Here is a 55,963-nt window from a genome sequence, read left to right on the forward strand (position 1 = left end):
TCACGGTCGTGCTGCCCGACGGGGCGAAGGCCGGCAGCGTCGGCTACTGGGAACGCGAGTGGCGCGGCGAGCAGGTCTACGAGATGGGCTGGGCGGTGCTCCCCGAGCAGCAGGGTCGAGGGCTGGCCACGGCCGCGGTGCGCGCGGTGGTGGCCGTGGCGGCCGCCCGGCGGACGCGCCGGTGGGCGCACGCGTACCCGTCGGTCGACAACCCCGCCTCGAACGCGGTCTGCCGCAAGGCCGGCTTCACGCTGCTGGGCGAGACCGAGTTCGAGCACCCGCCGGGCCGGATCATGCACTCCAACGACTGGCGGCTCGACCTCACGGCGGTGGCGCCCGGCAGCGGCCGGCCGGCGGGTGCCGCGTCGGCCGGGGAGCGTGCGGTCGGCCAGTAGCATGGCCGGATGCGGGACGGGGAAAGCAGCGCCACGCGTGACCGTGAGCGGGACGCGGGCGAGGCGGACGGCAGCGCGGTCGCGGTCACCGGCCTGACGGTCACGTACGGGTCGACGACCGTGCTCGACGGGGTGGGCCTGCGGGTGCCCGTCGGTGCCGTGGTCGCCCTCACCGGTGAGAACGGGGTGGGCAAGTCCACCCTCCTGCGCTGCGTCACCGGCCTCCAGGCGCCCTCCGGCGGCGTGGTCAGCGTCTTCGGCGAGCCGCCCGACGGCGGGGTCGCGTTCTGGCGGCGGGTGGCGACGACCGTGGAGTCGCCGACCTGGTACCACGGCCTCACGGTGCGGGAGCACCTGGACCTGGTGCGGGTCGCCAACGGTGGTGACCCGGCCGACGGGCGCATCGACGAGGTGTCCGCGCTGTTCGGGATCGCCGGGATCGCCGACAGTCTGCCGATCACTCTCTCCTCCGGCCAGCGGCAGCGGTTCCTGCTCGCGGCGACGTTCGTACGCCCGAGCCGGCTGCTGGTGCTCGACGAACCGGAGCAGCGCCTCGACACCGACGCCAAGCGTGTCCTCGCCGCCCACCTGCGCGACTACCTGGCGGGCGGCGGGACGCTGCTCATGGCGAGCCACGACGAGCGGTTCTGGCGCGACGTGGGCGCCGACGAGGTCGTCCTGCGCCGGCCGGAGGGCTGACCCGGTGACCACCACCCGGGCGCCGAGCGCGGCCCCGCCGAGCGATGCGGCGGTCCGCCGCCGGATCCGTCGCATGCGCGTCGCCGCCGCCGGGCGCATCGACCCCAGCAGCGTCTACTGCGTCCTGCTCGCGATCGTCATGGCCACGGCCCTCGTCTGGCACCCGCTCACCGCGGCCGTCTGGCCGGCCGGCGGCGACGGACTGTCGATCCCGCTGCTGGCCGTCGCCGCGCTGGCGCTCCTGGCGTTCTTCGGGGTGCTGCGGCGGGTCGGCCCCGTGGTGGTCACGCGGGCGGACGCCACCTGGCTGCTGGTGGCGCCGGTGTCCCGGCGCACGCTGCTGACGCCGGCCCTGCTGCTGACCGCGTTCGCCGCGGTCGTCGTGGGCGGCCTGCTCGGGCTCGCCGTCGCCGGTCGGGCCGTCGGACGCCCGGCCGAGGCGACGGTCGTCGTGGCGGGCGCCTTCGGTGGTGCCGCGCTCGGCCTCCTCCTCGTGTTGCTCGCGGTGCGCTGCCAGCAGCGGCCGCGTACCGGCCGGGTCGTCGACCTGGTGGCTGGCGGTACGGCCGCCACGCTCGTCGTGGCCGCCGCCGCCGCCGACCGGCTGGCCGGTGGATACGCGCTGCCGGACGCGGTGCCGCCTCCGGCATCGGCCGTGCTGGCGCCGGCGCTCATCGTCGTGTCGCTGGCCGCCGCGGCCGTCGCCCGGGTGTGGTGGCGGCTCGACGGGTGGCCCACCCACCGGATCGTCGAGGCGTCGGCCACCGTCGGCTCGTACGCCGACGCGGTCTACGCCATCGAGCCGTCGTTCCTGGCCGAGCAGGGCTCGCGCCGGTACTGGCGGCGGCGCACCGGGATCCGCACCTCGCGGCTGGTGCGCGCCCGCCGGGTCCCGCCGCTGGTGGCGCAGGACCTGCTGTCCGCCGGACGCCGGCCCGGACGGCTGCCGTGGCTGGTCGGCACCGCGATGCTGCCCGCCCTCGTCGCCGACGGGCCGGCCTGGTTGCTGGCGGCCGTCGTCCTGGTCGGCGCCCTGGCCGCCGCGAGCGTCACGGGCGAGGCCACGCACACCGACGCGTCCAACCCGGCGGCACTGCGGCTGCTCGGCCTCTCGGCCCGGCGTGTGCTGTCGCAGCGGCTCGTGGTCCCCGCCGTGGTCGCCGCGCTCTGGGGCGCGCTCGCCCTCGCGTTGGCGCAGGTGACCGGTGAGCTGGCCGGCCCGTGGTGGGCGCTCGGTGTCGCGGTCGGCCCGGCGGCCGCCGTCGCGGCCCTCTACCGCGCCAAGATCAGCGCCAGCAGCATCGGCACGATCTTCATCGACACGCCGGTCGGCGCGTTCCCCAGCGGCGTACTCCTCTGGCTGGTCAACGGGGTGGACGTCGTGGCCGTCCTCGCCCTGCCCGTGGTGATCAGCCTGTTCACGGTGCAGGCCCCGGAGCCGCTCGGCTGGTCCGCGGTGCTGACGCAGGCGGCGCTGTCGATCGCCGGCTGTCTCGTGTTGACGCTCCGCCGGTCGGCCGCCCGCACCGTCGCCGTCTAGGGTCCGCGCGGGTCGGGACGGGGCGCTCAAGATCCGCGCAACTTCCCTGATGTGGTGGCCTCCGGGCCGGCGGAGGCCACTACATCCCCGATGTTGCGCGGATCTTTGCGCGGCCCGCGGCGGCCTCACCAGGGGAGGACGCCGTACCCGCCGTCGCCGTCGGCGAGGTGGCCCCACAGGCAGCCGGTCGGGCCGTCCGCGGGCAGCGTCGCCAGGTGCACGCTCACCTCGGCGCCCTGCTCGGCGCTGCGGAAGCCGTGGTGCCCGTTGAGGTCGGTGGCGCAGTAGCCGGGGTTCGCGGCGTTGACCTTGACGGGGGTGTCGCGCAGCTCCTTGGCGTACATGGCCGTGACCATGTTGAGCGCCGCCTTCGACGCCGGGTACGGCACCGACGTCAAGCCCCAGATGAAGCTCTCCGGGTTGCTGATCGTGCCGATCGACCCGACCTCGCTGGACACGTTGACGATCCGGGCCGCGGGCGCGCGGCGCAGCAGCGGCAGCAGCGCGTTGGTGACCGCCACCGCCCCGAAGACGTTCGTCTCGAACACCCGGCGCAGGGTGCCGACGGTGGTCTCGCTGGGCAGCGCCCGCTCGCCGTCGCCGAGCGCGATGCCGGCGTTGTTGACCAGCACGTCGAGGCGGCCGTACTCCTCCTCGGCCAGCTTCGCGGTGGCGGCCACCGACTCGGCGTCGGTGACGTCCAGTGGCACGAACTGGGCGTCCGTCCCGCCGTCGCGCAACTCCCGCTCGGCCGCGCGGCCCCGCTCGGCGTCCCGCGCGCCGAGCAGCACCGTCATCCCAAGCGCCCCGAGCTGCCGGGCGGTCGCGAGGCCGATTCCCTTGTTGGCCCCGGTCACCAGGGCGATCATGTTCGTCGTCATGCCGTCGACGGTCCCGCCGGAACGGCCCGGGCGGGAGAGACCGGGCGAGGCTGGTACCGGCGGTACCACCCTGGGCACCCGGGGCTGGGGCAAGCTGGAACGCATGACGAGCACCGGCCTGCGCCGTGACGAACTGGCGGCGTTCCTGCGCAGCCGCCGCGCCCGGCTGCGTCCCGCCGAGGTCGGCCTGCCCGACGGCGTACGCCGCCGCACGCCCGGCCTGCGCCGCCAGGAGGTGGCGCAGCTCGCCGGCATGTCGGTCGACTACTACGTCCGTCTGGAGCAGGGCCGCGGCCCGCATCCGTCCCGGCAGGTGCTCGCGGCCCTGGCCCGGGCGCTGCTGCTCACCCGCGACGAGCGCGAATACCTGTTCCGGGTGGCGGGGGAGAGCCCGCCCCCGGCGGTCGGCCCGAGCCGGGAGGTGGGCGCCGGGCTGCGGCATTTCATCGACGCGATGGCCGAGACCCCGGCGTACCTGGTGGACGCCAGCTACCAGATCCTCGCCTGGAACCGGTTGGCCACGTACTTCGTGGGTGACCTCGCCACCGTGCCGCCGGAGGACCGCAACATGGTCCGCTGGATGTTCCGGCAGCCGGCCACGGACACCCACTGGACCGACCCCGACCTGCTGCGCTTCACCCGCAGCTCGGTGGCCGACCTGCGCGCCGCGTACGGCCGCTACCCGCACGACCCGGGGCTTCGGCAGCTGGTCACCGAGCTGCTCGGCACCTCGCCCCGGTTCGCCGGGCTCTGGGCGGAGCACGACGTCGAGGAGCGCCGGCCGGTCGTCAAGCGGGTGCCGCACCCCGACCTCGGCCCGCTGGAGTTCGAGTGCCGGGTGCTGCACGTACCGGAGACCGACCAGCGCCTCATCGTCTACGTCCCCGAGCCCGGCTCGCCCACCCACACGGTGTTCCGCCGGCTCGCCGAGCGTGTCCGTTCCTGACCGCGGCGGCCGTCGCGCGGAGACGGCGGCTCAGGCGATCTTCTGGAGGGCGGCCGTGGCCAGCGGGGCGATCTTCGTGAGCAGCGCGGTCGTGGCGGCCAGGTCGCCGTTCCCACCCGCGGCGTCCACCTCCATGACGAAGTTGCCCCGGGTCAGGAGGAGCGTGCACTGGTGCCGGGTCGCATTGCCCTTCAGCCGCTCGCAGAACGTGATCACGTCCGGCCCGTTCGGCACCGGCGGCGGTGACGGCTGCACGATCGTCGACGTACGGCCGTCGCTCGGCACCTCGTACTGCTTGCACGTCTTGAGCACCGACCGCAGCTCGTCGGCGAGCTTGCGACCGGGCACCGTGAGGTAGCCGACGACGTACTGCCGGATCCAGATCGTCTCGCCGTCCCAGACCCGCTCCCGGTACGCGGTGCGCTTACGGTCCGACGGGAGGCTCGCCTGACACAGCGAGATCAGCTTCCACGCGTCGGTGTTCTCCTCGGTGTGGGCCGCCGTCTCCGGGTGGAAGGACGTGTCGAGCTGGAGCATCGCCCCGGTGACCCGGGTGCGCACCTCGGCCGTGGAGGTCGGCGCGGGCCGGGAAGGTGGCGGCGTGGGGGACGCGGATGCCGGCTCGGACCAGCGGGCAGCCTCGGCGGGCTCGCCCGGGCCGCAGCCCGCCGAGCCGATCAGGAGCAGCAACGACAGCAGGACGAGCGGGGCACGGCGGGGCGACATCGCGCGGGGCGGTCCTTTCATACCGGAGAGGGGGGCTCGTCGGCCCCCCTCTCAGTGCGCCGCCGCCGGCAGCCGCGTTACGTCAGGCCGGCACCCAGTCGAAGGTGTCCGGGTCGGCGCCCTGCCGGCCGGCCGGGCCCCGGTCGAGCTGCGTGATCCGCTCCATGGCCGCGTCGTCGAGCTCGAAGTCGAAGATCCGGAAGTTCTCCTCGATGCGTGCCGGGGTCACCGACTTCGGGAAGATGATGTCTCCACGCTGGACGTGCCAGCGGAGCACCACCTGGGCCGGCGTCCGCCCGACCTGCTCGGCGATGTCGGTGACCGTCGGGTCGCCGAGCACGTTGCCCTGCGCGATCGGTGACCAGGCCTCGGTGAGGATGTTGTTCTTGCGGCCGTACTCCCGCACCTCCTCGTTGCCGAAGTACGGGTGCACCTCGATCTGGTTGACCGCCGGCACGACGTCCGCCTCGGCGGACAGTCGCTCCAGATGCGGCACCTGGAAGTTCGACACGCCGATCGAGCGGGCCCGACCGTCCCGCTGGAACTCCTCCAGCGCCTTCCAGGTCGACACGAAGTCGCCGTCGTAGAGGGTGGGCAGCGGCCAGTGGATCAGGAACAGGTCGATGTAGTCCATCCCCAACGCCGCGAGCGTCCCGTCGAAGGCACGGCGGGCGTCGTCCGGCCGGTGGGCCGCGTTGCTCAGCTTGCTGGTCACGAAGATGTCACCCCGGTCCAGTCCGGAGGCGCGGACGGCCTCCCCGACCTCGGCCTCGTTGCCGTACATCTCCGCCGTGTCGATGTGCCGGTAGCCGACCTCCAGGGCCTTCCCGACCGCCTGCGCCGTATCCCTCGGCTCGACCTGGAAGACCCCGAAGCCGAGCTGCGGGATGGTGTTGCCGTCGTTCAGGCTGATGGTGGGAATCGTGTTTGCCACTGCGGCTCCTTCGCGCGTCGTTCGGGACGTCCGGGGCGAAAGGTGCTCTGCGCGCCACCGGACCTGCCAACCCTCTCCCATACCCTTCCCGGGGGCGGGTTCACGGACCGGCCGGCGGTGAGTTCGGCCACGGCGGCGCCGGGCGACACCGATGTGGCGCTCAGCCGGTCGTGTCGAACAGCACCCGCCACAGCCGTTGCGCGGGCGCCGGCACCGGCTCGGCGGGTGCCGGCTCCGCGTCGGCCAGCACCTCGGCGGCCAGCTGGGCGAACATCGCGGCGGCCGGATGCGCCGCCCGCTCCGGCCACGCCGCCGACGTACGCTTCGCCAGCGGCGCGCCCGCGATCGGACGCCAGGCGATCCGCGGCTCCCGGCGGGCCGTGGCCGCGGATTCCACGGCCACCCCGTTGCCCGCCAGCACCAACCCGAACAGGAACTCCGGGTTGCGGGCGGGCCGGACCCGCCCCGGCCGGAACCCGTGCCGCCGGCACACCGCCAGCAGGTGGTCGTGCCAGCCGGGGGCGGTGGCGCGCGGCGCGGTCACGAGGTCGAGCCCCGCGAGCGCCGCAAGGTCCACCTCCCGCTCCCGCGCGAGCGGCGAGGTCCGCGGCAGCAGCACCCCCAGCGGTACGTCGACCGCCGCGCCGAAGCGCAGACCGTCGTCCGGCACGGGGTGGTGCACGAGGCCCACGTCGAGCCGCCGCTCGGCCAACACCCGCAACTGCTCGCCGGTGGTCAGCTCGTGCAGCTCCACGTCCAGCCCCGGTGCCCGGTCGGCGAGCCGGTCCAGCAGCGCGCGCAGGGTCACGGCCGGCGTCTCCGGCGGTACGCCGGCGCGCAGGACGCCGAGGGCGCCCGCGCGTACCTGGTGCATGAGGTTGCGCAGCCGCCCCTCGGCGGCGAGCAGTTCCTCGGCCTCGCCGAGCAGCAGCTCGCCGGCGGTGGTGAGGCGTACCTGGCGACGGGAGCGGTCGAAGAGCTCCACTGCCAGCTCGCGCTCCAGTCGCTGGATGGACTGGCTCAGCGGCGGCTGGGCCATGCCGAGCTGCTCGGCGGCCCGCCCGAAGTGCAGCTCGCGGGCGACCACCACGAAGTGCCGCAGGTGTCGGAGCAGGTCCACCCGCCGGACCCTACGCCCGCCGGCCCGCCCGCCGGGCGGGCCGCCCGGTGGTTACCGTGCCGGAGTGGCAGTCAACGATCTCATCGAGGACATCTTCGGCCGGGCCGGCGTGAGCGCCAGCCTGCACGTCGTGGACATCGACGCGCCCGACCGGCCGGGAACGGGCGAGGTCGCCGTACGGGCCGACGAGCAGGTGGTGATCGCCTCGATCTTCAAGATCCTGCTGGTGCTGGAGTTCGCCCGGCAGGTCGCCGCCGGCCAGCTCGACCCCACCGAGCGGATCCTCGTCACCGCGGCCGACCGCCTCGGCGGCTGGGGGCTGGCCGGCTGCGCCGACGACGCCGAGGTGTCGCTGCGCGACCTCGCGTACTTCGCCATGTCGGTGAGCGACAACACGGCCGCCGACCTGCTGCTGCGCCGGGTCGGCCGGGACCTGCTGCCGATGCTCGCCGCCGAGCTGGGGCTCACCCGTACCCGTGTCGTGGGCGGCCCCCGGGAACTCGTCGAGGTGATGCTCGCCGACGTGGGCGCGCGTACCGAGGCCGACTTCGCCCGGATCTTCCCCACGCTGACGCCCGAGCGGGTGCGCGCCATGCGGGTTCTCGACCCGCACCAGACCACCTCCAGCACGGCCCGCGAGATCACCCGGCTGCTCGCCCTGATCTGGCGGGACGAGGCCGGTCCCGCCGAGGCCTGCCGGATGGTCCGTGACTTGATGGCCCGTCAGATCTTCTGGACCCGGCTCGCGGCCGGCTTCCCAGCGGGCGTACGGGTGGCCGGCAAGACCGGCACCCTGCCCGGGCTGCACCTGGAGGCCGGGGTCGCCGAGTATCCCGACGGCGGCCGGTACGGCATCGCCGTCTTCGCCCGCACCGACCAGCTCGCCACCCGCCGCATCGACGTGGACCTGGCCATGGGGGAGGCCGCCCGGGTGGCGGTCGAGGCGCTGCGCGCGAACTGACTTTCGACCGGCTGCGGCGGCGACGGCACCCGGAATGACCAGGCCCGATACGCGAAAGCATATCGACGGCCCCGCTGGTCGATCTTGGACGCGGCGGGAGGCGGGCTGGTTGGCTCGCACCGACCGATCGCCCAGTACGACGGGAGCACTTCCGCATGCCCAGTCTCGACCGACGCCGTTTCCTCCGCGACGCCGCCGCCACCACCGCCGTGGTGACCGCGGGCGGACTCGCCTCGACCGCGCTCGGCGCCCCGGCGCAGGCCGGCGCGCCGACGCAAGCCGCGCCGGCACCCGCCGGCACCCGCCGCAGCGGCCGGGTCAGCTTCCGCTGGTGGGGCACCGCCGGCTGGCGCGTCGACATCGGCGACCGCACCGTCCTGGTCGACCCCTTCCTCAGCCGCATCGACACCGGGCTGTTCAAGGGCGCCCTCAAGGAGTCCACCCCGCTCGAGGTCGACACCAGCGCCGTGGACGCGCGCGTCGACCGGGCCGAGACGGTGCTCGTCACGCACACCCACTGGGACCACTTCATGGACGTCCCGTACATCGCGGAGCGCACCGGAGCCCGCGTGTTCGGCACGCTGACCGCGTACCACCTCGGTCTCGCGTACGGGGTGCCGTCCGCGCAGCTCAGCGCGGTCAAGGGTGGCGAGGTGATGGACTTCGGCGACTACACCGTCGAGGTGGTCGCCTCGCTGCACAGCCGCAACAAGTCGTACGCGGTGGCCTTCCCCGGCGTGCGGGTGGACCCGCCCGCGAAGCCGGCCACCATCGCCGACCTTCCCGAGGGCGACACGCTGAACTACGTGCTGCGGATTCCCGGCGGCCCGTCGGTGTTCTTCATGGGCGCCAGCGACTTCGCCGAGCGCAACCTCACCGGGATCTCGCCCGACGTCGCCATGGTGGCGCTGAACAGCACGAACGTCACCGCCGACTACGTGCCGCGGCTGATGGCGGCGCTCAATTACCCGAAGGTCGTCGTGCCGGTGCACTTCGACAACTTCGAAATCGAGCTGCGCAACCCGCCCACCGTGGCGCCGGCCGACCGGACGCAGCTCGACAAGCTGGTCGCGGCGGTGCGGGAGTCGTCGCCGCGCAGCCGGGTGCTCGTGCCCGAGTACGACACCGCGTACCACTTCTGACCGGGGTCGGCGGGTGGTCGCCGTGCGGCGGCCACCCGCCGGATCAGGCGGACAGGTCGGCCAGGGCCCGCACCGACTTCCAGTTCCGGGTGGTCGACACCACCCCGAGCTTCTTCTCCAGATACGCGTTGCTGAACTTCGACCGCCCGTACCCGTCGGGGTGGTGCAGGTAGACCTCCCGGCCGGTCACCGTGAACGCGGCCGTCTCGCCGCCGGGCACGGTGAGCGCCGCCACCCGGCTCGGCTCGGGCGCGGTGGCGAGGAACGCGACAAGCAGCTTCGTGGGGTCGTCCTCCCGATCGGCGTACGGGTTGCCGCCGGCGAGCGCGGCCATCTCCCGGGCGCTGCGCACCAGCACCGGCACGGTCAGGCCCAGCTCGTCGGCGATGGCGCGCGCGATGCCGGCGGCCAGGCGCTCGGCGTCACGCACGCCGCTTCCGAAGACCACGTTGCCGCTCTGCAGGTACGTCCGGACGTCCTCGTGACCGAGGGCCGTGACAATCCGCCGCAGGTCGGCCATCGCGATCCGGGCGGTGGTGCCCACGTTGACGCCCCGCAGCAGGGCGACGTACCGGGTCATGCGTCCTCCCTCCGCGCCGGGCCCACCAGGCCCGTCTCGTACGCCACGATGACGAGTTGCGCCCGGTCCCGCACGGCCAGCTTGGTCAGCAGCCGCCCGACGTGCGTCTTCACGGTGGCAAGACTGAGGTGCAGGTGGGCGGCGAGCTCCGCGTTGGACAACCCCCGCGCGACGAGCGCCAGCACCTCCCGCTCCCGCTCGGTCACGCCGTCGAGGCGGCGCGGCAGCCGCCGGGCCGGCTCCGGCCGCCGGACGAACTCGTCGATCAGCCGCCGCGTCACCGTGGGGGCGAGCAGGCCCTCGCCCGTCGCCACCACCCGGATGCCGGCCAGCAACTCGGCCGGCGGAGTGTCCTTGAGCAGGAAGCCGCTCGCCCCGGCCCGCAGGGCGCCGTAGACGTACTCGTCCAGGTCGAACGTGGTGAGGATGAGCACCCGGACGCCCGCCGTCGCCGGATCGCCGCAGATCCGCCGGGTGGCCTCGATGCCGTCCATCTCCGGCATCCGGACGTCCATCAGAACGACGTCCGGCCGGTGTCGGGCGGCCAGGGCGACCGCCTCCACGCCGGTGCCCGCCTCCGCGACCGTCGTGCAGTCGGGCGCCAGGTCGACCAGCAGCCGGAAGCTGCCGCGCAGCAGCGCCTGGTCGTCGGCGATGAGCACCCGGATCACGCGACCACCCGGTAGGGCAGGCGGGCGGCGACCGCGAAACCGCCGCCGGCGCGGGGACCGGCCGAGAACTCGCCACCGTGCAGCGCCACGCGCTCCCGCATGCCGGCGAGCCCGTGGCCCTCCACATCGGAGCGGACCGGCCGCCGCCCGTCGTCGGTGACCTCGACGCGCACCTCCCCGGCGGCCACGGTGACCGTGGCGCGGCAGGCGGCCGGTGCGGCGTGCTTCACCACGTTGGTCACCGCCTCCTGCACGATCCGGTACACCGCGAGGCCCACCGACTCGGGCACGACGCCGACGTCCGGTACGTCCCGCCGGACGTCCACCTGGACGTCCACCCCGCCGATCGCCGCGCGATCGGCGAGCCCGGACAACTCGGTGAGGCCGGGCGCCGGGGCGTACGGATTGCCCTCGCGCAGCGCGCCGAGCACCCGGCGGATGTCGGTCAATGCGGTCCGGCCCGTCTCCTCGATGACCCGCAGCGCGTCCCGGGCCTCGCCCGGGTCGGCCTCGGCCACGTGGTTGGCGACGGCCGCCTTCACCACGATCAGGCTCATCGTGTGGGCCACCACGTCGTGCAGCTCCCGGGCGACCCGCAGCCGCTCCTCGGTGGCGGCCTGGCGTACCAGGTGCTCGCTCTGCCGGGCGGCGAGGGCACGCCGTTCCCGGACGGACCAGCCGAGCAACCACGCCGGCGTGATCATGACGGCAGCGTAGCCGACCGCGCCCGTCCGCGTCCACAGGTCGCCGGCCGTCGACGCCAACGCCACGCTCACCACCACGAGGCACGCCGCCGCGCAGGCCAGCGACCAACGGGCGGGCGTGACGAGGGCCAGGGTGTAGAAGGCGAGACCGATGGCGACCGCCGGCGCGGCGGCCGCGAAGTTCGGGATCACGCCGGTCGTCAGCGCGACGGCGGCCGACACGCTCACCGCGACGGCCACCGCCACCGGCCACCGGCGCCGGGCCGCCACCGGCATCCCGATGACCAGCCCGGTGACCACCGACAGCCACACCGGTTCGCGGACGCCGCCGTGCAGCGGCGACTCCAGCGCCGCGTACGCGGTGAGCGCCGCGCCGAGCACCAGGGCCAGCACACCGTCCACGACGTACAGATCCACCGGCCGCAGCCGGCGGGTCAGGAGATGAGGGCCCATGGTCAGACGGTAACGCCGCGCCGGGCCGGGGGCATCGACCCGCGGGCGGTCATCCTGCGGGATGACAATCGGCGCCTCCGGTGCTCCGGCTCATCCCCGGGCATGGCGGCGAAGTGCCGGCCCCGGCACGACGCGCCGTGCCCTCCCCGCCCGGCACGGTGGCAGCATGACGACACACACGGTGACGCTGACCGAGGTCCGGGCGGTGTACGGGTCCGGAAGCCGGCGGGTGACGGCGCTCGACGGCGTGACGACAGCCTTCGCGAGCGGCACGTTCACGGCGGTCATGGGCCCCTCGGGGTCGGGGAAGTCGACGCTGCTGCACTGCGCGGCCGGGCTGGACCGGCCGGCCGAGGGGAGCGTGACCGTCGACGGCATCCGCCTCGACGAGCTGGGCGAGAACGCGCTGACCCGGCTGCGCCGCGACCGCATCGGCTTCGTGTTCCAGGCGTTCAACCTCATCTCCACGCTGACCGCCGCCCAGAACGTCGAGCTGCCGTTGCGCCTGGCCGGCCGGCGTCCCGCGGCCTCCGAGGTCACGGCCGCGCTCGCCGCCGTCGGGCTCGCCGAACGGGCGGGACACCGGCCGGGCGAGCTCTCCGGCGGCGAACAGCAGCGGGTCGCCATCGCCCGGGCGCTGGTCACCCGACCGGCGGTGGTCTTCGCCGACGAACCCACCGGCGCGCTGGACAGCGCCGCGTCCGGTCTCGTGCTGCGGCTGCTGCGAAGCCTGGTCGACGACCACGGGCAGACCGTCGTGATGGTGACGCACGACCCGGTGGCCGCCGCCCACGCCGACCGGATCCTCCTGCTCGCCGACGGGCGCCTCGTCGACGAGGTGACCGGCCCGTTCACCCCGGCGGCGGTCGCCGCCCGGATCACCGACCTGACGCTGGAGCCGTCGTGCTGACCGTCCGGCGGTCCGCCGGCGCCTTCATGGCCGTCGCCGTCGGGGTGACGCTCGTGGCCGCGGCCACCCTGCTCCTGGCGTCCGGACGACCGCAGGTGCCGGACCGGCTCGCGCACGCCGCCGTCGTCGTGGCCAGCCCCGAGGCGGGCAGCCCCGCGGACCCGTTTCCGCCCGCACGTCCCTGGTCCGCCGCGACGGCGGCCGACCTGTCCGCGCGGCTCGCCGCGCTCCCCGGCGTCACCGCGGCCGTGCCGGACCGGGCCTTCTACGCCCAACCCCTCGTCGGGGGCCGTCCTTCTTCGACCCACGGGCAGCGGCAGGACGCGCACGAGGGGCACGGCTGGTCCAGCGCCCGGCTGGGCGGCCTGCGCCTGACGGCGGGTACGCCGCCTCGGCGCCCCGGCGAGGTGGTCGTCGACGCCGCGCTCGGCCTTCGGCCCGGCGCCCCGGTCACCCTCCTGACCGCCACCGGCCCGCAGCCGTACACGGTCAGTGGCCTGCTCGACGCTCCCGGCGTGCACGTCGCGGACGGGGTCGCCGCCGCCCTCGCGCCCGGTGTGCAGGCCATCGGCCTGCTCCTGGATCCGGGGGCCGAGCCGGAGGCGGTGGCCGACGCCGCTCGCGAGGTCGTCGGCCGCGACGGCCGGGTGCTCACCGGCGACGGGCGCGGCGTGCTGGAGCCCCGGGGCGACGCCCGCACCCGGTGGATCGGCCTCCAGGTGCTCACCGGCACCGCGGCCCTGGCCGGCTTCGTCACGATCTTCGTGGTCGCCGCGACCTTCGCGTACCTGGTGGCGCAGCGTCGCCGGGAGCTGGGACTGTTGCGCGCCGTGGGCGCCACCCCGCGGCAGGTCCGCCGCATGCTGTACGGGCACGCCGTGGTCGTGGGCGCCGCCGGAGCGCTCGCCGGCCTGCTGGCCGGAGCGGTGCTCGCCCCGGTCGTGGGACGGCTGCTCGTGGACGCCGGTTTCGAGCCGGCGACCTTCCGCGTCCGGTACACCCTCTGGCCGGTGGCGGTCTCCCTCGCGGCCGGGCCCCTGGTCGCGGTGGTGGCGGTCTGGTCGGCGGCGCGGCGGGCGGCGCGGGTGCGGCCGCTCGAGGCGTTGCGTGAGGCGGCCGTCGAGCAGCGGCCGATAGGGTGGCGGCGCGCCGTGACCGGCGGCCTCCTCGTCGCGGCCGGTGCGGCCTTCGGGCTCGCGACCGCGGCCGCCGAGGACGCGCAGGACGGCGCGGGCTACGCGCTCTGGGCCGTGATGGGCCTGGTCACCGGCGCGGCCGTGCTCGCACCGGCGTTCGTCGGCCCGGTGGTGGGCCTGCTCTGCCCGCCGTCGCGGCGGGGTGGCGCCATCCGGCTGCTCGTCCGGGCCGGAGCGTCGACGGCGGCCCGCCGGACCGCGTCGACCGCCGCGCCGGTCCTGCTCACGGTCGCCTTCGCGGTGCTGGTGTCCGGGATGGTCCGCACCTCCACCGCGGTGTACGCGGCGGGCCGGTCGAGCGCCGTGAACGCCGGCTGGGTCGTCCTTCCGGATCGGGCGCCCGGCCTCTCCGACGCGGCCGTCGCGGCGACCTCCGGCGCCGCCCTGCTGCCCACGACGGTGTACGACACCGACGAGACGCCGGGGACGCCGATCCGACCGCTGACCGCGCTCGGCATCGACCCGGCGGCGTTCACCGCGGCGAACCGGGCCCTCACCGTGCTCGCCGGATCGCTGGCCGACCTGCGCGGCCCGGACACCGTGGTGGTCCCCGCCCGAGCCGCGCCGGGCGGCGGGCTGCCCGCCGAGCCGTACCCGGTGGTCTTCGCCGACGGGGAACGGGTGGGGCTGCGCGTCGTGGCGGTGGTGACCGACGACTCGTTCCCGGGAGACCTGCTCCTGCCGCGAGCGGTCGTACGCGCCCACGACCCGTCGGCGCTGACCTCCGTGGTCTACCTGCGGGACCCGGTCGATCCGCCGGTCGGGGCGCGGATCGTCGACGTCGCCACCTGGGCCGCCGAGGCGGACCAGGCGGAGGACCGGCTGGTGTGGCTGGCCACCCTGCTGCTCATCGGGGTGACGGCCGGCTACGGGGGCATCGCCGTGGTCAACACGCTGCTCATGGCCGCCGCGGGCCGAGCCGCCGACCTGCGGCTGATCCGGCTGGCCGGCGCGACCCGTCGGCAGGTCGTCCGGCTGGTCGCGGCGGAGGCGGCGCTCGCGGTGCTGATCGGCGCGCTGCTCGGTGGGGCCGTGGCGCTCGCCGGCCTGGTGAGCATCCGTGCCGGCCTCTCCCAACAGGTCGGCGCGCCGGTCGACCTCGTGGTGCCGTGGTCGGTGGTCGCCGGCGTGGTCGGCCTGTGCCTGCTGCTGGCGCTCGCGGGAAGCATGGTCCCGACGTTGCGGTCGCTTCGCGGGGCGGCCGCAACGGAGGTCACCGCATGACCGTTCGTGACGCAGATGTAACCGGACGGTCCCTCGCAGTTCATCGTCCGAAGTGGTCTGCTCGTGGGGTGAAGCCGCAGGTCAGGGGCGGTTCAAGTGCAGCGCCACCCGGCCTGTGAACGTTACATCTCCATCTTTTGATCGATGACCGGGCGGCCCGATCCGCCCGGTCCTCACCGCAGGAGGCAGCTGCGTGCGAATGAGACGACCCAGCCGGATCGCGGCCGCGGTGGCGGGCGCGACCGCGCTCGCCTTCACCGTGTCCGCCCCGGCGCAGGCGCACGACCACGAGAACCTTCCCGGCGAGCCGACGATCACGCTGCCGATCAACGACAGCGCGGCGGGCGGGACGTACGACCAGGACTTCACCCGGGTGTACGCCAACACCACCCCCGACGGCACGCCCGTCTACATCTACGTGCCGGTCGGCACCCCGCTGGACGGCTCGGCGCCGGCCGGCGTGGCGAGCCTCGACCCGCAGTTCGACCACAACCCGGGCGACGAGTTCACTCCCTGCGCCACGGCCACCGCGGCGCAGTTCGCCCTCACCCAGGCGCAGATCAACTACGTGGGCGACAAGCTCGCCAACCAGATTGTCGCCGTGGACGAGGAGCACTTCGGCCTCATGGACGCGGCCGACCCGGACGAGCCGGCCAGCGACTCCCTGGTGATGGTGCTCTACAACATCCAGGACGAGGCGTACTACGACTGCGCCGTCACCTCGTACACGGCGGGCTACTTCGCCCCGGACTTCATCGACAGCAACGGGATGAACGTCATCGTCGTGGACGCCCTGGACTGGGCCAACCGCGTCGGGCCGGACGACGCCCCGTGGCGTGACGACGACCCCGCCAACGACCGTCCCGAGTTGTACGAGGGCACGGTCGCCCACGAGTTGGAGCACCTGCTGCACAACTACAGCGACCCGGGCGAGCTGTCCTGGGTCGACGAGGGGCTGGCCGACTTCGCCATCTTCCTCAACGGCCTGGACGCCGGCGGTTCGCACCTGTCCAACCAGCAGGTCTTCTACGAGGAGACGTCACTGACCCGCTGGGGCGGGACGCTGGCCAACTACGGCGCCGCGTTCACCTACTTCCAGTACCTCTGGGAGCAGGCGGGCGGCAACGGCGACGGCACCTTCACCCCGGACAAGCAGTACGACGGCACGGCCGGTGACCTGCTCATCAAGACGATCTTCGAGGAGCAGGCCGACGGCATGGCCGGCGTGCAGAACGCCATCAACACGTTCAACGCGGCGACCGGCGCGCACCTGCGCAGCGCCGAGGAGCTGTTCCGGGACTGGTCGGTGGCCGTCTACCTGGACGACGAGGACTCCCCGGTCTACGACATCAAGGCGTTCGACTTCGGCGACCCGGCCGACACGTCCTGGACCATCGACATCGCCGACGACGTCTACTGGAGCGGCCGCGGCAGCTACCAGGGCGCCACGCCGGAGGCCAAATGGGCGCGGCTCAAGAACCGGCCCGACACCACCGCCGTGCCCTTCGGCCTGTCAGTGGAGCGGTTCCGCAACCCCGGCCCGACCGTCGCGGTCGCCTTCGACGGTGACGACGAGACGGTGATCGCCCCGCACACCGGCACCACCCACTGGTACGCGGGCTACGAGAGCCAGTCCGACAACATCCTCGACGTCGCCACCTCCGGCACCGTCTCCTCGCTGGACTTCTGGAGTTGGAACTTCATCGAGGAGGGCTGGGACTACGGCTTCGTCGAGGCCCTGGTCGGTGGCCAGTGGGTCACCGTCCCGCTGCGCAACGACGCCGGGCAGGTCGTCACCACCGACGACAACCCGCACGGCAACAACGAGGAGGGCAACGGCCTGACCGGCACCTCCGGCGGCGAGTACTTCGTCGACGACCCGGTCTACGTGCACCTGACCGCCGACCTGCCGGCCGGCGCCACGGACGTCCGGTTCCGCTACTCCACCGACGCCGCCTACCTGGACACCGGCTGGTTCGTCGACGACGTGCTGGTCAACGGGGCCGCCGCGCCCCTGTCCTCGCCGGCCGGCGACTGGTTCACCACCACCGGCACCCAGGACAACAACTGGACGGTCCAGGTGGTTTCACACTGCGACCTCACGCCGGGCACCACCTCGGCCGGAGAGACCAGCGACGGCGCGGGCAACTGGGTCTACCGCTTCACCGGCGACGAGTTCACCGCCAGCGGTTTGAAGACCAGGTGCGCCAACGGCAACCAGGACGACTTCGCCGTCCTGATCTCCAACCTGCCGACCGGCGACCTCACCTTCCTGGACGCCGACTACACGTTCCAGGTCCGCAACACCGGCAACGGCAGATAACCCGCCGACCTTGCCCGACGGCGGGCCCGCACCAGAATCCGGTGCGGGCCCGCTCGCCGTCCCCGGCCGCCACAGGGTCGCCCCGGGACGGTGGCGCGGTTACGGTTGCCCGCATGCGACACGCACGCACCGTCGGGCTGCTCCTCGCGGGCGCCGCCGCCACGCTGTGGGCGGTCAACATGACCGTGCTGCAACCTCTGACCGAGCCGGTCGGTCCCTGGTCGGAGTCGCTGCCTGGCAACAACTCGTACTGGGCCCGTGACCTGCGGTTCGCCACGATAGTCGCGGTCGTCCTCGGTCTGCTCCTCGCGGGCCGGGGCGACCGGCGGTGGGTCCCGCCGGCCGTGCTGCTCGGCGGGGCGTGGGTCGCCGCCGACCTGCTGGTCGACCGGGCCGACCCGTACGGCGCCGGGACGGCCGTGCTGCTCGCCGCCGGTGGCTGCCTGGTGGTGGCCGCGGTCGCCGTGTTCCTCGTACGCCGGGGACGCGGCGTTTCCGCACCCGCCGGCGGCCAGCGGCTGCTGACGGCGGTGGCCTGCATCGCCGGGGTGCTGGCCCTGGTGGCCGCCACCATCGAGTCGCCCACGGACCGGGAGCGGGAGCTGAACCCGGGCGCCTTCGCCACCGGCGCGCTGCTGGTCGTGGTGGCCGTGGCCGCGGCGCTGGCCGCGGCGCCGGCCGTGACACCGGTACGGTGGTCGCTGGCCGCGGTGGTGGGCGCGGCCGCCCTGGTCGGCGTCGGGTTGACGCGCGCCGCGCCGCCCGGCAACCGGCTGCTGCCGCAGCTCGTCCTCGGCGCGGTCCTGCTCACCGGGGTTACGCTGCTCGCCTGGGAGTGGCCGAACGGGCGCCCCGACTGGGGCCGGCACGGGCTGGCCGCCGTCGCGGCGCTGCTCGGCCCGACGGCCATGACGATCTTCGGCGTAATCGTGACGATGACCCTGCGGATCGGCGCGCCGTTCACGGCGCTGGCCGGCAACAGCCCCATCAACACCGCCGACTCCGACATCCTGCTGTCCCTGGTGGGGCTGCTCGCCGGCCTCGGCATGGCGCTGCTGCTCGCCGGGCCGTGGGCGATCCAGCCGGATCGCGCTCCGGCCGCCGCGGCGCCGACCCGGCCGGCCAACCCCGCCCGTTAGCGGTCGACGGGGGTGGAGCGGCCCCGGCGGTCGGCGAGCGCGGAACGGCGGTAGCCGTAGAAGGCGTAGATCAGCACGCCGATCAGGAACCAGACGGCGAACCGCAGCCAGGTGACCCGGTCCAGGTAGGTGATCAGCCAGAGCGAGAAGAGCGCGCCGACGGCCGGCACCACGGGCATGCCCGGCAGACGGAACGTCCGTGGCGCGTCGGGGCGGCGGTAGCGCAGCACGATCACGGCGACGCAGACCACCACGAACGCGAGCAGGATGCCGATGTTGGTGAGTTCGGCGGCCTCCCGGATGGGCAGGAACCCCGCGATCACCGCCGACGCCACGCCGACGATCCAGGTCACCCGGGTCGGCACCCGGCGCACCGGGTGCAGCTTGCCGAACCAGGCGGGCAGCAGGCCGTCACGGCTCATCGAGAACCAGACCCGGGTCACCCCGAGCATGAACGTGAACATCACGGTCAGGATGCCGATGATGGCGCCGACGGCGATGACGCTGGCGAGCCCGGAGAGCCCCACCGACGCGAACGCCGAGGAGAACCCGCTCTCCGCGTCGATCTGGCGGTAGTTCTGCATGCCGGTGAGCACCAGCGTGGCCAGCACGTAGAGGACCATCGAGATGGCCAGGGAATAGATGATGGCCTTCGGCATGTGCCGGCGGGCGTCGCGGGACTCCTCCGCCGCCGTGCTCATGGCGTCGTAGCCGAAGACCGCGAAGAAGACGGTGGCCGCGCCGGTGAACGCCCCGCCGAGCCCGAACGGGAAGAACGGCGAGTAGTTGGCCGTCTTGATGTGGAAGAAGCCCACCACGACGACGAGCAGCACCACGGCCACCTTGACCCCGACCACGACGGTCTCGAACCGCGCGGCGGTCCGGATGCCCTGGGTCAGCAGGAACGCGATGAGCAGGCACAGCACCACGGCGAAGAGGTCGACCACGTGACCGTCACCGGTGCCGGGGGCGCCGAGCATCCAGGCCGGCAGGTGCCCGCCGAGTTCGCCGACCAGGAACGTGAAGTAGCCGGAGATGCCGATCGCGACCACCGCCACGATCGCCGTGTACTCCAGCAGCAGGTCCCAGCCGATGAACCAGCCCACGGCCTCACCGAGCACCGCGTACCCGTAGGTGTAGGCGGAACCGGCCTTTGGGATCATCCCGGCGAACTCGGCGTACGACAGGGCGGCGGCGGCGCTGGCCAGACCGGCCACGAGGAACGACACGAGCACGGCCGGGCCGGCCGTCTCGTTGGCCACCGCGCCCGCCAGCGCGAAGATGCCGGCGCCGATGATGCCGCCCACCCCGATGGCGGTGAGCTGCCACAGGCCGAGCGACCGGGACAGCCCCTGCCGGGTCTCGTCGTCGATCTCCTCCACCGACTTGCGGCGGAAGATGCCGCTGCCCCCGCCGATGGCGTTCCCCCTGGAGGTCATCGCCGTCCTCCTCCCCGTCGGAGTCGCGATCCGTGCGAACTAGCCGATGCCCGGGCGGACGACTCTCCAAACGAGACACCGAGCGCCGCTATCGGCGCTCGGCGTCGGGGCGGGCGGGAGCCGGACGGTCGGCGGGAGGAAGGACCGCCCGCCCGGTGAGCCGCCAGTACTGCCGGCCGTCCTCGTCCCGCACCACCACTCCGATCCGGCCGAGTTCCCGGCGCAGCTCCCGGACGTCGTCACGGCGGTCCTTCCCGATCGCCCGCTCGCGGGCCCGCAGCAGCGCGTCCGCCCCCTCGGGCAGCCCGGGCAGCCCGTCCACCCACAGCCGGTACGCGGCCCGGTACGGATCCTCCTCGGCCCACGGCCAGCCGTGCTCCCGGAACACCGACCGCAGACGGTCCCGGCTCAGGTCCGAGGTCTCCCGGACCAGTTCGCCGCCGTCGGTGTCAAGCAGCACCAGACTCCTGCCGTCGACGAGGACGCCCCGGACGTCGTGCCGGGGCACCTCGCGGGTCCGGCCGTCGCGCCGCAGGCGGACCCGCTGCCCGTCGACGGTCACGGTGAGCCGCTCGGCGGTGCCCGCGCCGGCGAGCAGCAGCCCGGCCACCACCCCCACGAGCGCGGCGCCGACCGTCACCTGCGGCTGCGGCAGCCGGGACAGCGCCTCGAACAGGCCCTTGAGCGGCACCCACGGCAGGTCGGAGATCGCGCCCGCCCCCACGGCGAGCAGCGCGCCGGCCCCGGCGCCGAGCAGGGGAAACCCGCCCCACATCACGACGAGGTCGGTCACGGCGCCGCCGACCCTCGTGCCGGAGCCGCCGGCCATGGTCAGGCCACCTCGCGGCGAAGCGTCCGGACGAGCCCGGCGGCCAGGGGCACGGCCAGCCAGACCAGCAGCGACACCGCCACGCGGCTCCACTGCTCGCCGGTCAGAGAGCCGTTGAACAGCGGCTCCATGGTGCGGCCGGTGTCCAGCCAGCCGGCCGGCCCACGCAGCGCCGGCACCAGCTCGCCGACGACCGACCAGACGGTGGGCAGCAGCAGGTAGGTCACGATGGCCAGCGGGGTGTTGAGCAGAAGCAGGCCGAAGGCGGCGCCCATGAGCACGTTGGCGACCTGGAACACCACCGCGTTCAGCAGCAGGTTCCCTTCGAACTCCCAGCGCCCCGCGCCGCCGGTCGCGCCCGCGATCAGCGTGCCGGCCGCGGCCACCGCGAGGCTGACCGCCACCGAGGCGAGCGCGGCCACCACCACGGCGAGGAGCTTCGCGACGACGACCCGCTCCCGGCGGGGCACCAGCGCGTACGTGACGAGCGCGGTCCGTTGCGACCACTCGGCGGTGATGGAGAGGATCCCCAGCACGGGCAGCAGCACCCCCACCGGCAGCAGCGACGGCACGAAGAACGAGGCGTACGTCTGGTCGGCGTCCTTGGCGAAGGCGAGCTGGAGGGTGACGATGACGGCGACGACCAGCCCGATGGTGATCAGCAACCAGAGCCCGGCCCGGGTGTCCGTGAGCTTGCGCAGCTCCACCGTCGTCAGGCGGAACAGGGACGGCCGCCGTACGCCCGGCCGCTGGTCGGGCGCGACGGGGCGCGCGGTGGGTGCGGTCGTGGCGGTCACTTGCCGGCCTCCCTGGTCGACTCGGCGGCGGTGAGGGAGAGGAAGAGCTGCTCCAGCCCGCCGTCGGCCGGGCGCAGCTCGGTGAGGACGACGCCGGCGTCGGCGGCGGCCTGGCCGACCGTCTCGCTGTCGGCGCGGGCCACCAGACCGTCGGTCGTCTCGCGCGCGGCGACGCCGGCGGCGTCCAGGGCGCGGCGCAGCGCGGCGCCGTCGCGGGCGCGCACCAGCGTGCCGCCACCGGCGAGCAGTTCCGCCTTGTCGCCCTGGGCCACGATCCGGCCGCCCCCGATGACCACCAGCCGGTCCGCGACCGCCTCCACCTCGCGCAGCAGGTGGGAGGAGAGCAGCACGGTGCCACCCCGGTCGGCGAAGTCGCGCAGCAGCCCGCGCATCCAGAAGATCCCCTCCGGGTCGAGCCCGTTGGCCGGCTCGTCGAGGATCAGCACCCGCGGGTCGCCGAGCAGCGCGAGCGCCAGACCGAGCCGTTGCCGCATGCCCAACGAGTACGCGCGGACCCGCCGCCGCGCCGCCGCGCCGTCCAACCCCACGAGGTCGAGCTTCTCGCCCACCTCGCGCCGGTCGAGCCCCATCGTGTACGCGGCGACGGCCAGCGCCTCCCGGCCGGTCCGCCCGGCGTGCTGGGCCGACGCGTCCAGCAGGACACCGACCTCCCGCCCCGGGTTGGGCAGCTCCCGGTAGGTCCGACCGCTGACGCTGGCCCGGCCCGCCGTGGGCGGGGTCAGCCCGCAGATCATCCGCAGGGTGGTGGACTTGCCGGCGCCGTTCGGCCCCAGGAACCCGGTCACCGTGCCGGGCTCGCAGGAGAAGGACACGTCGTCGACGGCCTGGTGCCGGCCGTACCGCTTGCTCAGGTTCTCCACACCGATCATGCGCTGAGCCTGCTCCCGCCGCCCGGCCGTCCACAGCGGCCGGCGGTCGGCCGTCGCACCGACCTTGGTCGAGGCGGGGTCTCGACTTTGGTAGCTGGCTGCCGCCCGCCGCCGCTGCCTAGCATGGGCGCGTGACCAGCGCCGTCGTGCCGGACCACCCCTGGCTGCTGCCCGGGGCGCTCGCCGTGCCGGCCGACCGGGCCCGATCGCACCCGAGACGCACGACCCGGGACTGGATCGTGGACGGCGTCGCCTTCCTGATCTCCCTCTTCTGGGTGCTGGTGGTGACGCTGGACGCGGCCACCCCGGATCCGGAGATCGCGGCTCCGCCGCCGTACGACTGGATGATCGCGGCCGACGCGCTGGTCGGCCTGGTCTGCTGCGGGCTGTTGTGGCTCCGCCGGCGCTGGCCGCTCGGGCTCGCGCTCGCGACGCTGCCGCTCACCGCATTCTCGATGGCCGGGGCGGCGCCGCTGCTGATCATCTACTTCACGGCCATCGTGCACCGGCGTACGGCGATCGCGCTGGCGCTCACCGCGGCCGGTCTCGTCACCAACTTCCTCTTCGCCTACCTGCGGCCCGAGCCGGACGTGCCGTACTGGGTGTCGACGGTGTGGGGCGTGGTGCTCAGCCTCACGGTGCTGGCGTGGGGCATGTTCGTCCGGGCGCGCCGGCAGCTCGTGGTGTCGCTGCGGGAACGCGCCGAGCGTGCCGAGGCGGAGCAGCAGTTGCGGGTGGCGCAGGCGCGCCAGTTGGAGCGCACCCGGATCGCCCGGGAGATGCACGACGTGCTCGCGCACCGGATCTCGCTGCTCAGCCTGCACGCGGGCGCGCTCGAGTTCCGTCCCGACGCCCCGCCCGAGGAGGTGGCGAAGGCAGCCGGGGTCATCCGCGGCAGCGCGCACGCCGCCCTCCAGGACCTGCGCGAGGTGATCGGTGTGCTCCGGGCGGAAGCCGGCGCCGAGGAGGACCCCGAGCGCCCCCAACCCACCCTCGCCGACCTGCCCGCCCTGATCGAGGAGTCCCGCGCCGCCGGGGTCCGGGTCAACGCCAGCGACCTGGTGGCCGCCCCCGAGTCGGTTCCCGCGGCGGTGGGGCGCAGCGCGTACCGGATCGTGCAGGAGGGGCTGACCAACGCCCGCAAGCACGCTCCCGGCGCGGTGGTGACCGTCGGCGTGGCGGGCGGCCCGGGCGCGGGGCTGACCGTCGAGATCCGCAACCGGTGGCCGGTCGGCGGTACGGCCGAGGCGCAGATCCCCGGGGCCGGCACCGGCCTGGTCGGGATCACGGAGCGGGTCACGCTGGCCGGTGGCCGGCTGGAGCACGGGCGGGACGACGCGGGCGACTTCCGGCTGGCCGCGTGGCTGCCGTGGCCGGCGTGACGGGCCCGGGCGGGCCGGAGCCGAGCCCGGCCGGCGCCGCGGGTCGGCCGTCGGGCGGCGAGCCGGTGCGGGTGCTCGTCGTCGACGACGATGCGCTGGTGCGGGCCGGGCTGTCGATGATCCTGGGCGGCGTGCCGGACCTGCGGGTGGTGGGGGAGGCCGCCGACGGCGCCGAGGTCCCGGCCGCGGTCGCCGCCGGCCGGCCGGACGTGGTGCTCATGGACGTCCGGATGCCCCGCCTCGACGGGCTGGCCGCCACCGAGGCCCTGCGCGCGCTGCCGGATCCCCCCGAGGTGCTGGTGCTGACCACCTTCCACGCCGACGAGCAGGTGCTCCGGGCGCTGCGCGCCGGCGCGGCGGGCTTCCTGCTCAAGGACACTCCGCCCGCCGAGATCGTGCAGGCCGTGCGGCGCGTGGCGGCCGGGGAGGCGACCCTGTCGCCGGCGGTCACCCGCACGCTCATCGCGCACGTCACCGGTGTCGCGCCGACGGCCGGCGGGCCGGACCCGCGGCGGGAGCGCGCGCTGCGGCAACTCGACGGGCTGAGCGAGCGGGAGCGGGAGGTCGCCGTCGCGCTGGGCCGGGGCCGCACCAACGCGGAGATCGCGGGCGAGCTGCACATGAGCGTGGCGACCGTGAAGGCGTACGTCTCCCGGCTGCTGACCCGCCTCGACCTCAACAACCGGGTGCAGGTCGCCCTGCTCGTGCACGACGCCGGCCTGGTGTGAGCCCGGTCTTTGCCAGTATCGGGATGTGGGCTGCTTCGTAGGACGCGGGCGCGAACTCGCCCGGCTCGACGACCTGCTGGGCCGGGTGGGCCGCGACGGCGGGGTGGAGCGTCCGGGCCGTGCGCTGCTCGTCCGCGGCCGTCCCCAGGTGGGCAAGTCGCGGTTGGTGGCGGAGTTCGTCGAGCGGGCGGGTGTCCCGCACCTGTTCTTCAGCGCCGTCCCGCAACCCACCCCGGCGGCCGACCTCACGCGGTTCGTCGAGGCGGCGGCCACCTCGACCCTCCCCGGGGCGTCCCTGTTCGAGGCGCGGGTCCCGCGTACCTGGGACGCCGCGCTCACAGTGCTCGGCGCGGCCCTCCCCGCGGACCGGCCCGGCGTCGTCGTCCTGGACGGGCTGCCCCATCTCGTGGCCGCGGATCCCGGCTTCGAGGCGACGCTGGGCAGCGTGTTCGACCGGGACCTGTCCCGACGGCCGGTCCTTCTCATCGGCATCGGCTCGGACCTGGCCGCCATGGAGGCGCTGACCGGCGAGGGCCGGCCGCTCCAGCACCGCGCCGACGAGATGGTCCTCCCGCCGCTGAGCCCCGCCGACGTCGCGGACCTGCTCGACCTTCCGGCCGCGGAGGCCCTCGACGCCTATCTCGTCTGCGGTGGCCTGCCCCTGATCGTCGACGAGTGGCCGGCCGGCGCCGCGCCGCACGACTACCTCGCCCGCGCGGTCACCGACCCGACGTCGGCCCTGATCGTCGGCGGCGAGCGGGCCCTCGCGGCCGAGTATCCGCCGCGCTCCCAGGCCGCGTGGGTGCTGCGGGCGATCGGGGCGGGCGAGCGGACCTTCTCGCTGATCACCCGCGCCTCCGGCGGCCTGCCACAGGCGTCGCTCACCCGGACGTTGCGGGCGCTCACCGAGCAGCGGACGGTCGAGGTGGGGTTGCCGCTGTCGACGCGGCCCTCGCGGGAGACGAGGTACGCGGCCACCGACCCGCACCTGCGGTTCTGGCTGGCGTTCCTCGGGCCCCACCTGGACGAGGTCGAGCGGGGCGGGGGCGACCGCACACTGAGGCGCCTCACCGCGGCCTGGCCGGCCTGGCGGGAACGGGCCGTCGAGCCGGTCGTACGCGAGGCCCTCCGCCGACTGCCGCCCGGCCGGCTGCCCGACGGGACCTTCGAGGTGGGTGCCTACTGGATGCGGCCCGGGGACCCGGAGATCCCCCTCGTGGGGGCCGACCGTGCTCCCGTGGCCACGCGGATCACGTTCGTCGGCGCGATCAGTTGGCGGGACGACCGGCCGTTCGACGACGACGACCTGGGGCGCCTGCTCCAGCGGCGCGCCCGGCTCCCCGGCGCGGACGAGGCGACGCCTCCCGTCGCGGTCGCCCGCGGCGGCGTCGTCGCCGACGGCGTGCGGAGCATCACGCCGGAGGACCTGCTGGCCGCGTACCGCGATTGAACCTTCGCCCGGCGGGGGCCGTACCACTGCCCGAGGATGCCGGTGCGGCGGGCCCGCCGCACCCCTGCCGAGCTGCGGGAGGCCTGCCGTGCGTGTTGGTGAGCAGTCGACGGATCCCATCGACCAGGTGCTGGGGGAGGTGCCGATGCCGGCGCCGCTGACCCCCGAGGACGTCCGGCTCGCGGTGCGGGCGATCGTGGTGCACGCCGCGGAGGAGTGGCCGGCCGGGCCGAAGTGCCGCAACGACGGAGCCACCTACCCCTGCCGGCTGCACCGTTGGGGTCGGCGGGTGCTGCTCGCCCACGGGCTCAACGACCGCCAGGTCGACGCGCTGATCCGGCACGGCAACCCGTTCGTGCACGTGCCCTTCCCGTTCACCGCCACCGGCCCGGCGCGCCCCGACGGGCCGGGCCCCCAGCCGGCGCGCGGTCCCGTCGAGCGGGGCGCGTCACCCGTCCGCGGCCCGGCCGCCCGGGTGACGCCGTCCGGCGTACGCCCGGTGGCGCACGCCGGCAGCGGCCGGCCGGTGGCAGCCCCCGCCATCGCGCCGCGCTGGCCCCGGGCGAGCTGAGCGAAGGTCGCTCGCCGGCTCCGCCCGGGCGGGACGCCGGCCCGGCGCGGATCCCCCACATCCCGCGCCGGGCCGGCGTCGTACCGGTGACCGGATCAGTTGTTGCCCACCCCGCAGTCCGGCGCGGACCAGCTCGTCGTGTTCCGGGTGCGGTCGCTGTTGTTCTCCCGGCGTGAGTCGACGTGCACGTGGTCGTCGTGGTCCGGGTAGCCGGGCCCGAAGAGCCCGCTGAACCCGTTGTTGCGCGCGCTCCGGGCCACCTGGCACAGCGACGAGGTGCGGGAGACCACGTCGGCGGCGGTGCCGTAGAGGTGCTGGCTGTCCGACGCGCCGCCGACCTGGTTGTTGCAGGCCCGGCTGCGGAAGCCGCTGCTGACGTAGAGGGGCTTGTCGCCGAGGCTGCGGCGCAGCGCCTCCAGCTTCCACATGGTGCGCAGCGCGTTCTCCCGGGTCTGGGTGGCCGACACGGGGCCGCCGCTGAACCCGCCCTTGCCGCAGCCACCGTCCAGCTCGCTGTAGCTGAAGTGCCGGGGCGTGCAGTCGTTGTCCTGGAGCTCGTACAGCTTGGCGTACGTTTCGGGGCCGGCGACGCCGTCCGCCCGCAGCCCGTACGCCTGCTGGAACCGCCGGACCGCCGCCGCGGTCTTCGGCCCGTAGATGCCGTCGTTCTCCACGATGTCCCGGTAGCCGGCCCAGCCGGCGACGCGGATCTGCAACTGGCGGACGTCGGCGCCGGACCTTCCCTGGTAGAGGTTGCGGGTCCAGGTGTAGCAGCCGTCGGCGTGGGCTGCTGGCGCGGCGACCACCGCGGCGATCGCGGTGCCCGGCAGGGCCAGGGCGAAAGCGACGGCAGCCCGCTTCAAGGTGTTTACGCGCACAGAAGTCCTCCCGATAGGAGCGGAAATGGGGTGGCCTCGGGGACATCGACCGGGACGCCCCGTGATTTCCACCCTCGCATCTGTCGGTGCGGTTGGTGGCGATTAACGGGAATCGTCCTCATGATTTGCCGTTCCTGGGCACTGCCTGTGAATTCGCCTGATTCGCGAAACAGCCATTTCCGCCAAGCGGCGATAGGAGGCGCCAGATGGCACCGAACGTCGCGGAACGCCACACCGAGGGTGATGTTCCCGGGCCGGAGGGAGCCGGTAACGTCAGCGCCCGGGCCGGCGTACGCGGGGGAGGTGGACGTGGCGCGGGGAGGCGTCTTCTGCGTCGAGGGTCAGTGGCACCGCGACCTCAACGAGCGTGGCTCGGTGCTGCCCACGCTCGAGCTGCTCGAGCGGCTCGGCAAGATCCGGTTCATCCACAAGGACGCGGCGACCCGGGACGAGCTGTTCTACTTCCTCGATCGGTGGCTGCTCAAGCAGTACGCCGACCACCGCGTGGGGTTCTTCGCCATGCACGGCGAACCGAGCCGGCTCTGCCTCACCGACTGGGTCTCGGTCGAACTCGCCGACGTCGCCGACCTCATGGCGGGCCGGTGCGAGGGACGGCGTCTCTACTTCGGCAGTTGCTCCGTGCTGCGTGCCTCCGACGCGACGTTGCGCGAATTCCTCGACGTGACCGGAGCGGCCCTGATCTGCGGTTTCACCCGCGAGGTGGATTGGGTGGAATCGGCCGCGTTCGAAACCGTGCTGCTCGACGTGCTGGCGAACGGGCAGCGGCACAACGCCGCCGAGCTGCGGATGGGATCGGCGCACTGGGCGCCGCTCGCGTCGTACCTCGGCTTCCGGGTGATCTACGCGAACGGCCGGGCCTGGCGGCCCTCCGTCCGGCCCCGGGTGCCCGTGCAGCAGGGCGGCGACCGTCCCGCGCCCCGCCCGCACTGATCCCGCGCCGCGTCGGGAGTTCGACTTGATCACGACCCCCGATGCCGGTGGTGGTGGCGCCTGGGGGTCGCTGGTAGAGGCGCTTGCGGGGCGGGCCCGGGGCGACATCGCCGAAAGCATCATGCCTCTGAGTCATGAATATGCCTCTGAGGCATCAACCTCATCCGCGATGGTCGGCCCTCCCCGTGGCCGGCAAGCGGACGATCCTTGGCGATCAGCCCGGAGACGGAACCCGGTCCTCGGTGGAGACCGGCACGAACTCCCTGGTAGAAACGAGCCGTGGCACGCAGCATCGCGACGAACACCGCCGTCGACCGTGACGGCCTTCTCGACTTCCTCCGGCCCCGGCACCGGGTGGTGCTCCTGACCACCCGGGCGGACGGCCGACCCCAGTCCTCGCCGGTCACCGCGGGCGTGGACACGGCGGGGCGGCTGGTGGTCTCCACCTACCCCGAGCGGGCCAAGGTGGCCAACGTGCGCCGCGACCCGCGCGTCTCGGCCTGCGTGCTCTCCGACGACTGGAACGGGCCGTGGGTGCAGGTCGACGGCACGGCCGAGGTGCTGGACCTGCCCGACGCGCTCGAACCGCTGGTCGAGTACTTCCGCTGCATCTCAGGCGAGCACCCGGACTGGGACGAGTACCGCGCCGCCATGACGCGGCAGGGCAAGTCGCTGATCCGGGTCACCATCGACAGCTGGGGCCCGATCGCCACCGGCGGCTTCCCGGCCCGCCTCGCCGACTAGGGACTTCGAGACAGACCCTACGGCCGGCCGGGCGCGCGGCCGGCGTGCTCAGTACGCGGCCGTGAACCGCATGTTCTCGTGCCGCGGGTTCTCGATCTCGTCGACGATCGCCACGGCGAGGTCCTCGTAGGTGAGCACCGACCGGCCCTGCGCGTCGGTGACCGGCTCGTCGCCGCCCGTGCGGTAGTGGCCCGTCCGCTCGCCCGGGTGGAACTCCAGCGGCGGCGGCGAGACGTACGTCCAGCTCACGCCGTCCGCCTGGCTCCGGTAGTAGTCCAGGGCGTCGGCCTGGCCCTGCGCCGAGTCGCGGTACTCCTCCGGGAAGTCCGGCTCGTCGAGGTAGCGCGTGCCCTTCGGGGTGAGCAGGGTCGACCCGCCGCCCAGGTGGATGATCCGGGGCGCGTCCGACATCCCGCGCAGCACCCCGACCAGGGCGCGCGCCGCGTCCAGCCAGAGCCCGCGCTCGCCCCCGCCGATGGCCACCACCATGGCGTCCGCCCCGGGCGCCAGCTCGCGCACGCTGCGCTCGCTCGTGGCGTCCCCGGTGACGACCTGGACCCCGGCGGGCAGGTACGAGGTGGCCTCCGGACGGCGTACCGCCGCGGTGACCCGGTGCCCCCGGTCGATCGCCTCGGCGGCGACCCGGGACCCGGCGGTGCCACCCGCGCCGAACACGACGATGCTGCTCATGACCGCCTCCCGCCGGACGTGACCCCGCCCTCAGGCTATTGACCGGGCCGGCCGGGCGGTGCCGTTACCGGAAGACCCGGCGGGCGGGGCCGCCGTCAGTCGACGAGGGCGGAGTAGACGAGCTGGCGCAGCTGCGGCCGGATCGGGTACGTGCTCGACGGCAGCAACTGGGTGAAGAAGAGCGCGGTGATCTCCTCGGCCGGGTCGACCCAGAACGCCGTGCTCGCCACGCCACCCCAGTAGTACTCGCCGACGCTGCTCGGCACCCGGCTGGGGATCGGGTCGTCGACCACCGCGAACCCGAGCCCGAAGCCGATCCCGTCGAGGGTGGTCTCCGCGAAGCCGCCCGTGGAGAGGGTGCCCAGGTCCTGCCCGCCGGGCAGGTGGTTGCGCGTCATGAAGCGCACCGTGCGGGACCCGAGCAGGCGTACGCCGTCCAGCTCGCCGCCGCGCAGCAGCATCTGGGTGAACCGGTGGTAGTCGGCCGCGGAGGAGATGAGGCCGCCACCGCCGGAGAGCAGGGCCGGCTTCTGGTACGCGAGCGCGCCGAGCTTGTCGTACCGCATGGCCCGCCCGGTGCGCGGGTCGGGCGCGTAGAGCGCCGCGAGGCGGACCGCCTCGTCACCCTCGACGTACCAACGCGTGTCGGTCATGCCGAGCGGCCGGAAGATCCGGTCGGTGAAGAAGGCGTCCAGGCTCTGCCCGGAGACCACCTCGACGAGCCGGCCGAGCACGTCCGTGGCCACGGAGTAGCCCCAGGCCGTGCCGGGCTGGAAGAGCAGCGGCAACCGGCTGAACGCCGCGCAGGCCCCGGCCAGGTCGACATCCGACGGCGGGTAGAGGTCGTAGCCGGCGGCCCGGTAGAGGCCGTCGACCACCGAGGTCTGCATGAAGCCGTACGTGAGGCCGGCGGTGTGGGTGAGCAGGTGCCACACCCGGATCGGCTCGACCGCCGGCACGGTGTACGGCTTGAGCGTCGAGCCCTTCGCGTAGACGCGGAGGTCGGCGAACTCCGGCAGCCACCGGCTGATCTCGTCGGTCAGCTCGAACCGGCCCTCCTCCCAGAGCATCATGGCGGCGACCGAGGTGACCGGCTTGGTCATCGAGTAGATCCGCCAGAGGGTGTCGCCCTCGACCCGGGCGCCGGACTCCCGGTCGCGCAGACCGTGCGAGGTCGAGTGCACCACCTCGCCGCGCCGGGTGACCACCGCCTGCCAGCCGGCGAGCCGGCCGTCGTCGACGTACCTGCCGAAGTGCTCGTCGATCCGCGCCAGCCGCGCCGGGTCGAAGCCGATCTGGTCCGGGTCGATGCTCCGCGCCACACTCACGGGGCCGAACCTACTAGCCGGTTCGCCCCGGCCGGAAGTGCCGCCGTCACACTTGTCGGCGGGCGTGGATAGCCTGGCCCGATGCCGGAGCCGACCGAGGACGTCACCTTCCGACGCGAGGACTGGTACGGCGAGGACCTCGCCGACCGCCGGTTCACCCGCTGCGAGTTCTTCGACGTCGATCTCACCGAGGCGGTCAGCCGCGGCGCGGTCTTCAGCGAGTGCACCTTCGGCAGCGTCCGGTTCAACGCGTCGCGGCACACCGACTCGGCCTTCACCCGCTGCACGTTCAAGCGTTGCAACCTCTTCGAGGCCGAGTTCACCGGCTGCAAGCTCGTGGGCAGCACCTTCACCCAGTGCGACCTGCGCCCGTTGACGGTCACCGGCGGCGACTGGTCCTTCGTGGCGCTGCCCGGCGCCGACCTGCGGGGCGTACGCCTCCTCGACGTGCGGATGCGCGAGGTCGACCTGACCGGCGCCACCCTCACCGACGCCGTCGTGACCGGGGTCGACCTCTCCGCCGCCCAGCTGAACGGTTGTCGGCTGACCGGCGCCGACCTGCGCGGCAGCGACCTGAGCGCGCTCGACCCGCTGACCGTGGAGCGGGCCGGCGCGGTGGTCGACGCCGCGCAGGCGGTGCTTCTGGCGCGGGCGCTCGGCTTCGAGGTCCGCTGAGCGCCGGCCAAGTCGACTCCGGAAAAGCGGACGCCCGCTGTCAGGTATGCCTGCCAGGGTGGACGTCATGGCATGGTGGTCAGACTTCGTCACCGAGCAACCCGAGTTCGCCGAACGCGTCCGCGCCCGGTTCGCGGTGCGCAAGCACGGCACCATGGCGACCCTGCGCCGGGACGGCTCCCCCCGGATCAGTGGCACCGAGTTCGACTTCGACGCCGAGCACCTGCGGCTGGGCAGCATGGCCGGCGCGCGTAAGGCGACGGACCTGCGCCGCGACCCGCGCCTGGCCCTGCACTGCCCCACCGAGGACCCGCCCGACGACCCGACCGCCTGGGACGGCGACGCGAAGATCAGCGGCATCGCCCACGAGGAGCCGCCGGGCGAGGACGGCTCGCACCGGTTCCGGATCGAGCTGACCGAGGTGGTGCTCACCCGCGTCGGGGACCCGCCGGACCACCTGGTCATCGAGAGCTGGCATCCCGATCGGGGCCTGCGCCGCCGGGAGCGGCGCTGACCTGCGCGGCCGTTCCGGACGCCCGGGCGACGGCCCGACCGTGGGTCGGGTCGCGATTCCGCTTCGCGTCGATGTCCGCTACGTTGCCGTAGCAGACCGGACAGGTGGACCGTCCGGTGCCTAATTCGGGCCGGCGAGCGGATGCGCCCCGGCGTACCACGGGGTGCACGGCGCGGCGCGGCGGCCGGGCACCCGGCGCGGAACGGAGGGCCGGTGGCGGACGAGGACCTCACCAGGACGGCCACCGACGCGTCCGGCCGGGAAGCCGCCCACCGCGCGGTCACCACCGTCGCCCGACACCGGTCGGCCGCCGGATCCGCCGCCGGGATACTGCTGCGGCGCGGGCTCGGCCCGCTCCGGCGGCACCGGTGGCTGGCCGCCGGGCTCGCCGTGGCCGCCTGCCTCGCCGCCGCCCTCGGGTACGTGGGCACGCGCCCGCAGCCGGAGGCGGCGCCGCAGGGCGGGGTGCCCGCGGGGGTGGGCCGCCCCACGGGTTTCCCGCCGATCGAGGCGAAACGCGCCGACGCCGAGCCGGCCAGCCCCGGGCTGCGGCCCCGCCGGCGGCCGCCGTCGGCGTCGCCGAGCCCGTCGGCCTCCGAGTCCACGCCCTCATCGCCGCTTCTCACCGTCACGCAGGCCGAGATCCCGGCCGAGGTCGACCTGACCGCCGTCGGGCCCCGGGACTGGGTGCACTGGGGGCTCCGCGGCGGCGGCTCGACGGTCCGGAAGCGCGACGGGTCGGGCGAGATCGTGGACCAGGGCGGTCGCGGCGCCCGCGGTGGTTGGGACGGCAACCAGGAACTGTTCGGCTGGCGTGACGGGGCGACGGTCCGTACGGTCGACGACACACCGGCCGGCGTCTACACGTGCGGCGCCGGGAACGGTTTCGCGCTCGCCGTGGCGGGCAGCGGCGAGCTGCGCACGGTGCGCCTCTACGCCGGGCTGTGGATGGCGCGCGGTCGTCTGGAGGCGCGCCTCTCGGTGGGCGGTCCGACGACCACACTGCGCATGGAGGATCCGCACACCAGTCGCAGCGCCGAGTTCACGCTGCGGTTCCGCGCGCCGAAGGGCGCCCGGCTCCTGATCACCTGGACCGTCGAGGCGGCGTTCAGCAGGGACTGCGGCAACGTCGGCCTCCAGGCCGTCGCGCTGCGCTGACCGCGGGCCGCGGCGGAGGTAGCGTGGGCATCGGCCAGGAAAGATCGCGAAGGGAGCGCCGATGACGTCACGCGACGGAGTGCTGGACAGCCCCACGGACTGGGTGGCCGGGCACATCCGCCGGTACGTGGAGACCGACGGGGCCGACGGGCACGAGTGGCGGCCAGGGGTGTTCACCCTGCTGCTCACGACCCGCGGCCGGCGCAGCGGGAAGCTGCGCCGCACCGCGCTCATCTACGGCCGGGACGGGGAGGACTACCTGGTCGTCGCCTCGCAGGGCGGCGCACCCGAGCACCCGGCGTGGTACCTGAACCTCATGGCGGATCCGCAGGTCGAGGTCCAGGTGGGTGCCGAGCGGTTCACGGCCCGGGCGCGCACCGCCACGCCCGAGGAGAAGCCGCGGATGTGGTCCACGATGGCGGCGATCTGGCCGGCGTACGACGACTACCAGGCCAGGACCGACCGGGACATCCCCGTGGTGGTGCTGGAACGCGTCTGACCGCGTGCCGTCCGGCGGGGGCGCGTTCATCGGCGGGGACAGTTTGTCCGTCGCCCCCCGTCCACGACGGCGTAACTTCCTGCTGGCCCCGGTCTGACCATCCGGTGTGGAGGATTGAGCAGATGAGCAGCGCGGGTGCTGGCGCTGCGCGGGCTGCGCGACGCCGACATCGCGGCGCTCATCGAGCGGGGCGACCCGACGGCTCCGCTGCCCCCGCCGCAGGGCGTCTGACACGCGGGCCCCCGCCGGCTGGCAGGGGCCCGCGCCGCGTGCTCAGCAGGCGATGGGCTTGACCCAGGAACACTCCACGCCCTCGGGCGCGGCGGGCGCCGCCCGTCCGGCGGACGCCGCGGGCGGCGCCACGTTCGCGCTGCTCCCGCTCTTCTCGCTGTACGAGGCGAGCGCCACGGCGATCCGGTCCTCCAGCCCCTTCACGGAGGGGGCCAGGTAGTTGTTCGACAGGATCGAGAACGCGAGCACCCGTCCGTCGGCGTCGGTGGCGTAGCCGGAGAGGCCGGAGACCCCGGTGAGGCTGCCGGTCTTGGCGTGCACGTTGCCGGCCGCCGGGGTGCCCTGCATCCGGCTGCGGAGCGTGCCGCCCACGAACCGCTCCGGCTGGCCGGCGATCGGCAGCGCCGCATACCACGAGTCGAACCAGGGTTCCTGGCGGACGGTGGCGAGCAGGTCGACGAACTGGCCCGCCGGGACGAGGTTGCGCCGGGACAGGCCGGAGCCGTCCCGCTGCAGGAGGGTGCCGGTGTCGATGCCGGTGTCGGCCAGGTAGTCGCGGATCGCCGCGATCCCGGCGGACCACGTGCCCGAGCCGGACACCACCCGGCCGATCTCCTTGGTCAGCACCTCGGCGTGCCCGTTGTTCGACAGTTTGAGGAACGGCACCATGAGGTCGGCGAGCGGCATCGAGTCGTGCCGGGCCACCAGGGTCGCCCCGGCCGGGGTGGCCCGGCCGAGCACCGTGCGGCCGAGCACCCGTACGCCGTGGCGCTGCAGCGCGGCCCGGAACACGTCCGCCGCGTAGCCGGTCGGCTCCCAGACCGTCACCCAGTCGCTGGCCGGTGCGTCGCCCATCGCGATCTGACCGGTGACCACGATGGTGTTGCTGCCGTGCTCGCGCTCGAACGAGATCGACGTCTCTCCGTCGGCGACGGTGGTCGCGCGGTTGTCGAAGCGCAGGTAGCCGGTCGGCGGGGTGGTGGTGATCTTCGGCCGCGCTCCGGCCCGGCCGGGCGCCGCGTGGACGATCACCGTGCCCGCATCGTAGTCGGTGTCCGGCGCCACGGTCAGCGGGGAGACCTGCCCGGCGTAGTACCAGGGCTCGTCGTCCCACGTCCAGTCCGGCCCGAGCCGGGTCCGGTCGTAGCGCGTGTCGTCGGCGACGAGGTTGCCGGTGACCATCCGGACGCCCTCGGCCGCGACCTGCGCGGCGAGCGCGTCGTAGTCGGCCGCCAGCATCGTGGGGTCGCCGCCACCACGCAGGTACAGGTCGCCGGCGACCCGGCCGCCCTGCCGTCGGCCGCTGGCCCGCACGTCGGTGGTGAACCGGTGCTGGGGGCCGAGCAGCGCCATGGCCGCCGTGGACGTGAGCAGCTTCGTGTTGGAGGCGGGGACCATCCGCCGGTCGCCGTTGCGGTCGTAGAGGGTCTGGCCGGTGGCGGTGTCCACCACGACCACCGACGCCTGCGCCCCGGCCAGCGCCGGGTCGGCGAGGACGTCGTCGATGGTCGCGGCCAGGCGGGTGACCGCGGGCGGGGGGGCCTCGGCGGTGGCGGTCGAGGCGCCGACGGTGGCCGTGGTGGCGACGAGCGCCACCAGCGCGAGCGTCCGGGGGAAGAGACGACGATGCATGCGGTGATGCTGTCACGCAGGTTATCGCCAGGAAAGGACCTCGTACGAAAAATTCTTTCCACGCGTTCGCCTCGGCGGGCGCGGGCCACCGGCGTGGCCGGCTCGGGTCAGGCCGGGCCGGTCGCCGCGCCGTGCTCACCCGGGCCGGGCCGGCTCGACCCGAGAATCAGCCGTGCCACCAGCGCGGCCAACGCCCCGCCGAGCAGCGGGAAGACGATGAAGACCCAGAGTTGCCGCAGGGCGGCGCCGCCCTCGAAGACGGCCGGGCCGAAGGACCGGGCCGGGTTGACCGACGTGCCGTCCAGGGTGACGGCGACCAGGTGAACGGCGGCGAGGGTCAGCCCGATGGCGACGCCGGTGGCGGCCCGGTATTCGGTGCGGCTGGTGACCACGAGCACGACCAGCACGAACACGAAGGTCAGTACGGTCTCCAGCAGGGCCGCGCCGCCCAGGTTGATGGTGGCGCCGTAGCCGTTGCTCCCCAGGGCGCCCGTCTGGTCCGCCACGTCACCCCAACGGGTGAGCACCCAGAGGATGAAGGCGGCGACGAGCGCCCCGGCGAGCTGGGCGATCCAGTAGGCCACCGCCCCGCGCCGCGAGATCTCGCCGGAGAGCAGCACACCGAGGGTGACGGCCGGGTTCACGTGGCTGCCGGAGAGGGGACCGATCGTGTAGACCAGCGTCAGCATGATGAAGCCGAACGCCAGGGCGACCACCACGACGCCGCCGTCGACCCGGGCCGCGACCGCGCTGCCCACCCCCACGAGGACCAGCAGCAGGGTGCCGAGGAATTCGGCGACGTGGCGGCGAGTGTCCGTCATGGGACCCACCCTAGGGATGAACAGGGCAGATGCGGACGGAATGGCGATGCTGCTGTGAGCGGGAAGACGACGACGCGGGGCATCGCGCGGCGGCGTCGGTTGTTGCAGACGGCATGGACGATCGTTCCGTCGACGTGGTGGTGGTCGGCGCGGGTCAGGCGGGCCTCTCGGCCGCCTACCACCTGCGCCGGACGGGGTTCACCCCCGGCACGGGCTTCGTCCTCCTCGACGCCGACGACGGCCCGGGCGGGGCCTGGCGGCACCGCTGGCCGACCCTGACCGTCGACCGGGTGCACGGCTTCCACGACCTGCCCGCCATGCCCTTCCCCGACGCCGCGCCCGACCGCCCGGCGGCCGAGGTGGTGACCGACTACTTCGCGGCGTACGAGCGGGAGTTCGACCTGGCGGTGCGGCGTCCCGTCCGCGTCGAGGCGGTCCACCCGCTTCCGGACGGGCGGCTCGACGTACGGACCGACCGGGGGAACTGGACGGCGCGGGCGCTCATCAACGCCACCGGCACCTGGAGCCGGCCGTTCTGGCCGCACTATCCGGGCCGGTCGGAGTTCCGTGGGCGGCAGCTGCACACCGCCGACTACGGGGGGCCCGACGAGTTCGCGGGCCGGCGGGTCGTGGTGGTCGGCGCCGGCACCTCGGCCGTCCAGCTCCTCGGGGAGATCTCCACCGTCGCGGCCGAAACGACCTGGGTGAGCCGGCGTCCGCCCGACTTCCGGGACATCGAGTTCACCCAGGAGCACGGTCGGGCGGCGGTCGCCCTCGTGGAGGAGCGGGTGCGGGCCGGCCGCCCGCCGACGAGCGTGGTCGGGGTGACCGGGCTGCCCGTCACCCCGGAGGTCCGGCGGCTGCGCGAGCAGGGTGTCCTCGACCGGCTACCCATGTTCGACCGGATCACGCCCGACGGGGTCGCCTGGGACGACGGCCGCTTCGTGCCGGCGGACGTGATCCTCTGGTGCACGGGCTTCCGTGCCGCGCTCGACCACCTCGCCCCGCTCAAGCTGCGCGGCCCCGGCGGGGGGATCGTGATGGACGGGACCCGTGTGGTCGCCGACGAGCGGATTCACCTGATCGGGTACGGACCGTCCGCGAGCACCGTCGGCGCCAACCGCGCGGGTCGCTCGGCGGTGCGGGAAATCCGCGCGTTGCTCGCCCGGAGCGCCGCTCTCCACTGATCCGGATCTATTTGACGGATGGCCCGGCGGCGGGCAACGTAGGCGGCGAAGGGGGCCTTCACCTGCCCCGACGAGGGGGCGCACCGCTCGCCACCCGACCGCCTCCGACGTGTAGCCCGGACGCGGGCCGATCACCGGTCTGCGCCGTTCCGACCGCGATCCCAGAAGATCCACGAGGAGTTCCGTCATGCTCACCATGACCGACAACGCCGTCCTGGTCATCCGCGACCTCGCCAACCAGCAGGACGTCGGCGAGGACGGCGGGGTGCGGATCGCCGCGGACGCCGAGGCGGGCTCGCTCACCGTCGAACTGGTCGCCGCGCCCGTGCAGGGCGACCACGTCGTGGACAACCAGGGCGCCCGCATCTTCCTGGACTCCGACGCCGCGGAGATTCTCGGGGACGCCTCGGTCGACGCGACCGTCGACGACGACGGCATCGTGCAGTTCGGCTTCACCGAGAAGCAGTAACCGCTCACCCGGCCCGGCGGGCCTCGCCGCCCCGCTGCGGGCGGGGCGTCCGGTGCCGGTCCGGTCGGTCTTCGGTGTCCCGCCACGGTCCCGGTCGCCTGTCGTGGCCGGGGTGCCCGAGCGCGGCCAGCACCTGCGCGAGGTGGTGCGAGGTGCTCCACGCCGTCCAGTTGCTGCTCGACCCGCCGCCGGCCGCCCGCCGGGCGCGGCGGAGGATCTCGTGGTCGCCCCACGAGAACGTCGCCCCGCCGGTCGGCCAGTGCGGCGCGGACACCAGGGTGCGGCACAGGTCCGCCACGCGGTCGTCGCCCCGCCCGCCGCGCCGCGACCAGCGGTAGACCCACCACGCGCCGTCGGTCGTGTAGCACATGGTCGGCAGCCGGTCGCCGGCCTGCCCGGTCCCGGGCTGCGCCGACCCGACACCGTAGTCGCCGTACCGCACGCCGAGGTCGGCCAGGCGCTGCCAGAGCAGCCAGTCCCAGCGCTCCAGCCGGACCGGCTCGTCGGTGGGCAGCCCGGTCAGGCTGGGTGGCAGCCCGCCGGCCGCCATCGTCACCGAGCGCCACGCGTACCGGCGGGACCACCCCAGCAACCGGCGGATCCGCGGCTCGGCCTGCCGCACGTCCGCCGGGCAGCACACGTCACCCGCGTCGACGAGCAGGTCGCACTGCTCGGGCACGAGACGCGTGAACCGCCAGACGCGTTCCACCGCGGTGGTGGTGGCGTCCGGGCCGGCCCGGTGCCGTCCCGCGCTCAGCCGGATCAGGGCCCGCCCCGAATACGCCCGGGCCGCCGCGCCGTGCGCCACGAGCCGGCGGTCGCTGTCCGCGAGCCCCACGACCGGCACCAGCGGTACGCCCCAGCGGACCAGCTCGGTCTGCGGGGAGTCGGGCAGCGCGCCGACGTCGACGGCCGGGAGCAGGCCGGCGGGCAGCCGGGCGAGCGTGTCCGTTGTGGATCGTTCGGGTGTGTCGACGTGGAGGATCGGCGTGACCAGCGGGACGGCGGCGGCGTCGAGGTGACCCAACGCCTCCAGCTCGCCCCGCCGCGTGGCGAGGATGGGGCGGTAGACCGGTTCCGCCGCCCGGCCTCCGTGGGCGGGCACCATAGTTCAATGTAGGCGGACATCGCCCGGCGGCACAGGGCCGATCGGATCGGACGACCGGCGCCGACCGGCCCACCGCCGCCTCGGGCGGCGGGCCGCACCGTCTCGGGCGGCGGGCCGCACCCCCTCGGGTGGGCCACCGCTGACGGAGCTGGGCCGCCATGATCGTGCTCGATGCGGGAAGTAGTGGCCTCGGCGCGTCCGCGAGGCCACTACTTCGTGGTTCGAGCACGATCAGTGAGAAGGGGTTCAGTCGGACCGGGGACTCAGTCGTCGCGGTCGTCGTCGTCGCGGTCGTCGTCATCGTCGGAGCCGTCGTGGTGCCGGCCGTCGTCGTCATCGTCGTCGGCCCGCTCCTGCTCCGCCCTCAGCACCGCGCCGTTGTCGCGGTCGACGTCGACGTCGTGCTCGACCCCGCCGGCCACGATCTCGACGCTCCACACCGGTCGTCCGTGCTCCTGCTCGGCCTCGATCTCCACGATCCGGCCGCCGCCCACCTTCGCGAGGGCGATCTCGCCCGCCCGCTGCGAGGCGATCCGATCGCCGGCGGCGGGCGCGCCGCCCGTCGGGGTGCCGCTGCCCGCCGTCGTGCCGCTGCCCGCCGTCGTGCCGCCGGTCGTCGGCGTGCCACCGGGCGTGCCACCGGTGGCGCTGTCGTCGGGGCTGGCGCTGTCGCCCGGCGTGGCGCTGTCGTCCGGGGTGGCGCTGTCGTCCCGGGTGGCGCTGTCGTCGGGGCTGGCGCTGTCGTCGGGCGCGGTCGGTGCGACCGTGGCGGCGGCGAGGCTGGCGCCCCGGTCGCGCCCGTCGTCGGCGACGGCCGAACCGAGGGCCACTCCGGCCACGGCGAGCACCGCGGCGCCGCCGGCCGACGCCAGGATCATCGCACTGCGCTTCATGCTGTCCACCTCTCCTCGAATCCTGTCTCCGAGGATCGGTCCGGCGGGGATAGCGCCGCGCTGTCCGGAAGCTAAGCCCGGGTTAAGGCGCGGACGAGCCGGTCGGCACCGCCGCCGAGCCGAGCCGGAGCAGCACCTCCGCGCCGCCGCCCGCCGCGTCACGCAGCTCCAGACGCCCGCCCGCGGTCTGGGCCGCCCGGCGCGCGATGTCCAGCCCGAGGCCCGTGGAGCCGCCCGCGCTGGCGCCTCGCCGGCCCGCGTCCGCCGGCAGGCCCGGCCCCCGGTCGGCCACGGTCAGCACCACCTGCCCGCCGTCGCGGGACAGCCGCACGGTGAACGGGGTGCCGTCCGGCGTGTGCGCGAAGACGTTGCCGAGCAGCGCGTCGACCGCGGCCGCCAGCTCGTCGGCGGGTACGCCGACCGGCAGCGGGCCGGGCGCGAGGTCGAGGGTGACCGGCCGGCCCGTGTCCTCGGCGAGCACCGACCAGAAGGCGACGCGCTCGCCGACGATCTCCGCGGCGTCCGAGCCGCGCTGGCCGCTCGTCGGTGTCCGCCGCCACCGGGCCTGCCGGATGAGGCCGGTGACCGCCCGTTCCAGCCCGTCCACGGCGGCGGTGATCCGCGCCGCGTCGTCCGGGTCGCGCAGCGACTCCGCTTCGAGGCGCAGCGCGGTCAACGGCGTCCGCAGCCGGTGCGACAGGTCGGCGACCTGTTCCCGCTCCTGTACGAGCAGCACCTGGATCCGGCCGGCCAGGTGGTTGAGCGCGCCGGCCACCTCGCGCAGCTCCGCCGGCCCGGACGGGGTGACCCGGGCGTCCAGCTCCGCGTTGGCGAGCCGGTGCGAGACCGCGGAGAGTTCCCCGATCGGTCGGACCAGGGTGCGGGCCAGCCGGTCCGCGACCAGCAGCCCGATCAGCACCAGGAGGAGCCCGAGCAGGGCGAGCACCAGCCAGGCCCGGGTGACGCCCGCCGTGAGCTCGTCCCGTGGCACCCCGACCCGGATCACACCGGTGCCGTCCGCCCGGCCCTGCACGGCGATGACGACCTCGCGGCCCGCTTCGGATTCACCGGTCAGGCTCTGGCCGCGGGCGGCCAGCGCCACGGCCGGCGTACGCGGCACCGGTGCGCCCAGCACCGTCCCGTCGGGCAGGTAGACGCTCACCGGCCGGCCGGAGTCGGCGGCGAGCTGCTCGACGGTGAGCCGGATGGTGGCCGTGTCGGCGGTGCCCACCACGGGGACGAGGCTCTGCGCGTCGGCGGTGGCGCGGACGGTCGCGCGGTCCTCGGCGACGGTGCGGACGAGCAGCGCGAGCGGCACCAGGAATGCCACGAGGATGAGGGCGCTGACCGCGGCGACGAGCAGCGCCAGGCGCGTCCTCATCCGGCCGCCCGGGGTGGCTCCAACCGGACCCCGACGCCGCGCACGGTGTGCAGGTAGCGCGGCTCCTGCGCGCTCTCGCCCAGCTTGCGGCGCAGCCACGACAGGTGCACGTCGACGGTCTTGTCGGCGCCGCCGTACGGGATCTGCCACACCTCGGTGAGCAGCTCGCGTTTCGTGACCACCTGGCCGGGGCGGGCCGCGAGGTGGTGCAGCAGGTCGAACTCGCGCGGGGTCAGCTCCACGGGCGTCCCGTCGAGGGTCACCTGCCGGGACCGGGGGTCGACCCGCAGCCCGCCGACGACGAGCGTGGGCTCGGACGTGCCGGTGGCGCCCGGTGCCCGGCGCAGCACCGCCCGGGCGCGGGCGTCCAGCTGCGCGGCGGTGAACGGCTTCACCACGTAGTCGTCGGCGCCGGCGTCCAGCACCCGGACGATCTCCGTCTCGTCGTCGCGGGCGGTGGCCACGATGACGGGCACCGAGCTGACCGCGCGCAGCATCCGCAGCAGCTCCCGTCCGTCCAGATCGGGCAGTCCCAGGTCGAGCACGACGAGGTCGGGCCGGTCGTCGAGCGCGTCGCGGAGGCCGGCCATGGCGGTCGAGGCGGCGGCCACCGCGTGCCCGCGTTCCCGCAGCGCCCGGATGAGCGGGGTGCGGATGGCGAGGTCGTCCTCGATGAGCAGCAGGCGGGCCACGCTGGCAGGCTAACCGCTGCCAGGGGCGCGGCGGCAGCACGTTAACCGTGCCTTAGCGTCGCGCTGTCCCCGCGCCAACCTCCGGTCGGGCACACTCGCAGGATGCGCCGCCGTTGGTTCCTCGTCGCCGCCGGATGGTTGGCCACCGCCGCCGTGGCCACCCTGATCGGGCTCGGCGCGATCCGGCTGGTTGGCGACAGCATCAGCGGTACGCCGGGCGGTGTGCGGAGCCAGGGCGAGATCGCCCGCGCGCTCGCCGCCGACCCGCCGTCCTCCGCGCCGGCCGGCGTCCCGGCGGGCACCGCGTCGCCCACGGCGCCCGGGTCCGCGCCGGCCGACTCGGGCTCCCGGCGCAGCTTCGCGACGGGCGGCGGCACGGCGGTCGCCGAGTGCGCTCCGGCCGGCGTACGCCTCGTCTCCTGGGCGCCTCGGCAGGGGTTCCGCGTGCACGACGTCGACCGGGGCCCGGACGACGACGTCGAGGTGCGCTTTGAGGGCGCGGCGGGGAAGTACGAGCTCAAGGTGCGCTGCCTCGGTGGGGAGCCGGTGGCCGTCGAGGACGACTGACGCCGCCTCGCGGCTCCGGCAACGAGCGCACGGCGCCGCCCGACCCGTGGTCGGAACGTCGCCGCGCTCTGGCCGTCTCCCACCGTCGCAGCCGTTCGGCGGTACGCCAGCGGGGACCTGGCTCGACCGGCGGAACCGGTCCTGGCATGGTCGATCCCCGGTCGACGCGGATCCAAACCTCGGCGAAGTGGGGAATTCCACCATCTGCCAGTCCCGGCGTGGCGAGGCGCCGCAACGGGTATGGACGCCGCATGGAGCATTTCACGATCGCGACCGTCGCCGAGAAGAGCCCGGACTTCCGGCGGGTGCTGTGGACCGGGAAGCACACCCAGCTGGTGATCATGACGATCCCGCCGGGCGGCGAGATCGGCGAGGAGGTGCACGAGGACATCGACCAGATCCTCACGTTCGTGAGCGGCACGGGCGAGGCGCGAGTGGCGGGGGAGAAGCGCGAGGTCGTCCAGGGTGACCTGGTGGTGGTGCCGGCCGGCACGAAGCACAACTTCGTGAACACCGGGCCGAACCCGCTCGTGCTCTACACCGTCTACGGTCCGCCGGAGCACGCCGACCAGGCGGTCCACCGGACGAAGCAGGAGGCGGACGCCGCGGAGGCCGCGGGCGAGGACGAGCCGCCGAACTGACGGCGGGCCGGGAGGCGCCGTTGGATCGCGGCCCTTCCGGGTACCCGCAGCGCGTGGAGCAGCCGGTGATCTCGGACTACGGGTTCCTGTCCGACTGCCGCTCGGGCGCGCTCGTGGGCCGGGACGGTTCGGTCGACTGGTGGTGCCCCGACCGGTTCGACGGTTCCTCCGTCTTCAACCGGCTGCTCGACATGCGCGCCGGCTACTTCCGTCTGGCGCCGGTCGGCGTGGGCGGGCCTGGTCACCGGGTCGAGCGGGCGTACCACCCGGACACGCTGGTGCTCCGCAGCGTGCACCACACGCCGGAGGGAAGCGTGGCGGTCACCGACGCGCTGGCCGCCGCGCTGGGCGCCCGCGGGCACGACCTCGGCATCGACTCCCCGGCGGTGCTGCTCCGGGTGGTCCAGGGGTTGTCCGGGCGGGTACGCATGGCGCTGGACTTCGTGCCGCGCCCCGAGAACGGCCTGCTCACCCCGTACCTCCATGACCAGTCGGACGGGAGCGTCCTCGCCGCCGCCGGGTCGGTGGTGCTCGTCCTGCGAGCCGACGGCCTGCCGCTGCGGGCCGGCCGGGACAGCGTCCACGAGGAGTTCGAGGTGTCCGCCGGGCAGGTCGTCGGCATCGACCTGGCGTACGCGCCCGCGTACGGCGAGCCCCCCGCGCGGCTCCACCCGGTGCGGGCCGTGGACGAGACGGTGCACGCCTGGGAGGCGTTCCGGGAGCACCACCGGTACCCGGGCCGGTACCCGGAGCTGGTCCGGCCCAGCGCGACCGTTGTCACCGGTCTCACCTACGCCCGCAGCGGCGCCCTGGCGGCGGCGCTGACCACCTCCCTGCCGGAGCAGCTGGGCGGCGAGCGCAACTACGACTACCGCTACTCGTGGCTGCGCGACTTCTCCATGACACTGCGGGCGCTGTGGGTGGCCGCCTGCCCGCACGAGGCGTCCCGCCTCTTCGCCTGGCTGAGCCGCTCGATCGGCCGCATCGGTGACGATCCCGTGCCGGTGCTCTTCGGCTTGGAGGGGGAGCGGGACCTCAGCGAGCACGAGTGCACCCACCTCGCCGGTCATGCCGAGAGCCGGCCGGTGCGCGTCGGCAACGACGCCTGGCGGCAGCGGCAGCTTGACGTGCCCGGCGAGATCATCTCTGGGGTGTGGCGGCTGCGCGACTACCTGGGGCGGCCCTTCCAGACGGAGCTGCGGGAGATGGTGCTCGGGCTGGCCGACCAGGTGGCGGCCACGTGGCAACTCCCCGACCGGGGGATGTGGGAGACCCGGGACGAGGAGCGGCACTACGTGTCGTCGAAGGTGCTCTGCTGGGTGGCGCTGGACCGCGCCGTGCGGATGGCCGACCGGCTCGGCGAGCGGGCCGATCCCCGACGCTGGGCGGCGGCCCGCGACGAGATCCGCGACACCGTCCTGCGCGAGGGGTGGAACGAGCGCGTCGGCGCGTTCACCGGCGCCTTCGGGTCGACGGAGCTGGACGCGTCGGCGCTGTTCCTGCCGGTCGTGCACTTCCTGCCGGTCGACGATCCCCGGATCCGCTCGACCATCGCCGTCGTGGAGCGCGAGCTGGGCACCGAGGACGGGCTGGTCCGGCGCTGGAACACCGACCCGGCCGGCTTCCTGCTCTGCTCGTTCTGGCTGGTCGAGTGCCTGGCGATGACCGGCGAGTCGGAGCGGGCCCGGGCGCTGTTCGAGCGGACGGCCGCACACGCCAACGACGTCGGGCTGTTCAGCGAGCAGATCGACCTCACCACCGGGGCCCAGCTCGGCAACATCCCGCAGGCGCTGTCGCACATCGGCCTGATCAACGCGGCCTGGCGGCTGACCGACCCGAGCGCCTTCTGAGCCGGGCGCTCAGGCGACCACCGGCACGGCGGAGACGTCCACCGTCTCCGGATACTTCAGCCCCGCTCCCGTGTTGAGCACGACCACCCGCTCCCCGGCCCGGATCCAGCCGCCCGCGCGCAGGTGCCGCGCGGCGGTGAGGCAGGCCGCCCCCTCCGGGCAGAGCAGCAGGCCCTCCCGTGCCGCGAAGTCCCGCAGGTCGGTCAGGATCTCCTCGTCGTCGACCGCCACGGCGGTGCCGGCGCTGGCGCGCAGCGCGCCCAGGATCAGCTCGTCGCCGAGCGGGGCCGGCACGGTGATGCCGAACGCCACGGTGTGGGCGTCCGCCCACGGCTCGGCGCGCTCCTCCCCGGCCGCGAACGCCCGGACGATCGGCGCGCAGCCGGTGGACTGCACCGCCACGAGCCGGGGCAGCCTGTCCTCCACCCAACCCAGCTCGCGGAGCTCCTGCAACGCCTTGTGGATGCCGATGAGGCCGACCCCGCCGCCGGTCGGGTAGATGATCACGTCGGGCACCTGCCAGCCGAGCTGCTCGACGATCTCGTACCCCATGGTCTTCTTGCCCTCGAGCCGGTACGGCTCGCGCAGCGTGCCGGCGTCGAAGATCGCCCCGTCGGAGCCGGCCACCAGCTCGGCCACCCGTTTGCCAGCGTCGCTGATGAGCCCGTCGATCAGCCGCAGGTCGGCGCCGGCGGCCACGCACTCGCGACGGCAGATCGTCGGCGCGTCCAGCGGCATCACGATGGTCGCGCCCATGCCCGCGCGGGCCGCGTACGTGGCCCAGGCCGCGCCCGCGTTGCCGTTGGTCGGCATGGCGATGCGCTCGATGCCCAGTTCCCGGGCGCGGCTGATGCCCACGGCCGCACCGCGCGCCTTGAACGAGCCGGTGGGGATCAGCCCCTCGTCCTTCACGAGAAGGTCGGGGATGCCGATCTCCGCGCCGTAGGACGGGGTGCGCAGCAGCGGCGTCCACCCCTCGCCCAGCGTGGTCACGTGCCGCGGGTCGGCGACCGGCAGCACCTCCCGGTAGCGCCAGAGATCCGCGGGGCGCAGCGAGAACTGCTCCGGGGTGACCGCGCGGGCCACGGCGGCGAGGTCGTAGCGGGCGAGGAGCGGCGAGCCGCAGTCGCAGAGGTTCTGCGGCCGGTCGGCGGGGTGGTCCTTGCCGCAGCGCGGGCACTCGAGGTGGGTCAGGTACACGGAACTCCTCGCCGTCAGGTCGCGTCGATGCTCAACCAGTGTCGGCTGCGCCGGCCCGGCTCGTAGCCCGCGTCCAGCCGCTTGGCCACCACACCGGGCAGCCCCTGCTCGCGGCTCGTGCGCAGCGCTTCGGCGCCGGTGCCGGGAAACCACGGCGGAGTCTGCCAGTGCGCGCCGGTCAGCGCCAGACCGTCGAGGAGTTCGCGGCGCTGGGCGTACGGCAGCTCGACGCAACTCACCCCCTCCAGCCAGAGCAGGTCGAAGAGGAGGTACTGCGCGCCGGAGGGCACGCGGCTGCCGGACGTCGCGGGGGCCGGGCGCACCCGGCCGGCGGGGTCGATGCGGACCAGGACGCCGTCCAGCACCGCCTCGGTGGGCGCCAGCGCCTCGGCCATGTCACGCAGCCAGGAGTACGCGCCGGTGACCTCCTCGTCGGTCTCGGACACCAGCCGCAGCCGGCCGCCCGACACGTACGCGACGGCCCGGGTGCCGTCCCAGCGCAGCTCGTACCCCCAGTCGGCCGGGTCGCGGGGGAGCCGCGCCGCGCCGGTCGGGTGCATCGGGCGGACCAGCTCGGGCATGCTCGTCCAGCCCTCCGGCGGTGGGTCCATCCGCCGGACCATCCAGTCGCGGCCCTCCTTGCCGCCGGTGGCGAACAGCACGTACCGCCCGGACGTCCGCTCGCCGTCGAGCACCACGATGACCTCGTCGTCGCGCCACTTCTCGCAGCGGTAGGTCCCCCGGTCGTGGATGGTCATCGTCCCCCCGCCGTACTCGCCGGCCGGGATCTCCCCGTGGAAGGCGAGGTACTCCATCGGGTGGTCCTCGGTGTGCACGGCGAGGTGGTTGCGGCCGGTGTCGCGGGGGAGGCCGCGGGGCACCGCCCAGGAGGCCAGCACGCCGTCCCGCTCCAGCCGCAGGTCCCAGTGCAGGCTGCGGGCGTGGTGCTGCTGGATGACGAACCGGCCGCCGTCGGCCCGCCGGCGCCGGCGGGCGGTCTTCTCGGGCACCGGCTCGGGGGTGCGGGCCGCGTCCCGCCGGCGTCGGTACTCCTCAAGCCGATCCGCCACACCCGCATTCTCCGGTACGCCGGGCCGTCGCGCTGGCGGGCGCGGAGTGCCGTTACGCCGCATGCCGGGGGCGAGGTCGGGTAGAACGGTCGTCATGGACCACGACGACCAGCCCACCGTCCTGCTGCCGGGCGAGGTGCGGATGCCCCTGCTCGGATTCGGCACCTGGCGCGCCACGGGCAAGGCCGGGTACGACGCGGTGCTCGCCGCGCTCGACGCCGGCTACCGGCACATCGACACCGCCACGATGTACGGCAACGAGAAGGAGGTCGGCCGGGCGGTGCGGGAGAGCGGCCTGCGCCGGGAGGACGTGTTTATCACCACGAAGCTGCCGCCGGAGCGGGTGGGCCGGGAACGGCGGACGCTGGAGGCCAGTCTCGAGGCGCTCGACACCGACCACGTGGACCTGTGGCTGATCCACTGGCCGCCGTCCGCGCCCGGGGACAGCGTGCCCATGTGGCGGGAGCTGCTCGCCGCGCGGGACGAGAACATGACGCGGGCGGTCGGCGTCAGCAACTACAGCACCAGCCAGATCGACGAGCTGATCCAGGCCACCGAGGAGAACCCGGCGGTCAACCAGATCCGGTGGAGCCCCTTCCTGTACGACCGGCAGCGGCACGCCGAGCACCGCGACCGCGGCGTCGTGCTGGAGGGCTACAGCCCGCTCGACACGAGCGACCTGTCCCACCCGGTGCTGGCCCGGATCGCGTCGGCGCACGACGTGTCGCCGGCCCAGGTGGTGCTCCGCTGGCACATCGACCACGAGATCGTGGTCATCCCGAAGAGCGTCACGCCGGAGCGGATCCAGGCGAACGCCGACGTGTTCCGCTTCTCCCTCTCGGCCGAGGAGATGCGCGACCTCGACGCGCTCGGCTCCAGCTGACCGGGCGGTCTGCCAAAAACCTTCAGCGAGGCGGGACTTTCTGAAGGGTATCGACATCGACGTACGTGAGGATGTAGCGTGCCGCCATCACGTACGTCGATACGTCGTGACCCTCCGCCTTCCGAGAAGGAGCGCCATGGCCACGTCCCGATCCGTCCGTCTGCGCCGCCGGGGCCTGCTCGGCGTCCCGGCCCTGGTGGCCGCCGCGCTCACCGGCGCCGCCGTCCGGCCCGCCCCGGCGGCCGCCGCGGCCCCGGCTCCCGCCGCACCGAAACCGGAGTGCCTCGCCGACCTGCTCGGCGGCGCCTGATGGCCACCATTCCCTGGCTCGTGGACGTGCTGCGGGCGGCCGGCGTCCAGGTCGTCGTCGAGGGTGACTGGCTCAACCGGATGCGCCCCGGCGACTTCAACCCGATCGGCGTGCTCTGGCACCACACGGCGTCCACCTCCAGCGCCACCAACCCGCACCCGGCGCTGAACATCTGCATCAACGGCCGGCCGGACCTCGCGGGCCCGCTCTGTCACGCCCTCGTCGACTACCACGGCGTCTTCCACGTGATCTCGGCCGGCCGCTGCAACCACGCCGGCGCGAGCCGGGGCAGCGGGCCGATCCCGGCCGGTGACGGCAACACCCTCATGATCGGGTGGGAGATCGACTACAACGGCGTCGACCAGGAGATGACCGCCGCGCAGTACAACGCGTCGATCGCCGCCACCGCCGCCGTGCTCACGCGCCTGGGCCGGGACGCCAGCTACGCCCGCGGGCATCGGGAGACGAGCACCACCGGCAAGATCGACCCGTCCTTCATCGACCTGGACGTCATGCGCGCCGACGTGGCCGCGAAGATGGGCGGCGGTGGCACCGCCTGGTCGTCCATCGTGGACAACACGACGGCCGGCCGGTTCACGGCGAGCGCGAACTGGGGCGTCTCCTCGTACTCCGGGCAGCGCTACGGCGCCGACTACCGCTACGCCGACCCCGTGGCCCTGAGCGACCCGGCCTGGTACCGGTTCAACGTCCCGGCGGCCGGCAACTACCGCGTCGACGCCTGGTGGCCGGCGAACTCCGGCTACAACAGCGCGACGCCGTACATCGTCGCGACCAGCAGCGGCAACCGCACGGTGTACGTGGACCAGCGGGCCACCGGCGGGCAGTGGCGGACGCTCGGCACCTTCGCGCTGCCGGCCGGCGACGCCAACCGGGTCGCCGTGAGCCGGTGGAGCGACGGCGCCGGGCTGGTCATCGCCGACGCCGTACGGCTCACCCGCGTCTGATCCGCCCCCGAAGGGGTGCGGCGGGAGCGCCCGCCGCGCCCCTTCGCCATGTCCCCGCCACGTTGCCCCCCAGGAGCAGCCCCAGCCGGCCGGAGGGGATGGCCGCCGAGGCGACGGACCGGGCCGACCGGGTGACCATGCCTTCCCGTCCGGGGAGCGGCGGGGACGCCCGTGAAAGCGCTCCCGGTGAGCCGATCGGCCCTGGTGTGCTCCGATTGCGCCGAGTAGTCTCCTGTATCCGACGCGTGCCGAAACCCCTCCGGAGGCGTACCGCACCATGGGTGGCTCCCCCCTGCGCATCCTCATCGTCGGCGCGGGCATCGCCGGCCTGGCCGTCGCCCGGGCGCTGCGGATGGCGGGCTTCCGTCCGGACGTCACCGACCGGCTGCCGCCGGGAGAGTCCCACGAGACCGGCCTCTACCTGCCCGGCAACGCGGCGCGCGCCCTGCGCCGCCTCGACCTCGACGGCCCCGTCCGGCCGTTGGGTCACGTGGTCCACCGGCAGCGGTTCCTGGACGCCGCGGGAGACGTGCTCTGCGAGGTCGACCTCGACGAGCTCTGGGCCGGTGTCGGCGAGTGCCGCGCGCTGCCCCGGGCCGAACTGCACCGGGTGCTGCTCACCGGGGCGGGTGGCGCCGTCCGGCACAGCGCCGAGGTGCGCACCCTCGACCTGCTGCCCGCGAGCGTCGGGGTGACGTTCGTCGACGGCACGGCCGCCGAGTACGACCTCGTGATCGGTGCCGACGGACCCCGCTCGACGGTGCGTACGCTCGCCGCGCTCGGCGGGCCGCCCCGGCCCGCCGGTCAGGTCGTCTACCGCACCGTGCTGCGCCACGGCCCGCCGGTCGCCGAGTGGACCGCCCTCCTCGGCCAGCGGTCCGGGTTCCTCGTGGTGCCCATCGGCGCCGGCCGGCTGCACTGCTACGCCGACGAGGCGGGCACCGAGCCGCCCGCCGACCCGATCGCCCGGCTGCGCGAACTGTTCGGCTCCTACGGCGGCCCGGTGCCCGAGCTGCTGGACGCCGTCGAGTGGGTGCACGTCGGGATCACCGACGAGGTGGAGCTGGGACGCTGGTACCGGGGGAGGGTGCTGCTCGTCGGTGACGCCGCCCACGCCACCGCGCCGACGCTCTCCCAGGGCGCCGCCATGGCCCTCGAGGACGCCGTGGTGCTCGCCGAGTCGCTGAAGGCCGCCGGCAGCGTGGAGGCGGCCCTCGTCGCGTACGAGAGTCGCCGCCGCCCGCGTACGCGATGGGTGCGGGACCGGACCCGCGACCGCAACCGGACCCGGGACGTCCCGCCGGCGCTGCGCGACCCGCTGCTGCGCGGTCGCGGCGACCGCATCTTCGGCGAGCACTACCGGCTGCTGCTGGGCCCGCTGTAGATCGCCCCCGACCACCCCACGCGGCGCTCCCACCTGCCGGGGACTATCCTCCTTGCGGATGACGGCTCGCAGATACCAGCGCGTGCCGAGCGGGACAACCGAGAACCGGAGGCCACTCGTGACCACCGTCGCACCCAAGCCGGTCGTGACCCGGCCCTGGCCGGTCCGAGAGCCGGTCAAGGGGTCGGCCATCGCGCGGCTGCTGCGGACCACGGACGCGAAGCAGATCGGGATCATGTACATGGTCACCGCGTTCGCGTTCTTCATGATCGGCGGCCTGATGGCCCTGATCATGCGGGCCGAGCTGGCCCGGCCGGGGCTGCAGTTCCTGTCGCCGGAGCAGTACAACCAGCTCTTCACCATGCACGGCACGATCATGTTGCTGTTCTTCGCGACGCCGATCGTGTTCGCCTTCGCCAACTACATCGTGCCGATCCAGATCGGCGCGCCGGACGTCTCCTTCCCCCGGCTGAACAGCTTCGCCTACTGGCTCTACCTGTTCGGCGGCACGATGGCGACCGCCGGCTTCATCACCCCGGGCGGGGCGGCCGACTTCGGCTGGTTCGCGTACACGCCGCTGAGCAACGTCGAGCACTCGCCGGGCGTGGGCGCCAACATGTGGGTCATGGGCCTGGCCATCTCCGGTCTCGGCACCATCCTCGGCGCGGTCAACATGATCACCACGGTGCTGACCCTGCGGGCGCCCGGCATGACCATGTTCCGGATGCCGATCTTCACCTGGAACATCCTGGTCACCAGCCTCCTGGTGATCCTGGTCTTCCCGCTGCTCGCCGCCGCGCTCTTCGCGCTGGCCGCGGACCGGCTCGTCGGCGCGCACGTCTTCGACCCGGAAACCGGCGGGCCGATGCTCTGGCAGCACCTGTTCTGGTTCTTCGGCCACCCCGAGGTGTACATCGTCGCGCTGCCGTTCTTCGGCATCATCAGCGAGATCATCCCGGTGTTCTCCCGCAAGCCGATCTTCGGTTACAAGGGCCTGGTGGCCGCCACCCTCGCCATCGCCGCGCTGTCGATGAGCGTCTGGGCGCACCACATGTTCGCCACCGGCCAGGTGCTGCTGCCGTTCTTCAGCTTCCTGAGCTTCCTCATCGCGGTGCCCACCGGCATGAAGTTCTTCAACTGGATCGGCACCATGTGGCGCGGCCAGGTCAGCTTCGAGTCACCCATGCTGTGGTCGATCGGCTTCCTGGTGACCTTCCTCTTCGGCGGTCTCACCGGTGTGCTGCTGGCCAGCCCGCCGCTGGACTTCCACGTGTCCGACTCGTACTTCGTGGTGGCGCACTTCCACTACGTGCTCTTCGGCACGATCGTGTTCGCCGTGTTCGCCGGCATCTACTTCTGGTTCCCGAAGATGTTCGGCCGGATGCTCGACGAGCGGCTCGCCAAGGTGCACTTCTGGCTGACGATGGTCGGCTTCCACACCACGTTCCTCGTGCAGCACTGGCTCGGCGCCGAGGGCATGCCCCGCCGGTACGCCGACTACCTGCCGAGCGACGGGTTCACCACGCTGAACACGGTCTCCACCATCGGCGCCTTCATCACCGGCATCTCGACGCTTCCGTTCATCTACAACTGCTGGAAGTCGTACAAGACCGGCCCGGTGGTCGAGGTCAACGACCCGTGGGGTCACGGCAACTCGCTGGAGTGGGCCACGAGCTGCCCGCCGCCGCTGCGTAACTTCGACCGGATGCCCCGGATCCGCTCCGAGCGGCCGGCGTTCGACATGAAGTTCCCGGAGCTGGCCGCCGGCCAGACCCTCGCCGGCCCGCCGGAGGGTGGCGCCAAGCCGCTGACCAGCGAGTCGGACGGCGGCGCCCGCTACAACGAGGACACCGCCAGCAACGTCGACCGGGCCTGACCGGCCGGCAGCACGACACCACGACGGGCGCCGCCCTCCGGATCTCCGGGGAGCGGCGCCCGTCGCCGTTTCCGGATGCGAAGTCGGACGGACGAGCCCGCCGGCGTGCCTGCCTGCGCCGGAGTGATCGGCTCCGAGGTCCGCCTGCCCCGGCGGTAATCGACTCGACTTCCTGGAAGTTGGGCTGTCGCGGCCGGTGGAATGCCGCGACTTCCGTGATGTCGAGTTGATCTCCCGTGCAAGGGGTGATCGACTCCGTTCCGCCGATGTGGCGGGGTCCGGGTGCGCCGGATACCGCTACATCGGCGATGTTGCGTCGATCTTGCCCGGTCCGCCGGTGCCGCTGGTCCGACAGATCCCGCTGGTCCGGCCGGTCCGCGGGCCCGCCGGTCCGCCGGTCCGGCTCGTCCCGCTGGTCGCGGACGCCCGCCGGTCCCGCAGGTGCGCCGGTCCCGCTGGTCGCCTGTCGGCCGGTCCCGGCGACCCCTGAGGTTCCGGCCGGCGTGGATCAGCGGGCGGTGGCGGATTCCCGCTCCGGTTCGTCGGGGGCGGAGACCGGGGCGGCCGCGCGGCGGCGGCGCAGCTCGACGGGGAGCACCGCGAGCGCCACGAGGACGCCGATCGCGCCGGTCACGGCGAACCCCCACCAGGGCGCCCGCGCGTCGATGACCGCGCCCGCGAGGGGGGCGCCGACCGCGATGCCAACGGTGACGGCCGAGCCGTGCAGGCCCATCGCCTCGCCGCGTACCTCGGCGGGCGCGAGGCGGCTGACGGCGTCGGCGGTCGCCGCGATGGTGGGCGCGCACAGGGCACCCGCCGGGATCATGGCGAGGCAGAGCAGCCACCAGTGCGACCCGCCGAGCCCGACGGGGATCGTGCAGAGGCTCAGCCCGGCCATCAGCGCGAGCGGCGGGACGGGACGGCGCGTCGCCCCGTACGCGAAACCGCCGACCAGCGACGCGACGGCCCACATGGCGAGGACGACGCCGGTCCAGCCGACCTCGCCGCTCTCCTTCAGCACGGCGACGACCGCCACGTCGGTGCCGCCCAGGACCAGGGTGGCGGCGAGGCTCACGGCCAGCACGGCCAGCAGCCTCGGCGTGACCCACTCGCGCCGGGACAGGCGGCGGGCCGCGCCCGGCTCCTCCCGCGCGTCCGCGGTGGGCGGGTTGAGCAGCCAGAACGCCACGCCGGCGGCCACGATGCCGGCACCGACCAGATAGAGGGTGGTACGGGCCGAGATGGCGGTGGCCAGCGCCACGGCCAGCGCGGGGCCGACCATGAACGACAGCTCGACCGACATCGAGTCCAGCGCGTACGCCGGGCGGCGGCGGTCCTCGGGCACCAGCGCGGCGACGGACTGGCGGACCACCGAGAAGATCGGCAGGGCCAGGGAACCGGCCACGAAGGCGGCCGGGAGCAGCAGCACGTACGGCAGCGAGGGCGCCGTGGACCAGTACACCGCCTCGACGAGCGCGGTGAGCACGAGCACCGGGCGCAGCCCCCGACGGTCGATCAGCCGGCCGAGCACCGGGCCGCCGATCGCCGAGCCCACGGTGATCGCCGCGCCGACGAGCCCCGCGGCGGCGTAGCCGCGCCCGAGGTCGAGCACGTGGAGGGTCATCGTGACCCCGGTCGCGGTGAGCGGGATACGGGCGAGCACGGCCACGAGCAGCAGCGACCGGAGCCCGGGCAGGGCCAGGGTCTCCCGGTAAGGCTTCAGATTCACGACGGTCCGTACCTCCGCGCGCCATCCTCGCCGGAGGTGCGGCCACCGCCAACCGGATTACCGGATCATGCGGTCCTGATCACAGGCTGCCCGCGCAGCTCGATGCCCGCGCCGTCGAGAGCCCGCAGCGCCACGTCGGTGGTGGCCGGGGCGACGGCGGCCGTGAGGTCCAGCAGCACGGTGGTGGCGAAGCCCTCCCGGGCGGCGTCCAGGGCCGTGGCCCGTACGCAGTGGTCCGTGGCGATGCCGACGAGTTCCACCCGGTCCACGCCGCGCAAGCGCAGCCAGTCGGCGAGGCACTCGCCGTCGGCGGCGTGCCCCTCGAAACCGGAGTACGCGGCCGCGTGCTCGCCCTTGTGGAAGATCTCCTCGATGCGCCCCGTCTCGAGCTGGGGGTGGAACTCCGAGCCGGCGGTGCCGACCACGCAGTGCCGCGGCCAGGAGTCGACGAAGTCCGGCGGGTCGCCGAAGTGCGCCCCCGGGTCGACGTGGTAGTCCTTCGTGGCGACGACGTGGTCCCAGCGGTCCGGTTCGGCGGCGAGCAGCCGGCTGATGCCGGCCGCCACGTCCGCCCCACCGCCCACGGCCAGCGAGCCGCCCTCGCAGAAGTCGTTCTGCACGTCCACGATGATCAGCGCCGTGCTCACGGCTGCTCCCTTCCTGACGCCTCGACCCGTGACCGGTCCACGTCTCATCCCGCGGGTACGACCGTGACCGGAATGGCCGGATCGCCCGCGGAGAGCTTCAGCCCCTCCCAGGGGATGGAGATCAGGCACTCCCGGAGGTGTTCCCGCGACTCCGCGAGCGTGGGCAGTGCGACCGGCTCACCGCCCGCCATGAACGACCGCTGGAGCAGCCGGTCGTGGGGCTGCCGGTCCGGTACGCCCTGCGGCACGATCACCTCCTCGGTGGCCGTGCCCGTCGGCTTGTGCCGCCGGACGGCGACCTTCCGGCCGCCGATGGTGGCCTTCTGCTCCGAGCGCTTCACCACCGGCCGGCCGTCGACC

At 74.1% G+C, this 55,963-nt stretch carries 55 protein-coding genes (2 of these 55 only partly in view); 30 read left to right on the forward strand and 25 right to left on the reverse strand.

Annotation, left to right across the window (positions count from 1 at the left end):
* The 3 genes in view from ACSNOA_RS07045 to ACSNOA_RS07055 are tightly spaced (at most 9 nt apart) and all read left to right on the forward strand, a layout consistent with a single transcriptional unit that may run on beyond the window.
* Positions 1–395, forward strand: partial view of a GNAT family N-acetyltransferase gene (locus ACSNOA_RS07045; RefSeq protein ID WP_436657117.1) — the 3' portion only. 166 nt of this gene lie to the left of the window's left edge; 395 of the gene's 561 nt are visible here — the last part of the coding sequence; the start codon falls outside the window, past its left edge; it ends in the stop codon at positions 393–395.
* Positions 396–404: 9 nt separating this feature from the next.
* Positions 405–1,094, forward strand: a complete 690-nt coding sequence (locus ACSNOA_RS07050; protein ID WP_436657118.1) for an ABC transporter ATP-binding protein — start codon at positions 405–407, stop codon at positions 1,092–1,094.
* Positions 1,095–1,098: 4 nt separating this feature from the next.
* A complete protein-coding gene (locus ACSNOA_RS07055; protein ID WP_436657119.1) occupies positions 1,099–2,634 on the forward strand; it encodes a DUF6297 family protein in 1,536 nt (511 codons plus the stop codon).
* A gap of 125 nt (positions 2,635–2,759) precedes the next feature.
* On the opposite strand, the gene ACSNOA_RS07060 is transcribed toward ACSNOA_RS07055, so the two are convergent.
* Positions 2,760–3,515: an SDR family oxidoreductase gene (locus ACSNOA_RS07060; RefSeq protein ID WP_436657120.1), complete on the reverse strand. Its 756-nt coding sequence runs from the start codon at positions 3,513–3,515 to the stop codon at positions 2,760–2,762.
* 103 nt (positions 3,516–3,618) lie between these two features.
* Between ACSNOA_RS07060 and ACSNOA_RS07065 the strand changes: the two genes are divergently transcribed.
* Positions 3,619–4,461, forward strand: a complete 843-nt coding sequence (locus tag ACSNOA_RS07065) for a helix-turn-helix transcriptional regulator (RefSeq protein WP_436657121.1) — start codon at positions 3,619–3,621, stop codon at positions 4,459–4,461.
* Between the two features lie 30 nt (positions 4,462–4,491).
* Here the strand turns inward: ACSNOA_RS07065 and ACSNOA_RS07070 are convergent, their stop codons facing one another.
* The 3 genes from ACSNOA_RS07070 to ACSNOA_RS07080 form a co-directional block, all read right to left on the reverse strand.
* Entirely contained in the window at positions 4,492–5,187 is a 696-nt protein-coding gene (locus ACSNOA_RS07070) for a hypothetical protein (protein WP_436657122.1), read from the reverse strand.
* Positions 5,188–5,269: 82 nt separating this feature from the next.
* Entirely contained in the window at positions 5,270–6,121 is an 852-nt protein-coding gene (locus ACSNOA_RS07075) for an aldo/keto reductase (RefSeq protein WP_436657123.1), read from the reverse strand.
* A 160-nt stretch (positions 6,122–6,281) separates the two neighbouring features.
* Positions 6,282–7,241: a LysR family transcriptional regulator gene (locus ACSNOA_RS07080; RefSeq protein WP_436657124.1), complete on the reverse strand. Its 960-nt coding sequence runs from the start codon at positions 7,239–7,241 to the stop codon at positions 6,282–6,284.
* 64 nt (positions 7,242–7,305) lie between these two features.
* Here ACSNOA_RS07080 and ACSNOA_RS07085 point away from each other — a divergent pair, with 64 nt between their 5' ends.
* Together ACSNOA_RS07085 and ACSNOA_RS07090 are read left to right on the forward strand one after the other, a co-directional pair.
* A complete protein-coding gene (locus ACSNOA_RS07085) occupies positions 7,306–8,202 on the forward strand; it encodes a serine hydrolase (protein ID WP_436657125.1) in 897 nt (298 codons plus the stop codon).
* Positions 8,203–8,357: 155 nt separating this feature from the next.
* Positions 8,358–9,344 (forward strand): MBL fold metallo-hydrolase, encoded by a 987-nt coding sequence (locus tag ACSNOA_RS07090; protein WP_436657126.1) that lies wholly within the window; start codon positions 8,358–8,360, stop codon positions 9,342–9,344.
* Positions 9,345–9,387: 43 nt separating this feature from the next.
* On the opposite strand, the gene ACSNOA_RS07095 is transcribed toward ACSNOA_RS07090, so the two are convergent.
* From ACSNOA_RS07095 to ACSNOA_RS07105, 3 genes are read right to left on the reverse strand one after another with little or no spacing between them, the layout of a single operon-like run.
* Positions 9,388–9,924, reverse strand: coding sequence for a DUF1697 domain-containing protein (locus tag ACSNOA_RS07095; RefSeq protein WP_436657127.1), 537 nt, complete (start codon positions 9,922–9,924; stop codon positions 9,388–9,390).
* Positions 9,921–10,595, reverse strand: a complete 675-nt coding sequence (locus ACSNOA_RS07100) for a response regulator (protein WP_436657128.1) — start codon at positions 10,593–10,595, stop codon at positions 9,921–9,923. The genes ACSNOA_RS07095 and ACSNOA_RS07100 overlap by 4 nt, the downstream gene beginning before the upstream one ends.
* Positions 10,592–11,752: a sensor histidine kinase gene (locus ACSNOA_RS07105; protein WP_436657129.1), complete on the reverse strand. Its 1,161-nt coding sequence runs from the start codon at positions 11,750–11,752 to the stop codon at positions 10,592–10,594. The genes ACSNOA_RS07100 and ACSNOA_RS07105 overlap by 4 nt, the downstream gene beginning before the upstream one ends.
* A 166-nt stretch (positions 11,753–11,918) precedes the next feature.
* Between ACSNOA_RS07105 and ACSNOA_RS07110 the strand changes: the two genes are divergently transcribed.
* The 4 genes from ACSNOA_RS07110 (at position 11,919) to ACSNOA_RS07125 (ending at position 18,544) form a co-directional block, all read left to right on the forward strand.
* Positions 11,919–12,662, forward strand: coding sequence for an ABC transporter ATP-binding protein (locus ACSNOA_RS07110; protein ID WP_436657130.1), 744 nt, complete (start codon positions 11,919–11,921; stop codon positions 12,660–12,662).
* Positions 12,656–15,082, forward strand: coding sequence for an FtsX-like permease family protein (locus ACSNOA_RS07115; RefSeq protein ID WP_436657131.1), 2,427 nt, complete (start codon positions 12,656–12,658; stop codon positions 15,080–15,082). The genes ACSNOA_RS07110 and ACSNOA_RS07115 overlap by 7 nt, the downstream gene beginning before the upstream one ends.
* 199 nt (positions 15,083–15,281) lie before the next feature.
* Entirely contained in the window at positions 15,282–17,405 is a 2,124-nt protein-coding gene (locus tag ACSNOA_RS07120; RefSeq protein ID WP_436657132.1) for a hypothetical protein, read from the forward strand.
* 113 nt (positions 17,406–17,518) lie between these two features.
* Positions 17,519–18,544 carry a hypothetical protein gene (locus tag ACSNOA_RS07125; RefSeq protein WP_436657133.1) on the forward strand — a complete coding sequence of 342 codons (1,026 nt, stop codon included), beginning with the start codon at positions 17,519–17,521 and terminating at the stop codon, positions 18,542–18,544.
* Here ACSNOA_RS07125 and ACSNOA_RS07130 read toward each other — a convergent pair.
* From ACSNOA_RS07130 to ACSNOA_RS07145, 4 genes are all read right to left on the reverse strand, one after another.
* The gene (locus tag ACSNOA_RS07130; RefSeq protein ID WP_436657134.1) at positions 18,541–19,983 is read right to left on the reverse strand and encodes an amino acid permease; all 1,443 of its coding nucleotides are present in this window, start codon (positions 19,981–19,983) and stop codon (positions 18,541–18,543) included. The genes ACSNOA_RS07125 and ACSNOA_RS07130 overlap by 4 nt on opposite strands.
* A gap of 88 nt (positions 19,984–20,071) precedes the next feature.
* Positions 20,072–20,812 carry a YqeB family protein gene (locus ACSNOA_RS07135; protein ID WP_436657135.1) on the reverse strand — a complete coding sequence of 247 codons (741 nt, stop codon included), beginning with the start codon at positions 20,810–20,812 and terminating at the stop codon, positions 20,072–20,074.
* Positions 20,813–20,814: 2 nt separating this feature from the next.
* On the reverse strand, positions 20,815–21,609 hold the full coding sequence (locus ACSNOA_RS07140) for an ABC transporter permease (protein ID WP_436657136.1): 795 nt from the start codon (positions 21,607–21,609) through the stop codon (positions 20,815–20,817).
* Positions 21,606–22,499, reverse strand: a complete 894-nt coding sequence (locus ACSNOA_RS07145) for an ABC transporter ATP-binding protein (RefSeq protein ID WP_436657137.1) — start codon at positions 22,497–22,499, stop codon at positions 21,606–21,608. The genes ACSNOA_RS07140 and ACSNOA_RS07145 overlap by 4 nt, the downstream gene beginning before the upstream one ends.
* 131 nt (positions 22,500–22,630) lie before the next feature.
* Here ACSNOA_RS07145 and ACSNOA_RS07150 point away from each other — a divergent pair, with 131 nt between their 5' ends.
* The 4 genes from ACSNOA_RS07150 (at position 22,631) to ACSNOA_RS07165 (ending at position 26,630) form a co-directional block, all read left to right on the forward strand.
* Positions 22,631–23,881, forward strand: coding sequence for a sensor histidine kinase (locus ACSNOA_RS07150; protein ID WP_436657138.1), 1,251 nt, complete (start codon positions 22,631–22,633; stop codon positions 23,879–23,881).
* Entirely contained in the window at positions 23,860–24,609 is a 750-nt protein-coding gene (locus tag ACSNOA_RS07155) for a response regulator (RefSeq protein ID WP_436657139.1), read from the forward strand. Before ACSNOA_RS07150 ends, ACSNOA_RS07155 begins: the two co-directional genes overlap by 22 nt.
* Positions 24,610–24,634: 25 nt before the next feature.
* A complete protein-coding gene (locus ACSNOA_RS07160) occupies positions 24,635–26,059 on the forward strand; it encodes an ATP-binding protein (RefSeq protein ID WP_436657140.1) in 1,425 nt (474 codons plus the stop codon).
* Positions 26,060–26,147: 88 nt separating this feature from the next.
* Positions 26,148–26,630 (forward strand): hypothetical protein, encoded by a 483-nt coding sequence (locus ACSNOA_RS07165; protein WP_436657141.1) that lies wholly within the window; start codon positions 26,148–26,150, stop codon positions 26,628–26,630.
* 95 nt (positions 26,631–26,725) lie between these two features.
* Here the strand turns inward: ACSNOA_RS07165 and ACSNOA_RS07170 are convergent, their stop codons facing one another.
* Positions 26,726–27,508: a D-Ala-D-Ala carboxypeptidase family metallohydrolase gene (locus ACSNOA_RS07170; RefSeq protein WP_436657142.1), complete on the reverse strand. Its 783-nt coding sequence runs from the start codon at positions 27,506–27,508 to the stop codon at positions 26,726–26,728.
* A gap of 309 nt (positions 27,509–27,817) precedes the next feature.
* On the opposite strand from ACSNOA_RS07170, the gene ACSNOA_RS07175 reads away from it, so the two are divergent.
* Together ACSNOA_RS07175 and ACSNOA_RS07180 are read left to right on the forward strand one after the other, a co-directional pair.
* Entirely contained in the window at positions 27,818–28,459 is a 642-nt protein-coding gene (locus ACSNOA_RS07175) for a DUF6642 family protein (RefSeq protein WP_436657143.1), read from the forward strand.
* Between the two features lie 279 nt (positions 28,460–28,738).
* Entirely contained in the window at positions 28,739–29,203 is a 465-nt protein-coding gene (locus ACSNOA_RS07180; protein ID WP_436657144.1) for a PPOX class F420-dependent oxidoreductase, read from the forward strand.
* Positions 29,204–29,251: 48 nt separating this feature from the next.
* Here the strand turns inward: ACSNOA_RS07180 and ACSNOA_RS07185 are convergent, their stop codons facing one another.
* Together ACSNOA_RS07185 and ACSNOA_RS07190 are read right to left on the reverse strand one after the other, a co-directional pair.
* On the reverse strand, positions 29,252–29,893 hold the full coding sequence (locus ACSNOA_RS07185; RefSeq protein WP_436657145.1) for an NAD(P)-dependent oxidoreductase: 642 nt from the start codon (positions 29,891–29,893) through the stop codon (positions 29,252–29,254).
* 95 nt (positions 29,894–29,988) lie between these two features.
* Positions 29,989–31,221 (reverse strand): serine hydrolase domain-containing protein, encoded by a 1,233-nt coding sequence (locus tag ACSNOA_RS07190; RefSeq protein ID WP_436657146.1) that lies wholly within the window; start codon positions 31,219–31,221, stop codon positions 29,989–29,991.
* An 81-nt stretch (positions 31,222–31,302) separates the two neighbouring features.
* Between ACSNOA_RS07190 and ACSNOA_RS07195 the strand changes: the two genes are divergently transcribed.
* From ACSNOA_RS07195 to ACSNOA_RS07210, 4 genes are all read left to right on the forward strand, one after another.
* On the forward strand, positions 31,303–31,896 hold the full coding sequence (locus ACSNOA_RS07195) for a pentapeptide repeat-containing protein (protein ID WP_436657147.1): 594 nt from the start codon (positions 31,303–31,305) through the stop codon (positions 31,894–31,896).
* Between the two features lie 67 nt (positions 31,897–31,963).
* The gene (locus ACSNOA_RS07200; RefSeq protein ID WP_436657148.1) at positions 31,964–32,410 is read left to right on the forward strand and encodes a pyridoxamine 5'-phosphate oxidase family protein; all 447 of its coding nucleotides are present in this window, start codon (positions 31,964–31,966) and stop codon (positions 32,408–32,410) included.
* Positions 32,411–32,623: 213 nt separating this feature from the next.
* On the forward strand, positions 32,624–33,568 hold the full coding sequence (locus ACSNOA_RS07205; protein WP_436657149.1) for a hypothetical protein: 945 nt from the start codon (positions 32,624–32,626) through the stop codon (positions 33,566–33,568).
* 61 nt (positions 33,569–33,629) lie between these two features.
* A complete protein-coding gene (locus ACSNOA_RS07210; RefSeq protein WP_436657150.1) occupies positions 33,630–34,067 on the forward strand; it encodes a nitroreductase family deazaflavin-dependent oxidoreductase in 438 nt (145 codons plus the stop codon).
* Positions 34,068–34,340: 273 nt separating this feature from the next.
* Here the strand turns inward: ACSNOA_RS07210 and dacB are convergent, their stop codons facing one another.
* Entirely contained in the window at positions 34,341–35,930 is a 1,590-nt protein-coding gene (gene dacB / locus ACSNOA_RS07215; RefSeq protein WP_436657151.1) for a D-alanyl-D-alanine carboxypeptidase/D-alanyl-D-alanine endopeptidase, read from the reverse strand.
* Between the two features lie 107 nt (positions 35,931–36,037).
* A complete protein-coding gene (locus tag ACSNOA_RS07220) occupies positions 36,038–36,751 on the reverse strand; it encodes an MIP/aquaporin family protein (RefSeq protein ID WP_436657152.1) in 714 nt (237 codons plus the stop codon).
* Between the two features lie 113 nt (positions 36,752–36,864).
* Between ACSNOA_RS07220 and ACSNOA_RS07225 the strand changes: the two genes are divergently transcribed.
* A complete protein-coding gene (locus ACSNOA_RS07225) occupies positions 36,865–37,938 on the forward strand; it encodes an NAD(P)-binding domain-containing protein (protein WP_436657153.1) in 1,074 nt (357 codons plus the stop codon).
* Positions 37,939–38,125: 187 nt separating this feature from the next.
* Positions 38,126–38,407 carry an adhesin gene (locus tag ACSNOA_RS07230; protein WP_436657154.1) on the forward strand — a complete coding sequence of 94 codons (282 nt, stop codon included), beginning with the start codon at positions 38,126–38,128 and terminating at the stop codon, positions 38,405–38,407.
* A 4-nt stretch (positions 38,408–38,411) separates the two neighbouring features.
* Here the strand turns inward: ACSNOA_RS07230 and ACSNOA_RS07235 are convergent, their stop codons facing one another.
* The 4 genes from ACSNOA_RS07235 to ACSNOA_RS07250 form a co-directional block, all read right to left on the reverse strand.
* Entirely contained in the window at positions 38,412–39,515 is a 1,104-nt protein-coding gene (locus ACSNOA_RS07235) for a beta family protein (protein WP_436657155.1), read from the reverse strand.
* Positions 39,516–39,778: 263 nt separating this feature from the next.
* The gene (locus ACSNOA_RS07240) at positions 39,779–40,408 is read right to left on the reverse strand and encodes a PepSY domain-containing protein (RefSeq protein WP_436657156.1); all 630 of its coding nucleotides are present in this window, start codon (positions 40,406–40,408) and stop codon (positions 39,779–39,781) included.
* 82 nt (positions 40,409–40,490) lie between these two features.
* The gene (locus tag ACSNOA_RS07245; protein ID WP_436657157.1) at positions 40,491–41,789 is read right to left on the reverse strand and encodes a HAMP domain-containing sensor histidine kinase; all 1,299 of its coding nucleotides are present in this window, start codon (positions 41,787–41,789) and stop codon (positions 40,491–40,493) included.
* Positions 41,786–42,481 carry a response regulator transcription factor gene (locus ACSNOA_RS07250; protein WP_436657158.1) on the reverse strand — a complete coding sequence of 232 codons (696 nt, stop codon included), beginning with the start codon at positions 42,479–42,481 and terminating at the stop codon, positions 41,786–41,788. The genes ACSNOA_RS07245 and ACSNOA_RS07250 overlap by 4 nt, the downstream gene beginning before the upstream one ends.
* Positions 42,482–42,583: 102 nt before the next feature.
* On the opposite strand from ACSNOA_RS07250, the gene ACSNOA_RS07255 reads away from it, so the two are divergent.
* The 3 genes from ACSNOA_RS07255 to ACSNOA_RS07265 all read left to right on the forward strand — a co-directional run bounded on the left by ACSNOA_RS07255 (position 42,584) and on the right by ACSNOA_RS07265 (position 45,539).
* Positions 42,584–43,048, forward strand: coding sequence for a septum formation initiator (locus ACSNOA_RS07255; RefSeq protein ID WP_436657159.1), 465 nt, complete (start codon positions 42,584–42,586; stop codon positions 43,046–43,048).
* 251 nt (positions 43,049–43,299) lie between these two features.
* On the forward strand, positions 43,300–43,689 hold the full coding sequence (locus ACSNOA_RS07260) for a cupin domain-containing protein (RefSeq protein ID WP_436657160.1): 390 nt from the start codon (positions 43,300–43,302) through the stop codon (positions 43,687–43,689).
* Positions 43,690–43,742: 53 nt separating this feature from the next.
* Positions 43,743–45,539 (forward strand): glycoside hydrolase family 15 protein, encoded by a 1,797-nt coding sequence (locus ACSNOA_RS07265; RefSeq protein WP_436657161.1) that lies wholly within the window; start codon positions 43,743–43,745, stop codon positions 45,537–45,539.
* Between the two features lie 9 nt (positions 45,540–45,548).
* Here the strand turns inward: ACSNOA_RS07265 and ACSNOA_RS07270 are convergent, their stop codons facing one another.
* Together ACSNOA_RS07270 and ACSNOA_RS07275 are read right to left on the reverse strand one after the other, a co-directional pair.
* A complete protein-coding gene (locus ACSNOA_RS07270) occupies positions 45,549–46,739 on the reverse strand; it encodes a threonine synthase (RefSeq protein ID WP_436657162.1) in 1,191 nt (396 codons plus the stop codon).
* A gap of 14 nt (positions 46,740–46,753) precedes the next feature.
* Positions 46,754–47,809 carry a DNA polymerase ligase N-terminal domain-containing protein gene (locus tag ACSNOA_RS07275; RefSeq protein WP_436657163.1) on the reverse strand — a complete coding sequence of 352 codons (1,056 nt, stop codon included), beginning with the start codon at positions 47,807–47,809 and terminating at the stop codon, positions 46,754–46,756.
* Between the two features lie 94 nt (positions 47,810–47,903).
* On the opposite strand from ACSNOA_RS07275, the gene ACSNOA_RS07280 reads away from it, so the two are divergent.
* The 5 genes from ACSNOA_RS07280 (at position 47,904) to ctaD (ending at position 53,227) form a co-directional block, all read left to right on the forward strand.
* The gene (locus ACSNOA_RS07280) at positions 47,904–48,692 is read left to right on the forward strand and encodes an aldo/keto reductase (protein ID WP_436657164.1); all 789 of its coding nucleotides are present in this window, start codon (positions 47,904–47,906) and stop codon (positions 48,690–48,692) included.
* Positions 48,693–48,828: 136 nt separating this feature from the next.
* Positions 48,829–49,002, forward strand: coding sequence for a hypothetical protein (locus tag ACSNOA_RS07285; protein ID WP_436657165.1), 174 nt, complete (start codon positions 48,829–48,831; stop codon positions 49,000–49,002).
* Positions 49,002–49,967, forward strand: a complete 966-nt coding sequence (locus tag ACSNOA_RS07290) for an N-acetylmuramoyl-L-alanine amidase (protein WP_436657166.1) — start codon at positions 49,002–49,004, stop codon at positions 49,965–49,967. The genes ACSNOA_RS07285 and ACSNOA_RS07290 overlap by 1 nt, the downstream gene beginning before the upstream one ends.
* 277 nt (positions 49,968–50,244) lie before the next feature.
* Positions 50,245–51,351 carry an FAD-dependent monooxygenase gene (locus ACSNOA_RS07295; RefSeq protein ID WP_436657167.1) on the forward strand — a complete coding sequence of 369 codons (1,107 nt, stop codon included), beginning with the start codon at positions 50,245–50,247 and terminating at the stop codon, positions 51,349–51,351.
* Between the two features lie 118 nt (positions 51,352–51,469).
* Positions 51,470–53,227, forward strand: a complete 1,758-nt coding sequence (gene ctaD / locus ACSNOA_RS07300) for an aa3-type cytochrome oxidase subunit I (protein WP_436658337.1) — start codon at positions 51,470–51,472, stop codon at positions 53,225–53,227.
* A gap of 508 nt (positions 53,228–53,735) precedes the next feature.
* Here the strand turns inward: ctaD and ACSNOA_RS07305 are convergent.
* The 3 genes from ACSNOA_RS07305 to ACSNOA_RS07315 form a co-directional block, all read right to left on the reverse strand.
* Positions 53,736–54,956 carry an MFS transporter gene (locus ACSNOA_RS07305; protein WP_436657168.1) on the reverse strand — a complete coding sequence of 407 codons (1,221 nt, stop codon included), beginning with the start codon at positions 54,954–54,956 and terminating at the stop codon, positions 53,736–53,738.
* A 65-nt stretch (positions 54,957–55,021) separates the two neighbouring features.
* Positions 55,022–55,603 (reverse strand): isochorismatase family protein, encoded by a 582-nt coding sequence (locus ACSNOA_RS07310; protein ID WP_436657169.1) that lies wholly within the window; start codon positions 55,601–55,603, stop codon positions 55,022–55,024.
* 44 nt (positions 55,604–55,647) lie between these two features.
* Positions 55,648–55,963: the final stretch of a nicotinate phosphoribosyltransferase gene (locus ACSNOA_RS07315; protein ID WP_436657170.1), read on the reverse strand. The gene runs 971 nt beyond the window's last position; 316 of the gene's 1,287 nt are visible here — the last part of the coding sequence; the start codon falls outside the window, past its right edge; it ends in the stop codon at positions 55,648–55,650.

Origin of the sequence: Micromonospora sp. URMC 103, assembly GCF_051386435.1 — a bacterium.
Taxonomy (GTDB): Bacteria; Actinomycetota; Actinomycetes; order Mycobacteriales; family Micromonosporaceae; genus Micromonospora.

Bases quoted from the DNA above. Each gene is read 5' to 3' on its own strand.
- ACSNOA_RS07135 (WP_436657135.1), bottom strand. From the start codon at position 20,812: ATGGCCGGCGGCTCCGGCACGAGGGTCGGCGGCGCCGTGACCGACCTC.
- ACSNOA_RS07210 (WP_436657150.1), top strand. From the start codon at position 33,630: ATGACGTCACGCGACGGAGTGCTGGACAGCCCCACGGACTGGGTGGCC.
- ACSNOA_RS07095 (WP_436657127.1), bottom strand. From the start codon at position 9,924: ATGACCCGGTACGTCGCCCTGCTGCGGGGCGTCAACGTGGGCACCACC.
- ACSNOA_RS07065 (WP_436657121.1), top strand. From the start codon at position 3,619: ATGACGAGCACCGGCCTGCGCCGTGACGAACTGGCGGCGTTCCTGCGC.
- ACSNOA_RS07260 (WP_436657160.1), top strand. From the start codon at position 43,300: ATGGAGCATTTCACGATCGCGACCGTCGCCGAGAAGAGCCCGGACTTC.
- ACSNOA_RS07200 (WP_436657148.1), top strand. From the start codon at position 31,964: ATGGCATGGTGGTCAGACTTCGTCACCGAGCAACCCGAGTTCGCCGAA.
- ACSNOA_RS07145 (WP_436657137.1), bottom strand. From the start codon at position 22,499: ATGATCGGTGTGGAGAACCTGAGCAAGCGGTACGGCCGGCACCAGGCC.
- ACSNOA_RS07060 (WP_436657120.1), bottom strand. From the start codon at position 3,515: ATGACGACGAACATGATCGCCCTGGTGACCGGGGCCAACAAGGGAATC.
- ACSNOA_RS07120 (WP_436657132.1), top strand. From the start codon at position 15,282: ATGAGACGACCCAGCCGGATCGCGGCCGCGGTGGCGGGCGCGACCGCG.
- ACSNOA_RS07255 (WP_436657159.1), top strand. From the start codon at position 42,584: ATGCGCCGCCGTTGGTTCCTCGTCGCCGCCGGATGGTTGGCCACCGCC.
- ACSNOA_RS07195 (WP_436657147.1), top strand. From the start codon at position 31,303: ATGCCGGAGCCGACCGAGGACGTCACCTTCCGACGCGAGGACTGGTAC.
- ACSNOA_RS07290 (WP_436657166.1), top strand. From the start codon at position 49,002: ATGGCCACCATTCCCTGGCTCGTGGACGTGCTGCGGGCGGCCGGCGTC.
- ACSNOA_RS07130 (WP_436657134.1), bottom strand. From the start codon at position 19,983: ATGACCTCCAGGGGGAACGCCATCGGCGGGGGCAGCGGCATCTTCCGC.
- ACSNOA_RS07295 (WP_436657167.1), top strand. From the start codon at position 50,245: ATGGGTGGCTCCCCCCTGCGCATCCTCATCGTCGGCGCGGGCATCGCC.
- ACSNOA_RS07285 (WP_436657165.1), top strand. From the start codon at position 48,829: ATGGCCACGTCCCGATCCGTCCGTCTGCGCCGCCGGGGCCTGCTCGGC.
- ACSNOA_RS07105 (WP_436657129.1), bottom strand. From the start codon at position 11,752: ATGGGCCCTCATCTCCTGACCCGCCGGCTGCGGCCGGTGGATCTGTAC.
- ACSNOA_RS07280 (WP_436657164.1), top strand. From the start codon at position 47,904: ATGGACCACGACGACCAGCCCACCGTCCTGCTGCCGGGCGAGGTGCGG.
- ACSNOA_RS07050 (WP_436657118.1), top strand. From the start codon at position 405: ATGCGGGACGGGGAAAGCAGCGCCACGCGTGACCGTGAGCGGGACGCG.
- ACSNOA_RS07235 (WP_436657155.1), bottom strand. From the start codon at position 39,515: ATGGTGCCCGCCCACGGAGGCCGGGCGGCGGAACCGGTCTACCGCCCC.
- ACSNOA_RS07070 (WP_436657122.1), bottom strand. From the start codon at position 5,187: ATGTCGCCCCGCCGTGCCCCGCTCGTCCTGCTGTCGTTGCTGCTCCTG.
- dacB (WP_436657151.1), bottom strand. From the start codon at position 35,930: ATGCATCGTCGTCTCTTCCCCCGGACGCTCGCGCTGGTGGCGCTCGTC.
- ACSNOA_RS07090 (WP_436657126.1), top strand. From the start codon at position 8,358: ATGCCCAGTCTCGACCGACGCCGTTTCCTCCGCGACGCCGCCGCCACC.
- ACSNOA_RS07125 (WP_436657133.1), top strand. From the start codon at position 17,519: ATGCGACACGCACGCACCGTCGGGCTGCTCCTCGCGGGCGCCGCCGCC.
- ACSNOA_RS07230 (WP_436657154.1), top strand. From the start codon at position 38,126: ATGCTCACCATGACCGACAACGCCGTCCTGGTCATCCGCGACCTCGCC.
- ACSNOA_RS07185 (WP_436657145.1), bottom strand. From the start codon at position 29,893: ATGAGCAGCATCGTCGTGTTCGGCGCGGGTGGCACCGCCGGGTCCCGG.
- ACSNOA_RS07225 (WP_436657153.1), top strand. From the start codon at position 36,865: ATGGACGATCGTTCCGTCGACGTGGTGGTGGTCGGCGCGGGTCAGGCG.
- ACSNOA_RS07240 (WP_436657156.1), bottom strand. From the start codon at position 40,408: ATGAAGCGCAGTGCGATGATCCTGGCGTCGGCCGGCGGCGCCGCGGTG.
- ACSNOA_RS07245 (WP_436657157.1), bottom strand. From the start codon at position 41,789: ATGAGGACGCGCCTGGCGCTGCTCGTCGCCGCGGTCAGCGCCCTCATC.
- ACSNOA_RS07110 (WP_436657130.1), top strand. From the start codon at position 11,919: ATGACGACACACACGGTGACGCTGACCGAGGTCCGGGCGGTGTACGGG.
- ACSNOA_RS07220 (WP_436657152.1), bottom strand. From the start codon at position 36,751: ATGACGGACACTCGCCGCCACGTCGCCGAATTCCTCGGCACCCTGCTG.